A 54,876-nucleotide genomic window follows, 5' to 3' on the forward strand; every position below is an offset into this window, starting at 1 on the left:
ATAACGTCGAGGCCGCCAGCGCCGCCGCGCCGCTGTGGGCGGTGCGCACCGCGTGGCCCATCAGGCGCAGGAGCTCCGCGCCGGCGTTGGCGGCATCGACGTTATCGTCCACCAGCAGCACCTGCAACGACGCTTGCGCCGAGGGCACGCCGGCCGGGACGGCAGGTTGCGGCGCCGCCGCCAGCGGCAGCACTACCTCGAAACGGCTGCCCTCGCCCAGGCCGGCGCTGCTGGCCGTGACCTGGCCGCCGTGCAGTTCGACGATTTTACGCACGATCGCCAGACCGAGCCCGAGACCGCCGGTGCGGCGCGCCAGCGATTGCGGCGCCTGCTGGAACGGCTCGAACACGCGAGTCAGCAGCTCGGTATTCATGCCGATACCGTCGTCGCTGACCACCAGCCGCGCGTTGACCGCGTCGGCAGTCAGCGTGACCTGGGTGGCGGTGCTGCCGAAGCGGGCGGCGTTCGACAGCAGGTTGTTGAGCACCTGGGTCAGGCGGCTGTCGTCGCCCTCCACCCACACCGCCTGCGGCAGGCTGCTCGATACCGGCTGGTCGGCCACCGCCGCCACCGCGTGGCGCACCACGTCGGCCAGGTTGAGCGGATGCACGTCGATCTGCAACTTGCCGGAGATGATGCGCGAAACGTCGAGCAGGTCGTCCACCAGGCGCCGCAGGTGATTGACCTGGCGCCGCATCACACCGCGCTCGCGGCGGCTGGCCTGGTCGTTGCGCAAGTCGAGCAGATCGAGCGAGGTGACGATGGGGCTGAGCGGATTGCGCAGCTCGTGGCCCAGCACGGCCAGGAAATCGTCCTTGGCGCGGCCGGCCTGGCGCGCATCGGCCAGCGCCGCCTGGTGACTGGTGAGGGCCTGGTTGAGCGAATCGAGCAGCAGCTTGCGTTCGTGCTCGCGGGTGTTGCGCTGGGAATCGGCCAGCGCCAGAGCTGCGCTGATCTGTTCGACCTCGGTAATCGACGAGGTCGAGTATGTAAGGGCGGCCCCCGACCCCAGCGCGGCGGCGTTTTGCTGCAGGGCACGGATGGTATCGACCAGCCGCGCCGACAGCAGCGACGCCAGCGCAATGGCCACCAGCAGCGAGACGGCGATGCCGGCGCCGTACATGCCCAGCCCCTGCATGGACGCGGCAGTCAGTTGTTCGGCGGGCCGGCCCACGACCGCGAGCCAGTTAAAGTGCGACAAGGTGGTGTAGGCCGTGACCATGTCCTGGCCCTCGGTGGTGCGGGCCGTGCCCACCCCCTCGGCGCCGTTGGCGGCCATCAGCGTGAGCAGCGAGGCGCTCGGTGGCGCGCCCACGCTGCCGTCCTGGTTGCGCGAGCGCGCCACCACCGACTGGCTGCTGTCGCGGATCGCGGTGACCGCGCCGCCCAGCGCCTGCTGTCGATCGAGCAGGCGCACCATGCGGTCGGGGCGGATCACGGCGGTCAATATATACAGTTTGCCTGACACGGTGATCACCGGCACCCGCACCGGAAACGCCGGCTGGCCGCGCGGGCCCCGAACGATGCGCCCCACTACCGGCTGGCGCGTGGTGAGCGCTTCGCGCAGACTGACGGGATCGGCCAGCGGCGGCGGCCGGGCGCCGTACGGGTCCATGGTGCGCCACAAGACCTTGCCGGTATTGTCGTTGAGGATTACGCCCATCCACTCCGGCTGGGCCTTGACCAGCGTGCCGGCCACGCCGTGGAAGGCCTGCAAGTCGCCGTCCTGCAACTCCGGCGCCCGCCCCAGCCCGGTGAGGATGGCCACTGCACTGTCCAGCTCGGCGTCGGCCGCGCTCGACAGCGCCCGCGCCAGGTCCAGCATCAGGCGCTTTTGCTCGCGCTGCTGGTACTCGCTGGCGTTGTGGATGCTCCAGGCGCCCAGCAGCGCCAGCGGCAGCAGCCCGATCGCGGTGAGCATGATCAGCAGGTGCCGCAGGGGCCAGGTACGCCGGGAGCGAGGAAGCATGGAATGGTTCAGTACAGAGATCGAAAGTCGGTCCGGCAGTTTAACTTAAGATAACTGTTGTTGCACCCCCGCCTGCAAGCTAGAAGCGGCTGCCCAGTTGCACGTACACGGGTCAACCATCGTAATGAGAGGTATTCTCATGATCCGGTAAATGGCCCCTTGTGCCAAACACTGTCGCAAGCACCTTGCAATGCTTGTGGCGTTGCGCCGAATGAATTTATAATAATGAGAATTATTCTCAACTATGGTGACTTCGCATGGCGGCATCTCCTCCCGGGCAGCCACAATTGCATACGCTGTACGCCGAGCACCACGAATGGTTGCAGGCCTGGCTGCGCAACAAGCTGGGGTGCCTGTTTACCGCGCAGGACCTGGCCCAGGACACGTTTTTGCGCCTGGTCGTGCGGCCGCGCGAGCTCGATGCCGGCCAAAACCCGCGTGCCTACCTCACCACCATCGCCAAAGGCCTGGTGGTGGATCACTGGCGCCGCGCCGAAATAGAGCGGGTGTGGGTGGCCGCCATGCTTGAGCGCCCGGAAACGATCCAGCCGTCGGCCGAGCACCAGGCCATCATCGTGGAAACCCTGGTCGAGGTCGATCGCATCCTGGCCACCTTGGCCGACAAGCCGCGCCAGGCCTTCCTGCTGGCGCAACTGCAAGAACTTACTTACGCGGAGATCGGCGAACGGCTAGGCGTGTCCGAGCGCATGGTCAAGAAGTACATGGCGCAGGCCATGCTGCACTGTTTGTCGGCCGGTGCAGCTTTCCGCGCCGCGCTGGCCTGATGTCGATGCAGCGCCGCCACGAGCACGAGCAGGAACTGGAGATTAGGTACGCCACCTTGGAACAGGCGGCCGAATGGTTCGCCATATTGCGCTCGAGCCGGGTAACAGACGACGAGCGGCAGCGCTGGCAGGACTGGCTGGCTGCCGATCCCGACCACCGCCAGGCCTGGGCGCGGGTGGAAGCGATCAGCGACGGCGTAGCCATCGTCCGCGTGATGCCGCAAGCGGCCGGCGCCGCCCTGCACGCGGCCAGCGAAGTGCGCCAGCGCCGAACGCTGCTCAAGACCATGGTGCTGGCTGCGGTGACGGTCGGCGTCGGCTGGCAGGTAGCGCGCCAGGAAAGCGTACGTGACCTGGTGGCCGGCCTGGCTGCTGCACACCGCACCGGCACGGGCGAGACCCGCCAGGTGGAGCTGGCCGACGGCACCCGGCTCTGGCTCGATACCGGCACCGTGGTAGGCGTAAAGTACGACGCCGGCCAACGCTTGCTGGTGCTGCACCAGGGGGTGATCCTGGTGGACACCCATGCCGATATCGTGCACCCGGCGCGACCCTTCATCGTCAACAGCCGCCAGGGCGCCATGCGCGCGCTGGGCACGCGCTTCGTGGTGCGCCAGCTTGACGACGGCGAGACCGAGCTGGCCGTGAGCCAGGGCCGGGTGGAAATCACCGTGTTCGAGGGGCCGTCACGCGTGATCGCTGCCGGCGGACAAACCTGTTTTACCCGGCACGTCATTGCCGCTACCGAGGCCATTGAACCGGCGCGCGACGCCTGGACAGAGGGCATGCTGATCGCCCAGGACATGCCGCTGGTGCAGTTCCTGGCGCAGCTGTCGCGCTACCGCTCCGGCCACCTGGGCTGCGACCCGGCACTGGCCAAGCTGCGCGTGGTGGGCGCCTTCCCGCTCGGCGACACCGACCAGGCGCTGGCCATGCTGGAGGCAGCGTTGCCGGTACGGGTGACCTACACGCTGCCGTGGTGGGTGACGGTGAGCGCAAAATAGTTTTATGAGAGCGGTTCCCTTTTTGTCGCGTGGTTCGGAAAGGTCTGTGAAGACAGACATACCCCTTTTCCGAAAGTGCTCATGACCTATTTCGCTCTCCGCCCCCTGATGGGCCTGATGGCCGCCGTCACCGCCACCATTGCCTGCGCCGCCGACACCGTCCCGCGCACCTACAACATTCCCGCCGGCCCGCTTAACGCCGTGATCGCCCGCTACTCGGTGGAGTCCGGGGTGTACGTGGCGGCCGACGGAGCCCTCACCGGCGGCAAGACCAGCCCGGGCGTGCAAGCCACGCTGGCGCCGCACGAAGCCCTGGCCCGCCTGCTGGCCGGCAGCGGCCTCGAAGCGGTGCCGCAAGGCGCGGGCCGCTACATCCTGCGCCAGGGCGCTGCGCCGCAGGCCGTGCGCACCGGCGCGCCCGCCGTGGCTTTGCCGGCGGTGACCGTCACCGGCGAGCGCGAGACGCCGCTGGGGCACGTCGATGGCTACGTGGCCCGCCGCAGCGCCACCGCCACCAAGACCGACAGCCGCCTGATCGACAATCCGCAATCGGTGTCCGTGATCACCGCCGACGAACTGGCCGACCGCAAGGTGGAAACCCTGGACGAAGCACTGCGCTACACGGCCGGCGTCACGCCCAATATGAAGCCGTGGGCGGTCGATGAATTTTCGATGCTGCGCGGCTTCGAACTGGGCACGGCCGGCATCTTTCGCGACGGCCTGCTGACTTCCGGCCGCGCCTACGCCGCCCCGATCGAACCATACGGCCTGGAACGCCTGGAAGTGCTGCGCGGCCCGGCCTCGGTGCTGTACGGCCAGTCGCCGCCGGGCGGCATGATCAACGCTGTCTCCAAGCGGCCGTCGGCCAGCGCGATCCGCGAGATGGGCATCGAATACGGCACCTACGACCGCAAGCAGGTCAAGGCCGACCTGGGCGGCGTGATCGACGCAGACGGTGCCTGGACCTGGCGCACCACCATCCTGGCGCGCGAATCGGGCACCCGGCTTGACCTCGACCGCGATGACCGCGTATTTTTCGCACCCGCCATCACCTGGCAAGCGGGCGCCAACACCCGCCTGACCCTGCTGGGCCAGTACCAGAAGGACAACCAGGCGTACGCCTGGCCCAACCAGTTGCAAAACCCGGGCCTGCGCGGCCAGCCGGCGCCCAGCCTGAACATGGGCGGACGCGACAACCGCTGGAAGCGCGAGAATGTCGCACTCGGCTACGAGTTCGAGCACCGCTTCAACGACACCTGGAGCGTGCAGCAGAATGTCCGCTACACCAAGCTGGACCGCAACGAGACCAACGTCTTCCCGCGCGTACTGCAAGCCAATGGCACCATGACGCGGCTGTTCTACCCGCGCAGCTCGCACTGGCGCGGCCTCCAGGCCGACACCCGCGCCCAGGCCGCGTTCCGCACCGGCGAGTTGGCGCACAATGTGCTGGTCGGTGTCGATTACGCCAACAACAAGACGGTGGACCGCTTCCCGTACGCGATCTCGCCGATGCCGGCCCTGGACCTGACCAACCCGGTCTACGGCGAGCGCCAGGCGCCGGTGGCGTCCACCAGCCCGCGCAACGAGCGCTATCCGCTCAGGCAACTGGGCCTGTACGTGCAGGACCAGGTGAAATGGGACCAGTGGGTGGTGACGGCGGGTCTGCGCCGCGACCGCGCCGACAATTCGAACACCCAGGAACTGCCGCTGGCCGGCACCTCGAAGCAAACCTACGACCAGTCGGCCAGCAAGACCACCGGCCGCGTGGGGGCGGTGTACCTGATGCCGTCGGGCTGGGCGCCGTATGTCAGCTGGTCGACCTCGTTTGCGCCGCAGATTGGCCGCGACATCAATAACAATATGCTCAAACCCTCGACCGGCCGCCAGCTGGAAGCCGGCGTGCGTTACCAGCCAGACCAGGGGAATGTCAGCTACACCGCGTCGGTGTTCAACCTGGTGCGCAAGAACGTGATCACCGCCGCTGCACAAGACCCGGACGCGCTGGTGCAAAGCGGCGCAGTGCGCTCGCGCGGGCTGGAACTGGAAGCGCGCGCCGACCTGGCGCGCAACCTGAGCGTGGTGGCGCAGTACACCTACCTCGACACCGAGATCACCGAGAGCAACAACGGTGATCGCCCCCTGCCGCAGCAAAGCGCGGTCAAGCATAGCGCGTCGGTGTGGACACGCTACCAGCACAAGCTGAACGACACGTGGCTGGCCAACGCCGGCCTGGGCCTGCGCTATTACGGCAAGGCGCGCTCGTCGCTGGACTATGGCAACGTCAATCTGACCAATCCGTCGTTCGGCATGCTGGACCTGGCGTTCGGGCTCGAGCGACAGTCATGGCGCTATTCGCTCAACTTCAACAATCTGCTCGACAAGCAGGTATTGCTCGATTGCGACGGCACCTTCTGCTACCGCAACGCCGAGCGCACCGTCAACGTGAGCGCCAGCTACCGCTTCTGATGGAAACGAAGGCGCCCGGCCTGCGCCAGGCCATGGCCGGCTTGCACGCGTGGGCCGGCGTGCTGGCGGGCTGGCTGCTGTACGCAATCTTCGTCACCGGCGGCATCAGCTACTTCCGCGAGGAGCTCACGCAGTGGCTGCGCCCCGAACTGCCGGCGCGGCCGGCCGTGCTCGACCAGGTGGCGGCGACGCAGCACGCGCTGGCCACGCTGGCGCGCGTTGCGGCCAGCGCCGACCGCTGGCAAATCGACCTGCCCGGGCCGCGCAACAACGTGATCGAAGCGTCGTGGGAACGCGGCGATCACCGCGAACGCGCCCTGCTTTCCCCCGCCGACGGCGCCCAGTTGCACCCGCGCGCCACCCACGGCGGCGAATTCTTTTACTATTTTCACTTTCAGCTGCACTACCTGCCTGGCACGCTGGGGCGCTGGATCGTCGGGCTATGCGCAATGATGGCTCTGGTGGCGCTACTCAGCGGCGTGATCGTGCACCGGCGAATCTTCAGCGACTTTTTTACTTTCCGTCCCGGCAAGGGCCAGCGCTCGTGGCTGGACGCCCACAACGTCAGCTCGGTGCTGGGCTTGCCGTTTTACGTGATGATCGTATATACCGGGCTGGTCACGCTCATGCTGACCTATATGCCGTGGGGCGCGCTGGCGGCGTTCGGCCAGCAACAGGCACGGCCAGCGATGGCCCAGGCCCTGCAGGCGCGCTTCGAGACGCGGGCACGGCGCAACCTGGCAGCGCCGCCCGTCCCCATCGCGCCATTGATGGCGCAGGCCAGTTTGCGTTGGGGTTACGACAGCATAGGCCGCGTCATCGTGATGCATCCCGGCGATGCGGCGGCGCGGGTGGCAATCGTGCGCGGCGATGGCGGCAGGATCTCGGTCGCACCGGCGTATCTGCTCTTCCATGGCGTGACCGGCGCGCTGCTGGGGGAGCGCGCGCGCAGCGGACCGGCGCTGACCACCTGGGGTACGGCGTATGGCTTGCACTTGGGACGCTATGCCGATTCGGCGCTGCGATGGCTGTATTTCGGCAGCAGCCTGCTGGGCGCGGCCATGGTGGCGACCGGACTGGTGCTGTGGACCGTCAAGCGCCGCAGCAAGCCCAGCGCTGCGCTGACGTGGCTGCGCTTTACCGAGGCCGGCAACGCCGCGTGCGTGGCGGGATTGCTGGCGGCGGTGCCCACCTTCCTGCTGTCGAACCGGCTGCTGCTGCCGGACCTGGGGGACCGTGCGCAGTGGGAGGTGCACAGCTTCTTCCTTTGCTGGGGCGCGGTAACGCTATTCGTCGGCTGGCGCGGGGGGCGAGAGTCGTGGCGCGGCTTGTGGCGGTTAGCGGCCATGCTTTGGATTGCGTTGCCGATGGCAGATTACGTTCAACTTGGCCAGCCAGCACGTCCGCTGTTCATCGGCTTCGATAGTGCATTCGCCATGATGGGGCTGCTCTGCGCATATCTCGGCTTGCGAACCCGGTAGCTGGGAAGCGCGGCTGGCGGCGAGTGCTAGTGGCAAGCGGCGCCAAATACGCCGTGGCGTGGCGCGATGTTCATGACGTGGGCGGTCGGTTCGGCCGGCACTGCCCAGCCGCCCTCGCGCTCGAAGTCGTCGAGCGCGGCGTCGAGCGGTCCCGGTGGCGCGTCGCCGGCGTGCAGCCAGTGGTGCAGGATGCTGAAGTACATCTTGCCGATCAGGCCGTCGTCGTGCGCGGCCAGCGGGCCGACCATGCCAGCACCAGGCTGGAATGGCGCAAAGCGCAGCCGCACGGCGCCATCGTCACTGGCGCCGTCATCGGCAGACAAGTGCACTTCGCCACCGTTGTCGATCCACAGTACGTGGGCGCCGGCACGGTCGTCGGCTGCTGCGATCAGGCGGCGCAGTTGGCCCATGGTGGTTGGGGTGGTCAGGTTCATGTCGATACTCCTCGTAAATGATCTGTCACATGCAGGGAGATTGTGCTCCTGCCCGAGCCCGGTTTGCGTAGGACGGACGCGTAGTTGAAGGTAGGATTCGAACAACCCTGGTTGTCATCCACTACCAACAAAACAATTTAGATGCCCCTGAGACATTATCAGGGTATCCTGAAAGCTGGCGCTGTCTGCTCTTTCCCTCCGATGACAGAATCTTCCCAACCTCGATGACCTTGACACCATGCCCCAACGACCGTCCACGCCGCCGGCATGCCATGGGCTGGCTGTGCGCTGCGGTTCTCATGCTCTGCCCGCCTGCCCGCGCCGAGCAACTGGTGATCGACTACGTGATCTCCAACAGTGCGCAGCGCAGCAACTGGCTGGGCATCATCGACCAGTTTGCCGCCGCCAATCCCGATATCGAGGTGGTCAACAACGGCTTCCCGCAGGAGCAATACAAGCGCGACTTCACCACCCGCCTCAAGCAGGGCCGCGCCGATGTGGCGTTCTGGTACGCCGGTGAGCGCCTGCGTGATGCCGCCAGCCGCAAGCTGCTGGCGCCGCTCGACGCCGACATGCTGGCGCTGTTGAAAAGCAAAAAATTCTTGCCCGGCACCTTGGAGAGCACCCGCATCGACGGCCAGGTATACGGCTTTCCCTTGTATTACTACGTGTGGGGCTTTGTCTATCGCAAGTCTCTGTTCCAGCAACTGGGCCTGCAAGCGCCGGGTACCTGGGATGAATTCCTGCAGGTCTGCGCGCGCCTGCAGGCGGCGGGCGTGACGCCGCTGGGCCTGGGCGCACGCAGCGGCTGGCCGGCCGCCGCCTGGTTCGACTACCTGAACCTGCGCACCAACAGTGTCGACTTTCATCGCAAACTGCTGCGCGGCAACGTCGCGTTTACCGATGCGCGCGTGCGCCAGGTATTCGACACCTGGGGCAGCCTGCTGCGCAAAGGTTACTTTTTTGCGCCCACCATCGACCAGGAGCACGAGCGCGTGCTGCCCTACCTGTACCGCCACCGCGTAGGCATGATGCTCGCTGGCAGTTTCATCGCGGCCCGCTTCCCCGCCGCCATCGCGCCCGACATGGGCTTTTTTGCGTTCCCGGCCGTACGGCCCGGCCTGCCCATCTACCAGGAAGCGCCGCTCGACGTGCTGGTGTTGCCGGCGCGCGGCCCCCACCCCAAGGCCCGTCAACGCTTCCTGGCATTCCTGGCCGAAGGCGACGCGCTGCGCCGCATCGCCGAGGCCGACCAGACCCTGCCTCCGCAGGCGGGGGCCGTCTCGCCCGCCGTGCTGCTCGGTGAGCCCACGGCGGCCCGGCCTGGCGCGCTGCGGCGGGCCACACCTATTTCTTCGACCGCGACGCCAGGGCAGAACTGGTCGCGCCCACCTACGACAACCTGCGTCGCTTTCTCGAACCGCCCTACGATACCGACCAGGCGGTGCGGGCGATCGAGGCGGCGCGCAGCAAGCTGCGTTGAGACAAATTATTCGGCGAAAGCTTCCACCACCAGGTGGCGCAGCCACAAGTTGCCGGCGTCCTGGCTGTAGCGCCGGTGCCAGAACAGCCTGGTCTGCAACGACGGCAGCGCCAGCGGCGGCAGTGCATAGTCGAGCTGGAATGGCGTGGCCGCACGCTGGGCCAGCTTTTCCGGCACCGTCACCACCAGGTCGGTCGTGCCCACGATGTAGGGCACGGCGGTGAAATGCGGCACCTGGAACGTGGCGGCCGCGCGCACGCCGGCCTGTTCCAGCAAGGTGTTGACGCGGTCGTACGGGCTCTCGGACGACGCCACGACCAGGTGCTCTGCCGCCAGGAAACGCTCGAGCGTGAGGGTGCCACGCCCCAGCGCGTGGCCCTGGCGGAACATGGTCACATACGCCTGCTCGAACAGGCGCCGCTGGTACAGCGCGCCCGAGACGTCATCAAAAGCGCCGATGGCCAGGTCCACGCGGCCCGCTTCCATTTCGGTTTTGAGGTCGATGGCGCCGGCCCGTACGGTGCTGACCCGCACCGCAGGTGCGCGCTGGCGCAGCAACTCGATCAATACCGGCATGAAATACACCTCGCCCACGTCGGTCATGGCGCAGCGGAAGTGGCGCGTGCTGGTGGCGGCATCGAAGGCCTGCGGTGGATTGAGCGCTGCACCGATGGCGGCCAACGCCCCGGCCACCGGCTCGGCCAGGTGTTCGGCGTAGGGCGTGGGCTGCATGCCGTGGGCGGTCCGCACGAACAGTTCGTCGTCGAAGGCGCGCCTCAGCCGCCCCAGCGCGTTGCTCACGGCCGACTGGGTCAGGTGCAGCCGCCTGGCCGCCTGCGAAATCTGCCGTTCCCGGTAAACTTCTTGGAATACCACCAGCAGGTTGAGGTCGATGTTGCGGATGTCGATCATGGGCGCAGCGCAGTAGTGTGGCCGCATAGCGTACCATTATTTACACGCTAAATACCCTGCATTCCTTCATTTACACGTTGACTGACACGGAGCAAACCGGCGTACGGCATTGCTGGCTACATTGCCAGGTCAGGAGACACGATATGTCAGCCAGGAAACACTCTCAGCATTCGCAGTACCAGCGCCGGGGGGCCGCGCGTGGCGTGGCGGCGATCGAACTGTTCCTGCTGATGCCGATCTTCGTGATGATGCTGGCGCTTCCGCTCTACATGGGCCGCTATTGCTACCACTACAGCGCTGCGCACGCGGCAGCCACCAGCGCGGCGCAATACCTGTCGAAAATCCCACTGAGCGAAATGACCAACACGACCAGGGCGCCCATCGTTGCCGCCATCGCCCGGGAGATTGCGGGCGAGATGCTGGCCGAACTCAAGCCGGGCCTGGGGCAGCCATCGGTGGCGATCGATTGCGGCAGCGGCTTACCCTGCATGGGCGTGGTCAAACCCGCCTTCGTCACGGTCCATGTACAGATGGTGGTCGCTGATTTTTTCTTCCCCAAACGCACCCAGCTACGACTGCCGATCGTGGTATCGGTGCGGCTGCCGTACATCGGGCGGTAATCAGGGACCGGCAACGCACGGGCGCATGCGGCGCTGCTGCGTATCGTATAATTCCTCAACGATATGAGATACATCATCGACCATTCGCCGACTACTCCGCAGCAGACACCTACATGACCACTATCGACGCCACCTTCCAGCTCCACCGTTCCACCTCTCCCCTCAGCGATGCCGAGCGTGCATCGAGGCTGCAAGCAATCCAGTTCGGCCGCGTATTCAGCGACCACATGGCACAGGTCACCTACCGCGACGGACAATGGCAGGAGCCCACCGTCAAGGCTTACGGACCGGTGGCGCTCGATCCTGCCGCGTCGGTACTGCACTACGGCCAGGCGATTTTCGAAGGATTCAAGGCTTATCGCCAGCCCGATGACGGCATCGCACTGTTCCGTCCCGAAGCCAACTGGGAGCGCTTCAACCGCAGCGCGGCGCGCCTGGCGATGCCTTCGATCCCCAAAGAATTGTTTATCGGCGCTGCCGAGGCGCTGGTGGCAGTGGACCAGGCCTGGGTACCGCACGGCGCGGGCGAAAGCCTGTACCTGCGCCCGTTCATGATCGCCACCGATCCATTCCTCGGTGTGCGTCCGTCGGAGCAATACCTGTTCATGCTGATCGCGTCGCCCGCCGGCGAGTACTTCCCGCAAGGACTCAAACCGGTCAGCGTGTGGGCCAGCAAGGAATACGTCAGGGCGGCGCCGGGCGGCACCGGCGAAGCCAAATGCGCGGGCAATTACGCCGCCAGCCTGCTGGCGCAAGCCCAGGCGCAGCAACACGGCTGCGACCAGGTGATCTGGCTCGACGCCATCGAGCGCGAAGTCATCGAAGAAATGGGCGGCATGAACCTGTTCTTCGTGTATCGCAATGGCGCAGCGCCTGTCATCGTCACACCCGCGCTGACCGGTACCCTGTTGCCGGGCATCACCCGCTCGACCCTGCTCGACCTGGCCGCCAGCCTCGGCTACTCGTCCGAAGAACGCCGCCTGCCGCTCACGCAGGTGCTGGCCGACATCGCCTCCGGCGCCATTTCCGAGGTCTTCGCCTGCGGCACGGCAGCGGTCATCACGCCTGTCGGCCTGATCAAGGGTCATGGCATCGAGCAAACCATCAATAATGGCGAGAACGGCCCGGTCGCCCTGTCGCTGCGCACCGCACTGCTCGGCATCCAGCGCGGCACCCTGCCCGATACCCACGGCTGGCTGCATCCGGTGGCTGTGGCGGGTTGATTGCTGGGCGGTGGGGACGGGCGGCACGCCGGTGAGTTCCTTCAGAACTCAGAGGCGCGTGGCTCACGACGATAGGTCGGGCCGCCCACCTGGCCGATATGCGGCGCGGCCGACGCCAAGATGTTGCGTGTTGGCGTAGTAGATGTCGTAGTCGAGGCCGACCAGCTTCGAATTTCTTGCTTGGCTGTTACTTGACGTAGTGGACAACCAACGCGAGATATTCCTCACGGTCGAGCAGGTAAAAAAGAGCACGTCGTTCTGCTCGTCCATCGCACAAACCGCAATCTGGGCCAGGCTGCTCACGTATGCACGGTGCGGCGAGTTTTTCAAGATCGAGAGCCAGTACATCGGACGCGACGCGATCACGTCCCCGGCCAGCAACACGTTGACGCTGCACATGTTGGTATCCCCGATTATCCCGGGGCTGCGCTGCAGCGGAAATATTTGCGTTGGAGTTAACGCTGCTCGACGTGCCGTCGTCGTAATGCCGCGTGGGTGCAGGCCGGCATGTCCCACGCGAATTTCCACGAACCGCGCGATTCGTGCGCAAACGTCATCCCGGGGTTGGGCGTGGACCTATATATGATGAGCAAAACCCTTGGCCACGCCAATGTGCAAACAACGCAGCGATGCGCTCCCCTGCAGGTTGGTGCCTAGCGTCTGGCATTGGACCAGCTGTCGCAGCTCGTTGTGTCGCGAAAGTAAATTACACTGGGAAATTACACCGCAACAAAAAAGCCGGCCTGTTTAAAGGTCGGCTTTTTGGTAAGTAATTGATTTGACTTAAATTCTTGGTGGGAAGTGCAAGTTTCGAACTTGCGACCCCTGCAGTGTGAATGCCATTGCCACCACAAAAATGCAGAGCTCTCATAGGGGAAATTCTTCGTTGAGGGCCACCAAGGCCCTGTGAAATGCACTGGATTACACTGGGATTTACACTGGCGCTCGGTTGACGTGCGTCAGGCGCCGCCGCGCCTGGACGCGTAGGATTGGCTGCGGAGGATCAATGACTCAGCCCGAACGCCGCACCCGACCCGACCGCGCTACCGCCCATACCGTGATGGTGGGCCTGATCCTCGCTGAGCAGGATGGACGCTCTGCCGCTGCCGCATTCATGGACCAGGCCGGCGTGCCGTTCCGGGTCATCGTCCGCGTGCTGTCGAATCCGGCAGACCGGCGCCGTCACCCTCGCCCTTGAAGCCCCTTCGAGAACGACCGCACGTAGGCAATCTGCTCAAGTGTCTTGATATCGAACTCGATCAGCCAGCCCTGGCGCAGCAGCTGGGCCGGAGCGTCGCCGTAGGCCTCGTAATGCTGAAACCCGGACAACTGAAATCGCTCCTCGCTCATCCATTCCAGGTCGCAGTCGAGCAGCGTGCCCGCATGCCGGGATTCCGTGCCGAATTCCGCGCGCGTGGCATGGCGACCCAGCCGCTCGTCCAGTGCCCCGGCGACTGTCAGCTTACCCTCGTTGATGTACGATGGCCGGTCCATCACCTGGCGGTGCGGCAGCGGCCGGCCTCGATCGAAGGCCCCGCGCATCCGGTAGCCGACCGCGTGCAGAGGTTCGTCGAGCTTGCACATCCAGGACTGGGCCGCGTGGACCGGGCCGCGCTCGCTACCAGTGACGTCCACGCCGTGCAACACGAACTCGAATCCTTTCAGCCACAGCAGCTGCACGCTGGCCAGCTCGGCCACGATGCTCTTCGTGCCGGGCGCGTAGAGGCGCGCGACCTTCGCCGGACGGCGCTTACCCTGGTCGGCGACGTCGACCACCAGCAGCTCGAACGGCGCCGGTGTGCGGCCCACCCGGACTGGTTCCGGCAGATACGCGCCGCCCTCCCGCCTCTTTAATACCCAGACCCTCATCTCATTGAAGATTTTAACTATTCAACCGCGCTATCACGATAGCCTCGCATTCTTCTTGGATTCTCGATAGCAGTAGCTTAGTACTCGCCACTTGCGAATTAGAAATACTCCACCGTTCCTCCAAAAATTTTGGAAATTTTGCAAAAGGAATTTCATTGGCATGCAAATACAAAACTTGCAGACACTCACCGATGACATCTGCGACGTTTTGAAACTGAGATTTTGTATATATTTTTGTTTTCGGACCTTGGTCTTTTAATTCAGTCAGCATCAAATCAATCTCCCCTACTGAATTCTGATCCGAGTAGGAAATTTGCCAACCATAGCGGCCGTGAGCAACTAGATCGCGATCATTTTTAACACTCAAAATTTTATTATAAGTCTGATCGGAAAATTTAACCATCGAAGGTGCTGAAACAAAATAAGCACGACATAAGGAATTGAAATGTGCCAAGCGCTTTTGGAAGGCGGAAGAACGTGGCGGCACAATGCCTTTGCATTCAAGCTGCGAAGACATTACTTCGATTAGAAGATCAAGCGTCTCATCCAGCTTTCCCCAGGTAACAATAATGTCAACTATGATTGGTTCGTAATTCTCATCCTTAAGCGCAACGTAAGCCCTTCTTACCATGCCGTCCCCTTCGCTCCAATGAACTGTGTAGAAACACCCATCTCGTCATCTCATATATATAACAAGATAATCATCTCAACACTAGCATAAATCTTGATCATGCACAGCCAGCCAGTGCCGCCTCGAGTTCCTCCTCGTATTTCCGCCCACGCGGCCAGTCTCGCGCCAGCGCCAATACCTTCTCTCCGGCCTGCGCGTCGAGCGGCAATTTATCGAACTCATACACCGGCGCCACCGGATTATCCTTCACGCAGGGAGTGGACACCGGCACGTAGATGGTCTGCGTCGCCGGCGGCGTGGTGCCGCAGCCGGCCAGCAGCAACGCGACAATGAGGATCATAGTTTTCATTTAACGTCCTTCAACAGCTGATTTACGTACGGCATAGCCTCGTCGCAGGTGGTGGCGCGCGCGCCAGCCAGCTTGGCCTGGGCGGCATCGTAGCGACGCCCTTTGGCGGCAGCCAGCGCCTGGGCGGCCCGCCCACGTTCGTCGGCGGCCACGGTCAGCCGGTGCATGGATTGGACGGCCTCGTTCTGCACGCCGATCGAAGCGCGCAGCGCGGCGCTGGCGCCCTGCTCCACCACCAGGCTGGCCAGCGCCCGGTCGCGCGCGGCCGCCGCCAGCCACCAGCCCGTGCCGGCGCCGGTGATCACCACCAGCAGCAGGATGGTCAGCGCCACCGCTGCAATTTTCCAGATGACGGCGCCGCCGGCCAGGTGCAGCGCGCTCACGCCAGCACCCGCGCGGCCACCTCGAACAGCGCCAGGCGATCGGCCAGGCCGTTGGTGCCGCCGTTGATGCGTCGCGTCACGCGCACTTGGTCGCCGGCGTCGGCGAGCTCGTTGAGTCCGCGTGTTTTCCAGAACCAGCCCGCCGACCGGCATGCGTTGACCGGTTGCTCGAGCAGTTCGGGATGAGCGATCAGGTCCAGGCCCAGGGCGGAGCCGCATGCCTTATAGTTCGCCCGGCCGGTGACCTGGATCAGGCCGCGCCCTTTGAATCGGATGCCGTCGCCGGCCACCGCGTTGCCGAGATCCTTTCGGCCCTCGTAAGCGACGCCGCTGGCCAGCTCGCGGACATACTGTAACTGGCCGCTCTCGTGGCCGACCTGCGCAAGGAACGATGCCTGGCGCGCCGGCGTGGTGATGCCAAACTCGGCCATGGCGGTATTGAGCGGCGCGAGGAAAGCCGCCGCCCGCGAGCGCGCGTAGGGCATGATTTTAATGAGTTGATCGAGCGTCATGCTTCATTCTCCCGGCGGCTACCCGCCACGTACAGCGCAATCCCTACCGCGAACAGGCACTCGAACACGTCGCGCGCAGCGATGCAGGACGCGAAGCCGGCGCCGCTGCCAGCCAGAAGCGACACGTGCGCAAAACGGATATTGTTCGGTGTCGCCTTGGTCATTTTGTTCAGGGAGATCGTGCTGATGTAGAACACGTAGAGGCAAGCAATCGCCTGGATGATGGGGGTCAGGGACATGGCAGTTACTCCTTCGGGTCGGACAACCATGGCAGCTTGATGTCGCGCAGCCGGTCGATGAGGGTGAAGAAAACCGGCACGGCGCGCATCGCGGCCAGGCCGGCGAAGAATGCCACCGCCCGCTCGAGGCTCGCTGGCAGATCCAGGTAGTGCAGTGCCATGGGCGTAGCCATGACGGCGACGGCGGTACCGGTGAGTACCGCGGTAACTGCCTGGGGTCGCGTCAGTTCCTTGGCGTAGCTGAGCGATACTGCAGCGCCGAGGAATGAGAAGATCAGCACGCCGTATTTGATGCCGGCGATACTGTCTTCTGGGGTGGGCGGTTGGAGGGGCATGTTTGCCTTTCTGTGGGCGTAAAAAAAAACCCGCCGAAGCGGGTTGTGTGGTGGTGCGGGTGGCATCAATCCTGTTCGATATACGTGATGTCGAAATCGATCGAGGCGCCGGCGGTGATGGAGGTGACGTCCGACTCGACGCCTGTGACCGGATCGATCGAGCGCAGCACGGCAAGGTTGCCGCCGTTGCCAACCGTCTGCAAGGTCCATTGCTTGCCAGTGCTCCCAGCAAATCCCTTGCAGCTGCTCACCACGCCGTTGCCGCGCATAGTGGTATTCGAGAATGTCGGCATGCCGATGCACAACGGGCCAGCAGCGGTAGCCGCAGTGGGGTTGATGCCGCTCAGGTTGCCCATCACCCGAACCAGCGGACCGCTGCGCGACCACCGCACGTTCGACAGCGCTGCGGTGCCGGCAATTTCACCGGTGCCGTACCAGCTTAATGGCAGGTCGGATCGGTTCAGGCAGTGGGCCTGGGTGCCGCCAGCGAGGTCGAACGCTGGCGACGCCAGGAATTCAAGCACGATGTCCAGGTAGAGCAGATTGCCCGGCGTGTTCGGATGCAGGTCATCGGCCAGCACCCCGCCCTCACGTACCCATGCATACGCATCCATCGAAATGATCGGGACGCCGTACTGCTCGCAGACGCGTTTCTGCATCTCTGCTATGGCGGGGTAGTTCGTGCGTACCACGCCCCACGATGCGCCTGGCTGGATGCCGCCGATCGCGACCACATACGCACCCGAATTGATGTACCGCGCGAACATTTTTCCCAACTGCTGCCCGTACACCTCCGGCGTAGTGCCAGCGCTTGGGACGTCGGTGTTGGCGTTGTTGATGGCCAAGGCGACGAAAATCAGTGGTTTAGCGCTCGGGTTGAGCGCCCGACTATGCTTAATCACCGAAGCAATGCGCGCATCCTGCGAATGCAACTGGGTTGAACTCGCGCTGAGAGCGCAACGGCTGCCAAAAATGCCCGGCTGACCAGTATTCGCCAGGCGCCAGATGCCCGTCAATTCAACAGGCGCGCCGGTCACCGTCAGCGTGTAGATGTCGGTTGGCGCGGCGCCGCTGCCGGTGACCGATGGGAATGAGCACCAGTCACTTTCCGCTGCGGCATCCATGTTGAGGGTACGAAATGGCGTGCCGTTTCGGCGCATGGTCAGCGTGCCAGCACCAGGCGAGCGCTGAGCCATCACATCGACATAGGCGAATTTGCCGCCGAATGAGACAGACGCGCCGGGCTGGAGGATCAGCGATTTGCCGATCGGACCATTGGGACCAACCGCGTAAGTGCCGGAATAGGTCAGCCCGTAGCGGTTGGGATCGCCCAGGTTGGTCACCTCCGGCTCACTGCCGCCTTCCGGGCTCGAATACGCGTTGATCATGCGCAGCAGCATGTTGAACCACGAGTGCTTGATGTCCCAGGCGATATAGCCTTCACCAATACTGTCAGCGACCAGCACCATGGTTCCTGCTCCGAACGCGAGACGAATCAATTTCGCCATGACCGACGAAACCAACTCCAGGCGGCGCGGCGAGGCCGGGAGGCGCACCCGCTGTCCGCCGACTTCGACCTCACCGTCACCCCACAAACCGGCGAGTTGACCAGTTTGATTCAACTGAAACACGCCATCTGGAACGTACGGGGTGTCGGAAGCTTTCCGCGCACTGATGATAGCGAGACTGGAGTCGGTCACACCGGTGGGATCGACGTTCGGGTAGTCGGTCACGTGGACCGCCTCACGGAGCCGATCTTTGACCTTGCGCACCCGCGCACCATTGGCATCGACTCCAGCCTGCTGAAAGCCAATCGTGCCGGCAGCTTCCGGCTCGGCAAGTTGCGCGGAAGTCACGCCCTGTACCAGACGAAATTTATCGGTTTCGAATACGCCCGACGTGGTGAAAGGAAGCGCTGTCACGTTGGCCGCATAGGTGTTGACGCCGTACTGCACGGTCTGGGTGGCCACAGTCAGGCTGATGCCCGCTGCATACGGTACCGGCGGCAGGTAGCCCAAAGAAAGGATGCTGCCCCCCAGGTTGAATGCGGCGCTTACCTCGTTTATTTTGCTGATCACCACCGGCAACTCCTGCATGGTGGTGTCGGCCTGGGCGATATAGTCCTCAGGTGCAGCCCCGCGCCCCGGGAATGGCGACAGCGGCGGAATGAGAATAGCGGTCATGTAAGCCCTTCAAGTTCAAGTGAGCAGATCGAGATCGTCGGGTAGGCGATGTCGATGGAGAAATCTTTGTAGTAACCGTAGAGAATCAGGGCCCCGTAAGAATCAGCGCCGATATAGACAATGGGCGTCGCGCGATACTGTGACAGCAGCCGCTTCACCAAATCCACCTCGGTGCTCTTGATCCAGATCGACCAGGTGGCCGTGTTGCTGAACGGCCCTTCGACCACATCAAAATTCCCCCACTGATCACGAGTTTTTTTGGTGTAGTTGGCAATGCCGCTCTTCGCGCCGTACTGCAAATCGCCCATCAGCCGCATTTGGCCGATAACAATGCCGCCACACCGCACGACGTTGCCGGGGCTCGACAGCGTGACATCGATGGTCATGTTCGAATACGACGGCAGGTCGGTCAGCGCCATTTCCGACACCCGCGTGACGGGCTCCCGGAAATAGCTGTAGATGTCGCTTATGCCGCTCGTCATGGCCGGGTTGATGGTCTTGTCATACACCACGCCGAACTCGACGTCAGTTGCGACAATGCGGATGATGGCGCAGTCGATGTTGAGCAGCGCGATGCCGTTGGCGATGCCGGTCGCCTTGATGGAAACGCTGATCGAATCCTCGTTCTCGGCCTGCGTGGTGATCGAGGCATCGAACATGCGCCATCGGTTGGTGGCGCCGACTTTTACCCAATGCTCCGGGCTGGCCGCCGGCGTATGGCCGACGTTGCTCGCCTGCAGCGACTCGTACACCAGGTGCACGCCGACCCCGACCACAATCACCCGCGCAGCCAGCGGGTAGCTGGTGGCGGGGTTGTATGGTGGGTAGTCGTTCTCGGGAATGTTGCTGCTGACCAGCGCTGCGTCCGTGATTGCCATCGGACGGATAATTTTCATGCAGTCACCACCTCTCTCGTTGGAATTGGCTCGTCAGCACGCACGAGCAATCCGTTGGCGTCCCATCGATCAGCCAGGCGCGCCAGCTTGCCGACGCTTTGCGCAACGGCCACGTCGCCAGCCTGAGATTGCGCTTTGAACTCCGAGAGCTCGGCACGCAGCGCCCGGTTTTCCTCGGTCAGACGATCGATTGCAGCGGCCACGTCGCCGGTACCGCCACCGCTCGATCGCGCCGAATATTCCCGGGCCTCGAACGCCGTCAGCACTCGCTCACCTGAATGCAACTCGGCGGTGTACCCGTCGAACGGCACGCGCGACAGACCGCCGGCGTGGGAACCGTCGATCTGCTTCACGCCCAGAACGCCCAGTGACGCGATCGCCTGGGCGACCGTGGCCGCGCCAGCATTCACGCTGTCGTTGAGGGTGATCAGCCCTTTGACCTGCTTGTCGAGCGACGCCTGCTGCTTCTCGGCATCCGTCAGCTGACCGCCAACGGATGCGGCGAGAATGGCCATGTCGGCCTGCACGCGCGCGTAGTCCCGGACGTAATCGAGGCGCGACGCGGCGCCGGCCTGGCTGGCGGTGAGGAACGCGGTTGCGGCAGCGCTGAGGCCCGACTGCGCCGTCGCATCGCCACCGCGTGCCGCGCCCAGCGTGGTGCTGTACTGGTCACGCGCCGCCGCTGCTTTCTCCGCCAGCGTCAGCGTCGAAAGGTTGCCCAGCACCAGGCCATCGCGGAAAGATTTGATCGCCGAGGCGAACGTCTTCAGTTTGTCGATGCTGGTTTTCAGGGCCTCCGATTGCGTCTCGTACGCGGCCGCCAGCGCCTTGCGTGCGGTGAGCTCGTCGTACAGTTTCAGGTTACTGACATCGATCTCCTTTCGCGCCTTCGCAGCCAGCTGAGCCTGCGTCATCGTCAGTTCGTCGAGCTGGTTCTGCAGGTCGGTCCGCTGATCTGCAATTTCCTGCTCGGATTTACTGAGGTCCACCGTAGCCGCGTGCGTTTTCGCGAACGCGTCGGCCAGGGCCAGCAGCGCGGTGTATTGCGCGGCGCCGGCATCCGTCGCGAGCTTGCCGCCGTTGGCCAGGCCCAAGACGTAATCCTTAAACTTGTCGCGGGTGTCCAGGGATTGCAGGCCCATGGCCGCCAACTGGTCGGTGACGTACTTTTGCACCGGTGCCAGTTGCTCAGCCTTGCTGAGGAAGTTCTCGGCAAACGAATTGCTCTTGCTGGCCAGTTCGTCGATGCCGCCCGCCAACTCGATCAGGTGCTCACGAGCCTTGACGCTGGCAACGCCGGTGGCGCCGAACGTGGTGCTGGTTCCTGCCAGGATGGCGTCCAACTTGGCGTAATCACCTGCCAGGCGCATCACCGTCTCGGCGTAGCCCTCGCCTACTTTGCGAAAGGCGTCGAACGCAGGGAATGCTGCCTGGGCAATCTCGTCCATGGATTTTGAGATCACGGAATTGATCGCCGCCGTCAGCTCTTCGCCTTTCAGATCCTTCAGTGAAACTTTCGTGCTTTCCAGTGTCAGGCTGTCGAGGACCTTGGTGACATCGGCAGCTGAGCCGCCAAGCGCCACGGACGCGGCCTGAAGGGATTTGTCCAGGTTGGTGAAGATGAGGCCGAATTGCGCCGACAGCTCGTCGCTCAAGCCCTGGGTTTGAACCGAATTTGACGTGCTCTTTTTGAGGCCGAAGTAACTCTTCTTGGTGGTATCGATGCTCGCGTATTGATCAAAGCCATCCCCGGCCTGCAAGCCGCGCACGCTGCCGCCATATTGCAGACCAGAATCAACGATGTTCTGCGTGGTCTTACCCCAGATGCTCTTGAGACCGCCCACGATCGCGCCACCGATGGCCCCGATAACCATGCCCACCGGGCCGGCGACGTACCCGCCGACCATGGAGCCAGCCTGCGCGCCGGCCGCAATCGAAGCGCCTGTCGATTTACCGACGACTCCGGTCTGGATGCCCAGGTTCGAGCCATCGGTCAGGCCAGGCGTGCGAACCACCAGGTTGGTCAAACCGGCCATGGAGGATTCGATGTTCCGCAGGGCCGACAGCATGCCCTGGTTGATCGGCAACATGTTGTCGGAATTAGCGGTCAGTTGCTCGATCGAACGGCGGATGCTGTCCGACTTCGCGCTGCTGTCACCAAATACTGAACCTGTGCCCTGCAATTTCTGCACATCGACAGCCTTCTGGCCGCCCCCGCCGCCACCACCGCTGATTGCGACGCCCAACCCAGCGACAAGTGCCGCCATGGCGGCCATGCGGGCAAACGCGGTGTACGGATCACCCTCGCCTTGCGTGAGTACCGCATTGACGCCCTTGATCAGGCTGAGTGCAATCTCGGCGCTTTGCAGTGCGACCGTGGCGGCATGCATCGCTTGGTAGCCGCGCGAGCCCTCGCTGAAGAAGCCCTGTGCAGCCGACGTCATCCCCGCGTACGACTGAATTTGCGCCTGGGTGCCTTCCAACTGGGCGCGGTTAATGGCCTCGATTTTCTCCGGGTTGTCATCGGATTGCGCCTTCGCATCCTTCAGCTTCTTCTGCGCGCGCAACTGCCCCTCCATGCCCTTGGCGTAGGCCTGGAACATCTCGCCTATGGCCTTGCCACCCTCGCCAAATGCCGAGGTCAGGCTCTCCGAGATGCTTTGCCCGGCGCGCTGCCAATCCTTGATTGCCTGGTCGGCGGCCTTGTCCTTGAATTGAATCGCCTGTTGCTGATCCAGGCCGGCGGCGATGCGCGCGCGAGCAGCACGCACGTCTTCCAAATACTTCAGGGTGGCCGGCGCTTGCGCGATCTCCTCTGCAGTCGCGCCAGCGGCAACCTGGCCCGCCATAAATTCCTTCTGGTAGGCGATGGCCAGATCGAGACGAGCTACGGTTTCGCGCTCAACCGCACCCTTCGAAGTTTCGCGGGCCGCATTGGAATCCTCGAGCTTTTTGGCTTCCTGGTCCAGTCCGGAAAGGTACTTGTTGGTCGCCTCATCCGAGGCGGATGCAATTGCCTCCTTGCGCAGGATCTCCTTGGTGCCGAGCAGATTCATCTCGTCCTGCGCTTTCGCATCAGCAGCTGCTCGCTTCGCTTCGATATCGTTAATCTGCTTCGCGTGCTTTGCTGCCTCGGCCGCAGTGGCGTTGTGGTAGGACTTCAGGTCGGCGATCTGCTTGTTGTAACCGTCGATCTGATCCTTCGCGGCGGCCTCAGCATAGTCGCGCTTGTTCTTGTAATACTGCTCGTCGCCCATCTTCCCGGCCGAGTGAAACATGTCATCCATCTTGGACATTGTTTCGTACATTTCCTTCTCGGCGTTGACCTGATCCTGGATGCGGGCAAGGCGGTCAGCCAACTCCGTGCTTTCGACCTTATCGACCTTCGGCTTTGGCTCGCGACCTTCGGTATCGCGGTAGGTCGGCGTGCCGACATAAACCGAATTGGCCAGCGCCATCTGCGCAGCCTGCTGCACGGCGACAGGCTTCCCTGCATTCGCCACCAGTAGCGCGGCCGCCCGAGAAGCGTAATCCTGATCAACTTTCAGGCGCGCTTCGAGCTCGGCTTTTTTCTTTGCCGTCGCGTTCTTCTCACGCTCGTCGGCGGCCTTCTGAAATTGGTCGTACTGGGAGGACAACTTTGCCAGGTGCTCAAGGTAACCAACCTGCTCTTGAGCCAACATATTTTCCCGCTCCGAGTTCACGCGGCGAATGCGGTCGCTGCGCCCGGAAAAGTCTAGGAAATCACCCTGGGTCTTCGGGTCGCGCACCTTTTCGTCGTAGACACTGTTGATCGAGTCAATCTTCGCGAGGTGACCGGCCAAGGCGCCCCCCTGTTGCAGTAAGGTGGTGGCGTTAGCAACGCGGTTAGCAACCCAGACAAACACGTCGGCCAAGGTCCGGCCCCACTCGTGAAGTTGCTGATTTGTCGACAACTCGGAGACTTCCTTGTTTGCATCTTTCAGGTGGTCCGTCAAGGCCATGACGCTGACGGTAAGCACCTCGAGGAACGCCTCACCGACGACGGTTTTCAAATCCGTGACGTACCGCTGCATGGACGTGATCTGCTTGCCGGCTGTGCCCATCGCTGCTTCATAAGTGCCAGCGATATCGGCGCCGCGCTCGATGACGGCGTTCAGGCGGGCCTGCCCCCGCTCGTTCTCGGTCAACTCTTTGGTGGTCTTGCCGAGCTCATCAGCCATTTCGCGGTAGGCTGTCTGCAGGTTCACGTTGATACCAATGTTCCGCAGGATCAGCACGTTGCCTCGCGAGATGCCGTTGACCAGTCGGTCGAATGCATCCGACGAGTTCAGGTGGCCGATGACAGCGGCATCCTGGGCGATGCGGGCGAGCACGGTCGCGTTTTTCAGATCGACGTGGGCCTGGACCAGCTTCGTCGCCGACTCGCGCGACTCCACCATGGTGATGCCCTGCCGGGCGATCGCGTCGGTGGCGGTGTCCATCTGGGTTTTGGTATATCCGGCATTGCGGCCCACGACTTCGACGACGACGCCGAGGGTTTCGTAGCGCGCGGCCAGTAGTGCAGATTCTTTGATGTACTCCGCTACCTTGAGAGCTGCGTAACCCTTCACCAGCAATCCCAGTGCACTGCTCAGCGTCAACGCTGACCGCTCTTGTTCGCGCTTTGCGGCTGCTGCTGCTTTAGCAGCCTCCCCGGCTGCCTTCGCGGCATCTTCAAACTGCTTCATCTTCGCGATCAGTGCCTCGGTTTCCTTTGTTACGCCCAACTCGGCCGCCTGGTATGCCAGCAATTGGCTGCGCGACATTCCAAGGACTGCGACCTGATCACGCAATTTATCGATGAACAGTTGCTGGCCCAGCGTCATTTGCGTAGTGGACCGGCCCAGGGCGGTATTTGCCTGGGCGGTCGCACGCGCTTCTTCGGCCTGCTGGCGCAAGATCTTTGCAGTGTCATCCATCTGGCCATTGCTGACCTGGTACCGCTGACCGGTGCGCTGCGTGGCCTCTCCGAGCGCATCCATGCCCTTGGTGGCATCCGCACCGAAGCGCCACACTTTGGCGCTGGCCTGGCTCAAACCATCGGAGGCCTTGGTGACGCTATCGATCTTCGGCTCGACAGCCGCAGCAGCGGCGCCCAGCGCGTCGAGGGCCCTGGTGCCCTCCACGACTTGTTTCGAATTGATCTCAAGACCGAGGGAGGCGATATCAGGCATCAGGTTTCCTTCTTGTAATGGTGTTGCAGGTAAAGCTCGTCGATTCGGTCGAGGATGTCGTGCTCGAATGGCTCGAACACCACACGCCGGCGCGCGCACCAGTGAAGCACTTCCTCGCTGGATATCGGGCCCGGCCCCATGCCTGTCTGCCGCCGTGGACTGAGCTTGAGGAACCAGGTCCACAAGTACTCAAGCTCAAACGGCAACTCGGGCGCGGGCGGCGCCACATCCGCCTTGTAGAGCGGGTGGCGCTTGGCCGCATCAACGTGATCGCCGACGGCGCTGCCGTCAGCGGCGGTCTTTAGCCGTTCGAACTGGTGGTCGGCGAAGGCGAGGAGGCTGGCGACGAGACCGTCAAAAAATTGGCGTCAACCTCCAGGGCGGCGCTGACCTTATCTTCCCAAGTGGGGAATTTCGCGAAGGCGGCGGCCACCATGTTCTTGTCGAATGGCACGGGCACGCCAGCGCTGGTGAAGCCGTACCAGCCGGTGACCACCGACAGCGCCAGACGGGTCGCATTGCTGTCGATCACGTCAACCAGCTTGCTGGCGCCGGCGTCAGTCTTAGCGTCGATCGCGGTTTTGCGCACGGCGGCCTTCTGGTAGCCCTCGGCGCGAACCGCATGGCTGGCAGCCTGGTACTCGGGGCTGTTCTTGCCGACGATGACCAGGCCGGCGGTGGCGTTGCCATCCTCGTCGAACAAGACGTCAACGTTGAAGGTTTTGGTAACGACCGCAGCAGCTGCCAGATTGGCGATGTCGAAGCCGGATGCGATGATGGTGGTCGCGGCGTTGTGGGTGGCGGCAACAGCGGAGGTTTCGGTGTTGGTGATAGCGTTCATGGGTAATACCTTTCGTCGGATGAATAGGTGCCGGTGCCGGCCGCCGCGCCGACGAAGGCGACAGCGTCCGGTCCGTGCTGGGGTGGCTTGCGCCAAACTGGAATCGCCGGCGGTGCCGGCGGTGGATTACAGCGTCGTGTCCTGGATGGCCAGGGTGGTGCCCTCGTGCTGGGCATCGCTACCCTTGTAGCGCAGCACGTCGAATTGGCAGGTGATGATTTTGTTCTTCTCGCCGTCATCGACCTTTGCCGAGGTGATCTTGATGCGGCCCATCTGCAGCGCCATCACGTCCGCCAGCGCCGCATTACTGGCCGCCATGGCATAGGCCAGCGATACCTCGGTCTCGGTTTTGAAGTAGTCGAGGTAGGCCGCGTCCTGCATCAGGACGGTGAATTGGCCGGAGCCGATCACCTTGCCGCGCGATGCAGCGGTTGCATACTTAGTGCCCAGCACCGGGTCGATCTTGACCTGGCCGTCGAGCGACACCGACATGCCGGTGCAAATCTGCGACGGGATGCCATTGACAGAAAGCATCGCGGTGGCGCCGGAGAACTTACCGCCGGTCGGCGTGGCCGCCGGAGTGGTGAAGTAGGCGGCGGCCGTAGTGGCATCTTCGCGCTTACCCATGAAGGTGAAGTCGCAGCTGGTCAGGCCGTTGGGCTGTACCGCCATATCCATCTTGCTGACCAGCTGATCGACGAAGGTGCGGTGCACCACCACGTCCGGCTGTTGAATCTCAGCGGTGAACCAGTCGGTGGTGTGGCCGGTCAGTGGGGTGAACGTGCGCTTGCCGGGTGCGGCGATCGCCACGCTGTCGCCGGCGGCCTTTGCAACGACGGCGCTACCGTCAAGGTACTGGCCGGTGATCTTGAGCGCGGTTACTGCGGTCACGAAGAAGTTGCGGCCATTGTTTGCGGCGGCGGGCGCAGTGAAGCCGGTCACGCGAACGACCGTGCCGGCGCGGTGACCGTCGGCCAGGAAGGAACCTGCGGCACGGGTGAAGCCGTCGGCCACAGCAGCGATGGTGATGGCGGCAGCCGTAGCGCCGGCAACGGTCCAGTCGCGCCGCATCAGGGCGGCCATCAGCACTGAATAGGTGCCGCAGGATGCCTCGCCCTTGATGTCGCCCGTCACGCGGAAGTTGCCCAGGCGGGTGTCCCCCTGCTGCTGGCTCGGGTCGATCTCGTTTGACGAGTACTTGTCGGCCTCGGTATCGAAGGAGCTGGTGACGCGCGGGTAGAGCTGGCCGGCGCCGACCGGGGCCTTCGCGCCCTCGGCAGTTTGTTTGCCCAGCACCAGAAGGGTGTTGATGCCGTTTGCAGTAGCAGCCATGTGAAGCCTTTCAGGAATGAAAAAGGCCCGCACGCGGCGAGCCAGAATGAAAAACCGCCTTTCGACGGCCGTGTGATTTGCTACGCTGTGAAGATGTCCGCGTGCCAGCGGATCCTGACGATTTGCATCCACCGTCCATCGACCTGCTCACCCCGGTCGATCTCGGGTGTTCGGTCAATCTGGACGGTGACGCCGCCATCCGAAAAAGCAGATCCGCGCTTGAACAGCGCCCGGATCGCTTCGGCGCGCAGCGCGCAGTCCAGCGTGCCAACAAGCGGCGGATATTGCAGATTGACCTGCATCACGCCCTGCTCTTTGTGGTAGGCCTCGCCCAGCGTCGGATTGCCTGGCTCGGCCACCAGCAGGTAGGCCGCGCAATAAGGCCGGTCCGGTACCGGGTCATACGGCACGTTTTCGTGCACGATGTCGATGGCTGGATCAATGCTAGCCAGCGCCTGCTCGAGCGCGTTTCGGATGTTGGGGATCGTCATATCGAATAACTCTGGTAGCCCTGCGCGAAGTCCGCGCTGCTGGTGCCGGCGCGCACGCCGTTCACAGCCGCATCAACGATGTTGCTCCACTCGACCACGGTCAGCGCGACCAGGCCGACGGGCGCCTGGCGCGACCAGCCTTTCTCGATGCGGCTTGCGTACGGCAGATTGTTCATCAGGTAGAAAACCTCCCCCGCCTTCGCGGCAGCAACGATGCCAGCGTGCGCGGCGATGGTTGCCTTGCCGTCCTGGTCGATGATGTTGAGCGCGCCAGTCGCGGGAGAGCCGACGGACATTTGCCAGTTGCCCCGGAATCGGCCGCCGACATAGCCCTTGGGCGGAGCATGCTTCCAATATTTGGCGTCGCCCACAGGGGATCGACTCACCAGCCTGCCGTCGATGCTGGCCAGGCAGTAGCGCACCACCTTATCGGTGTCGTCTTTGGTCTTCTGGACCCATGCGGCGATCTGCAATGCGAAGGTGCCCATCAGATCCTCCCGACCAGCCGCCACAGCACGACGATGCCGCCAGGAGCGACCTTGTCAACGTTCTTGACGGTGTACACCACGCCGCCGGCCAGCACCTGGTCCTCGTTCTTCATCGGCGCCAGTGGCGCGCCGGTTTCGTCGAGCGCAGACATCGTGATCTTGCGGTCGCCGGATTTGATCAGCGTGCCGTTGATGGCGCCGATGCCGAGGTCGTTGGTTGTCAGCCCGGTTTCAATGCCCCAGGCTTTCTTGATGATGGGTGGCGCCGGCACCAGGGCACCGCCAACGTAGGTACCTGGCTGTTTGAATGTGAGCGTGAGCAGCTGCCCATCCTCGCGGAGGGCTTCGTCGGCGTCGATGGCATCTTGTGCGTAATCGCTCATTTCGCTTCCAGGTAGTCATGCGTCGGCGTCTTCGCGAAGCGCACTGCTTTGATGGTGGCCTTGCCATCGATCAGCGCGCGCAGCACCCGGTGCCAGCCGTCCATGATGAAGCCCTGCTCACTAAGGATAATCGGGTGGGAGATATCGACGTCCAGCGCTCTACGCATGTGGAAGGCCATGCCGTACGGCGACGCTTCTGGCGTCCATACCTCGGCACCAAGATAGATTGCGGCAAGAGGCAAGTCAAACGCCTCCAGATCCTTGGTCTGCGCGATTAAGTTCGTGACAGTCCACACCTTACCGTTGTGGGAATAGCTGTTTTCGTGCACGGCGCAGCCTTCAATTTGCACCACTGGGTAGTTGATCACGCCCGCTCCAATCTTCCAGACAAGCCCGAACCGCACAAGAGCGGCTTGAGCAACTGATCCACCGCCCGGTACCGCACCGCCTCTGGTGCGCCATCCGCATACACGGTCTTGATCGGGCCGATGACCTTCTCCTTGATCGTTCGCTTCAGGGCCGGCGCCAGCTCGCCGCTTCTCGCCTGCAGCGCGAGGATGGCACAGGCATTCTGTACCTCCACCGGGACAATGTCCGACCCCAAGTAAGCATGGACGTCATCCAGTTCGACGTCGTAGCGCGGCCAGTCGAGTGCCTGGGCGGCAGTGCGGCGTCGGCCCTTCCAGCGCGCGCGGTACTGGCCGACCATGTACTCGGTCGCCTTGATCAGCAGCGACTCCTTCTCGCTTTCTACCAGAGCGGCCCAGGCGGCGTTGCCGCGCTTCGCGTGGTAGGCATCGGCGGCCGCCACGCTGGCATAGCTGTCAGCATCCGGCAGGCCGGCGCCGGTTTCGATGATGAGGGTCATGATTATCAGTTTCGAAGTTGTTGAAGCGTCACCACCTCGGCGAGGTCGGCCACTTCCAATGTGCGGATGTACTGGGCAAGCATGACCACGGCGGCGGCGATCGTGCCATCGCTGAACCCGGTATGAGTGCTGAAAATCGCGATGCCCTCGTTGGCGACGGCCTGATCGACATAAGCCTTCATTTTGTCGAAACACTGCTGTACGGTCTGGGAGCCGACGTACGTGTCCATGTTGTACGCACGGAGGTTGTATGGGTCGCCAGGCGGATTCGTGTCAGCGAACGCAAATGGAGCGAGCCCGTCACCAGCTGTGCCAGGCGAATTATCGAATCGACGGATCGTTGCGAACAACCGTTGGCAGGTCTTCGTGATCGGGCCGTCAATACCGAAGTTGTATCCGCCATACAGCGATCCATCGCGCATCCCGTCCAGATCGAAACCGAGCTGGGCTGCCATGATGAGGTTCTTGCGAGACTCCACCAGCCATTGCTGAGGCGTCCGGTCTGCATCCGACACCGTACCGTCGAAATAGTCCTGCGAAGCCATTTGCCAACCGTAACGCTGCTGCAGCGCAAGGAGGTTATCGATGGTCGGATTTCCGTCGGTGTTGGCCCCGCCCCCTATCATACGGCTTGCCGGCGACAGATACAGCACCACAGGGTATCCGTAAGGCGACAGGATTCGATGCGCATCCCACACGGCCTTGCCGTGGTTGTCATCGATTGTAAATACGATCGACGCCTTTCCGGTCGCAGGCGGCACGAACGACACATCACCAGGAATGACTGTCATATTGGTCGCGCCAGCGATACGGATGCGCGCAAAAGTGACCGCGGTCATATCGGCGCCAGCGCCGACTGCAGTGAAGCGCCCAGCGCCATAGCTGCGGGAGCCGTAGCTGTTCAGGCCGCTCATGCCTCCGCTCAAATCGGAGAATACGTTCAGCGTATGGAAGTCCGCACCAGGGGCGGACGGTGTGCCCGTCGAGAACAAATCGATGTTCATCGAGGTGAACCCGCCAGACGCAGGTGCGGCTTTTTGGATGGTCACATGAATCGCGCCGGCCGTCACGTCGATGGGCGTCGGGGCATTGTCCTCGGACAAAATGGAGGCCGTCGTGTCCGTGGTAAACGTGACGTTTGGTGCCGTAGCATTGCCGAACTGGGAGACGGGCCCGTATGAGCCGTACACCTGGTCGGTAGCCAGATTCACGTTCGCTTTGCTGAGGCCTGCAGTGATAATCGTCTTCGCAGCGGTGGACCACACCGAAATAGTTTTCCGCTTAAACTTGATCCGCTTGAACGGAGCGAAATCCGCAATGCCTGCTGGTTGATCATACGGCGCATTCTGCATATCGCCCAGCGGGATGGTTGCCTCCGGACTGAGAATGTCGGAGCGTGCATACTCGCGCACTGGCGCGCCCGAACCCGGCATGCGGCTGGTGAATGCCTGGACGCACATAGCTGCGCCGCCGGTGCTATCGGGCGACACGCAGCTGATCTGGTTGACGTTGGTCACACCTACTACCATCGTCTGATTGCGGCTCAGCTTGGCGACACCAGTACCAATTTTGACCAGGATGTCCTTGTTGTAGTTGTTGGTCAGCTCGGCGCCGACGCATGCTTGCGTAGGCGCGATCTGGTACGCCGTACCGGATGCGGTGCTTGCGACCAACTGCACTACCGGGTACGTGAGCGAGGTATTGGCGAACGTCAGGTTCACGGCTACGCGCAGGCTGTCACGCGAGGTGGCGTAATCGCGGCGGCGGAAGCCGATCTGATTTGCATTGGTGATGCCAAAAATCGGGAACACCTCGCCGGGGCGGATCCGGTAGAACGTGGCGCCACCGTTGCGGTTGAACTCAACCATCACGCCTGTGTTGTTTCGCACGATGACGCAGTTGCAGTCGGTCGCGGTTGGCGAGGCCACCCCGCCGCCGGTTGCGCTGGCTGGCGTCGTCACCGTGCCGAAGCCCAGGACCGAGTAGCTCTCGGACGGCCCGCCTCCGCTGCCTGGTGCGCTGATCTTGCCCTGGCCATCGACTGTAATAGTAGTGCCGTCGGGCTTTACACCACCCAGCACATCAGGCGTCGCCACCGGGAGCGTATAACCTCCGCCGCCGCCCTGAGCGATCTTGATTTGCCCGGTGATGACGCCGGCGTAGCAGAACACCAGCACCTTGCGCTGCTCATCGAATGGGCCGATCTGCGGCAGTGCTCCAGGACCGATTGACCACGACTGGGTGGAGTTGGTGCCCCCAAGTACCGGATCGAGCAGGTACGCCACTCCCGCCGCGTCATCCGAACCAGTGAGTACCAATACTTTTCCCTCCGGGATTGGAAGGGTTTTGGCAGACTCGCCAGCTTTGATCGTGGTGGTTGTAGACATTGGCTATCTCGGTGGCGGAATGGGAAAAGCCCGCGCGCGGCGGGCTGGTGGTGATGCTGGTGGTGCTTTACTTCTTGGCAGTGTCGGCAGCGGCCTTCTCGGCAGCTTTGGCGGCAGCCTTGTCGGCAGCAGCTTTGTCGGCAGCGGCCTTCTCGGCGGCGGCGCGCTCGTCGGCGAGGCGCTGGGCCTCGGCTTCATTGGCGCGGGCTTGGTTGTCCAGGCGGTCGCGCTCTGCGTCCATCTCTCGTTCGCGCGCCAGCAGGCGCTCGTGAGCAGCTTGCAGCTCGGCTACGGTAGGCGCGCGCTCGATGACGCCCATACCCTGGTCGGTACCGTCGTCGTACAGCTCGTGCACGTCGGGGTTGAAGTCGGCCTGGTCGATGACGACGAAAGCGCCCTGGGTAGCTGGATGGGTGGATTTGACTTTGATGGTTGGCATTGCGTTCTCGCAGGTTGCCCGGCACCGTGGTGGCCGCCGGGTGGTGTTGGTGAATTAGCCCAGCAGGATGCCGATGTGCTCGTCTTTCGCGGCGCCTACGCCCCAGACCAGCGCGATCTCGTATTGCACCTGGCGGTACTGCATGTACATGCTCACCTCGAACGACAGGCCCGAGACAGGGTCGGTGATGATGGTGCGGTCAGCGGCCGAGTCGCCCTGCGCTGGCAGCGCCGGCACACGAGTCGCCAGCACGATGGCCGAGCGGGCGAAGAACATGTTGCGGAAGCCGACGTTGGCTACGGTGATCGCGGTCGCGGCAGCTGGGATCGCTTGCAGTAGGCCAGGCGCAGCAATGGTGATGGTGCCGCCATCGGCCGAGCTGGCGTCGCCGGAGGAAACCACATACTTGTTCTCAGGATCGCCTGCGATGCTGATCACGTCGCCAGCCACGAACGAGCCGGTGCCGGCGGCAGCCAGGGTGATGACCGTGGCGCCGAAGGCATAGCCGTTTGCGTTGGTGGTGGCGCCGGCGGCGGTGCCCTTCGCTGGGCGCTTGATCTGCGCGGACTGGCGCAGCGCCAGGCCTTGCAGGCGGTCGGTAATGCCGTCGCGCAGCATGTCTTCACGACCCGCTTTCTCGACGTTGAACAGGCCCGATTGCTTGCCGCGCATGTTCTGCATCGCTGCCGAGCCCAGCACCATCTGGAAGTCCAGGCCCTGGGCGCCGTTGTCTTCCAGGATGCGCAGCGCGCCGGCGGTGTCGCCGAGGTCGTTTGCAATACCGAAAGGCGCGGTGCCCGGGGTGCCGTAGGCGCGGGAGGCCTTGACGTGCAGCGCGGTCAGGTCCGATTCGACTTCGTTGCACAGCGTGCGCATCGCCTGGGCGAACTGGTCGCGCAGGATGATGTTGTAGCTGTTGCCGCTGTTATCCAGGGCCAGCTTCTCTTCGCCGTTCCAGCGGATCGGCACGCGGCGCGCCTTGGTCAAGGTCACCGACTTGTTGCCGATGTTTTGGTCGCCGTCATTCGGGGGCGTCACGGCTGGCGTGATGTCGGTCGCGGTCGCGGCAGGTGCCACTGGCGAAGTGACCACCTGGCCGACAGCCGCACGGGCGAACGTCATGTCAGCGGACACGGCGGGGATCATGCCCACCTGTTCGCGCGAGACGACGTCCATCGCGTTGTACAGGGTGGTGATCAGGCCGGTCAGGTTGTTCGGGCCCAGCACCAGGCCGGTCTTTGCGGCGTAGTTCCAGATGTGGGCCTGAACCAGTTCGCCGACTACCTTGGCGCAGAACGCAGCTTTGTCGGCGCAAGTGGTGACGGCCTGGGCAGTCGAGGACAGGGCCATCGCAGCAAAAGCGACGATGGAAATCAACATTTTCTTCATGATGGAATTGCCTTTAATTGGTGGTTTGAGGTTTTGAACAGAGAGGCCATCCAGCCCAAAAGCACCGACTTGCCCATCCAGGCGCCGGCAAAGCACTGCGGTACTACGGAAACGAAGAAGCCCGCGCGCGGCGGGCCTCGGTTACTGCTATGGCGACGATCAGTCGACGATCGCTGCGCCTTCTTTCATTGCGCCGGCGCGGGCCATGGGGTCCATGGCGTCGTACGCGGCGCGGGTGATTTGCTTCTTGCCATCGGCAGTCTTGCCGCCGTTGCCTTGGGCGCCGCTACCGGATGCGCCGGACCCGGCCAGAATCTGCTCCTTAAACGGGCAGGCGGCAACCAGTTGAGCGAGGCCTTCATCGAAGTCGGCGATTTCACCCGGACGGGTCGGCGAGAAGATCTTGTTGCCGGCTGCGTCGTATGGAACCATCTTGCCATCTTCGACCTTGAAGTTGTTGCCGAAGTAGGCGCGTGCCATTTCAGGCGGGATCGCAAGATGGCTCGGGTGCTTGGCTTCTTTGTTGAACAGCTTCGAGCCGGTGAAACCACCGCCGATCATATGGTTGTTCAATTCGGTGGTGCGCTTTTCCAGTGTCGCAGTCAGCTCCTGCAACTGTTGGGCACTGGCTTTGGCCTGGGCCGCAACCTGCTCTTGCGCCGTTTTGGCAGCAGCATCCTGGATTTCCTTGACCTGGGCGGCCGTCTTCAGTTCACCGGAGCTCAGGCTCTTGACGGTGTTGAGGGCGGCCAGCGCCGCCACGCCGTCTTCGATGCCTTCGAAAGATTTCAGCTTGCTCTCGGCAGCTTCCTTCGCCTCGCGGTGGGTCTTGGCCTCGCCGTTCAGGCGGGTGATCGTGCCCAGCGTGGCCTCGGCATCGAATGGTGCCTCGGTGCCATTGGCGTGGATGAAGATCGGCAGCTTCTTCTCATCCAGGGCGATGGTGCCGTCGGCGTTGTATTTGTATGGCATGGTCTGACTTTCCGGGCATCCGCCCTATCGATGGCCTTCCGGCCGTGCACCGCGTCGCGTCCGCTTGCGGCATAAAAAAACCGCCTCGAGGGCGGCATGGTGAATTCGGTGGTTGCTACATTCGCTCCAGGCGCTCGGCCCGGAATATGTCGTCAGGGTGATTCGACAGCTTACGCAGCGCGCTGGCCATGTGGCAGCCATGGCCATTTGCGACGGCGTAGTCGTCGGCCTCCAGTTCCTGCCGGCGCCGGCGGCGCGCGCCAGGGTTCAGGAACAGGCATCGCAGCATCAAGTTGGTCCAGACGTGCAGGTGATGCCGGTGGCCGTTCTCGTGCGAAGTTACCGCGGCTATTTCGTCGGCCGTGAGCAGCGTCGGCAACCAGGTCGGCAGCCGCGCGCGGAATCCGTCGAAGTGCGCCTGGTGCACCGGCAGCGCCGTGGCGACCAGCGCGACCATAAGCAGGTTGAACGCGACCCAGCCGGCCCACAGCCAGCAGATGATATTAATGGCTGTTTGCATATGTTTCGGATGTAAAAAAACCGCCAGGTTGCCCGGGCGGCTTTGTGGATGCTGCACTAAAAAAATTTACTCGGCGACGCGTAGATATGTCTGGTGATTCGAGCCTGTCTTCTCGCCCAACTCAATGCCTGGAGTTAGGCCGGCAGACACTCCCGCGAAGAAATCCTTGCCAGCTGCGATGCGAGCCGATTTTGAAAAACCCTCCCAATCATCCTTTGAAAACAACTTCTTCAGAATGAAGGGCTCACTTCCAACCGCACGCCTTGACGCGATTTTTTCAGCCTTACGCGCAATGCTGTGTGCCTCAGCATCATAAGTCAGCTCGCCAGCCTTTTTCAAAAGATAGGCACCTATTCCCGGACAGCCCGCAGCTCGTGATTTCGCGAGAAGCCGCGCATAGGACTCATCAGACATTACAACACGAACATTCTTCATAATAAACTCCGAGAAGGCGTGACACGCCAATGGAGCAATACTACGGGAAAAAACTCTGAGATGCAATCGATATTGATTGCATCTGACATGCTTTAATCTCTTTACATCACCACCGTGCTCGCTGTTCATCAGGCAGCCGAAGCAGATAGCCCGCCGCGTGCGACTTTCGAGCTTGGGCGCCTGGAGCGCACCGCCCATCACGTAGCGGTCGACGGCACGCCATTACTCAGCAAAAAATGGGCGGCTTGCGCGCCATGCGCCACCAGAATGATCTTGCGCGCTGGCGCGCCACCTGGCAGTTTTACACCGGCGCCACCGAAGCCGGCAGCCTGGAGCTGCGCCAGCGCGGCGGCCAGGCCATCGACGTCAAGGTCAACGAGCGGCGCAGTAAGTAGGGATTTGGGATCGAAGGTCATGCGTCGATTCTACCCTACTGCGAGTACATCGCCTTGAGCTGCTCGAGCTTGAGCGCCCGGCCTGACACGTCGACCAGGTCGCGCGAGTTCAGTTTGCCAGCGCGGAACAGTTCCGCCCTGCCCTTGCCCAGCGTCTCGTTTTGGAACTCAGCCCCCATCAGCTTAAGGAATTCGTCGAAGGTCGTCTTGGCGCTGATCGGGCCGGCGGCCGAGGCTCGCTGTGTCGGCTCCGGTTCGTCCATGTCGATGCCCATGTCGCGCAAGCTCTTCATGATGGCGATCTCGGAGCTGCGGCAGTTCCAGTGGCGCGGCACGCCGCCGTCCCATGGTAGCGCGTTCCCGTCGATAGGATTGTATTCCCAATCCCAAGAGGCGCCGCTGTACGCGATGCACAGATGACTTGTATGACTGTCCAGCGTACTTACCTGCATAAATCCGTCGGTCACGTCGCGGTTCAGTTCGAATGTGGCGCGGCGCGCGGCAGCAGCCACGGTGGCCAAGCTGGTTTGCACGATCGCGGCGGCATTCTTCTTAGCCAGCGGCACGATGCCCGGAATTCCAGGCTGAATCACTGGCGCCGGGGCGGGCGCCTTCGCCGTCGGCGCGGCCGGCGGCAAAACAGCAGCATCTTGCCCGACGATCCGCTTGATGATCTGGGCGTTCGTCTCGCCCTGAGCGGCGCCGATGCGGATCTGGTTGGCCAGCTTGAACTGCGTGTCCTGCTGCTGGCGCAACCACCAGTTCTTGGCCGGCGAGCCTTGAATCAGGATGTCGCCGGCCAGCTTGCGCAGGTAGCCCTCGGTCGGGATGCCGACGCTCATGCGCACGGCAGCGCTGATCTCACCAGGTGCTGCGCGTTCGATCACGCCCGCGAGGGCCTGGCGCACCGCCATCGATTCAACCTCGGCGATGCCGAAGAGATCGACCTGCAGCTGCGCCCGGCCGTAGTACCTGGCAATCAGGTCGTTCGACTCGCGCAGCACGGCATTTCGACCTGCGCGGCTCAGCGCGGACAGTTCGCCGGCGTTGGCAATCGTCGATACCAGGTCCTTTTGCATCAGCACCAGCAGGGCCAGTACTCGCGCCTTAACCTCGGCCTCGACGCGCAGCATCTTGACGCCGCTTGCCATTAGCGCTTCGAGCAGCCATTCTTCAAGGGCGTTCATTACTCGGCGTCCACTGGATCAGGCTTCGGCATCGGCACTTCGAACATAGGGGGCTCCAGACTGATGCGGCTTTGCACGTCCTTCCAGACCAGGTCCGGGTTCAGGATGCCGTAGCGCTGCATTTCATTGAAAGCGTCTTCCTTCGACATCAGGCCGTTGTTCACCAGCTGGACCAGCGCGATGACAAATGGCCCTGCCGTGGCGATGATCATGTCGGATGCGAAGTCATCGAACACGTCGAGCGTGCCCTTGTACTCCATGCGCATCGGCTGGTGCATCAGGTCCAGGGCGTTATCGAGCGTGTCTTCCAGGCCCTGCGTCATGCGCTGTAGCTGGCACTTCGCGTCGCCGTTCTCGATGTTGTTCTGGGTTGCGGTACTTGCGACTTCGCTGGCCACCAGCAGCTCAGCGCCCATCGCCCGCATCTGATCTTCCAGATCCTTGATGTCGTTGCGGCCGGCCTCGATGGCAGCACCGGTGTGCTCGACGTATTCGGCTTTGGCGCCGGTCGGCAGCCGGAGGAAGGTTTTTGCACCGATCTCGATGGTATCGTCATCAGTTACGCCGCTGATGGCCAGGATCGGAACGCGCGCGACGTGCAAGATGCTGCGCTGGTCGCTGGATGACTGCCAGTGCTCGACGTTCTTGTCCGCCATGTCCAGCAGCGGCGGCACGGCCGTCATGAAGCCGGTGCGCTTAGTGTAGAACGTGACCAGGGGAATATTCTCGAATGACGTTACACCGCTGTCATGCTCGACCCATTCGTCTTTTTGCGCGTCCCTGCCCTTGCGGTAGGTCGCCCACGTTCCAGGCGTGAGCACGCGGATCTGCTCCACCATGACCGTGCCGAAATCGCCGTCCGGCTCTTCCACACACTCCATGAGGCGCAGCATGTCCAATACTTCAACGCCGTTCTCGCCCTTGGTGCTGCGCCAGCCCAGCACTTGGCGAGGCTTGATGTGCACCAGATAAGGGCGCAAGCCGGCCTGTTTCTCGTCTGCCTGAGTGACGTACTTCCGGTTGCCATCCTTATCGATGGTCGGCGGAAGGTCCACCAGGATGTGCGTCAGGCCCTTAGCCAGCGCCTCGGTGAACACACTGTGGGCGAACACCGTGAGGTTGTTGCCACACAGATCGATGTTTGGCAGCCACTCCTCCGCCACCTTGTCGATGTCAGCGTACGTGATCTGCTCGGCGAAGGGCTTAGCGGCCATGTTCTCGACCGTGCGGCCCAGCGCGTTGTACAGCGTCGAGGTCTTGAGGCGGTAGTCGTAAGATTTCTGGCTCTCGCCCGGGAACTTGGGCAGGAACTTCTCGCCAGCCGCGCGCATGGTCTTGGTGCCGCCGACCAGCGCGTCGATCTTGTCCCAATCGGCCTCCATGGCCTCGACTGCTGCGGATTTGTCGTTGACCTTGTTGGACATAGCTTCCTTGCTTTAGAACGGCAGCTCGCTCGAGGAGCCGTTGCGCTTCACAATCGGGTACCGCTTCACGATGAAGTAGCCGTTGGCGTCGTTCGGGTGGTCGTGGCCGGATTTCTTATCAGGCTGGCCATCGGCGCCCCACACCTGCTGCTCCAGCGCCTCGGTGGTGGTCGGGCACAGGTCGGTGTTGATCTTCCACTGGCGCTCGCCGGCCGCGTTCAGGATCATCGCGTTGTAGGCGTTGACCCGGTCCTTCACGGCCGGGTTGGTGTGATTCACTTCCAGCTGGAAGCCGGCCGCGCGCAGGATCGACAGGTCCGACTCGCTGGCGTTCTTGCTACTGGTGTTCTGGCCGGAGGCATCCGGGTAAATCTTGACCTGGTGGCCCTTGTCCTTGAAGTCTTCCTTCAGGATCCTGGCCATCGCCGGCGTGTCGCGCACCTTCACGCGCTCGGCCAGCGTCAGCGGCATGCCCTCGCGAACCACATTGATGCAGGCGGTCATATTCTGCACGTTGAAGTCGAGGCCCACCTGCAGCGGCTCGCCCGGCAGGATGATCGCCGTGCTGCGGTTCTTGATGCGGTCGAAGTCGGGATAGACCGAACCGCTGGTCAAGTTGGTGAACTTGCCGCGCAGGTACGCGTCGATCAGCGCCGGCGGGTAGCTGGCCAGCAGCGACGGGATGTAATCGGCCGGGAGGTTGAGCTCGTTGTCGAACGTGCTCGCCTGGATCAGGCCGTACAGCGAGGCCAGCTCAGGCTTGTCCCGCACCGCCTTCACAAACTGCGCGTAGACGAACTTGAAGCCCTCCGGCGTGGTCGTCACGTCGATGCCGTTCAACAGGCCCGGCACGTTGTAGCGCATCCGTGCGATGATCTTGCGCCAGGCCGTCTCGGCCTTTTTCATCGGCATCACGTCGAGCTCGTCGATTAGCGCGTGGCCGATCTTGAAGCCCACGATGGTTTCCGGCTTCTCCATGGAACGGCAGATGACCGTGCCGCGATACAGCCGGCCCTCGTACACCTCGACCTCGTGGTCGCCCTGCTTGACCTTGATCTTGAGGCCCATCGCATAGGCCACCTCCTCCATCGTGGGATAGAAGATGTCGCGGATCTGCGGGTAGGTCGGCGCGAAGTAGCCCTGGCTGATGCCCGGCCACTGCCAGAAGTGCATACAGATGCCCACGCAGCCCACGAAGGTCTTGCCCGAGCCGAAGCCGGCCACGTAGGCCTTGTACTTATGCGGCAGGTTGAGGAAGTTCGCCTGGGGGATGTTCAGTTCGAGAGCTGGTGTCGTCATGCCGCGCGGCGTCCTTAACGCCGATCACGATCTGCACCGGTGTCGGCTTGTCGTCTTCGGGCTTGATGTCCTTGGTGGCCTTGATCAGGTCCAGGCCGATCTCGGCGGCGCCGTTGGCGAGCCGTGTCAGCGCGCCGATGTCGCTCAAGGCAACTCGGCTCGCATCGTCCATCGGCTTGGCGTCGTCAATCTCGTTGACCTTGGCGTGGGCAATGCCCGACAGCCGATGCGCGGTCGCAGCGCCGTAGCGTGCGGCGCCGGCCAGGTGCATCGAGATTTCCTTGAGCTCGTCGGCCAAGGTGCGCGCCTGAATTTGCGCACTAATCGGAAGTGCGCGGAAGGCCGTTTCTGCTGCAACCAATTGATTTGCAACATCTTTTACTTGTTTCGTCTGCGCACCACAGCGTTTGCGGATGGCGGCTTCGGAGATATCGAATTCGCGGGCAAGGGCTCTGCCTTTCTCCCCTGCGAGGAGGCGCCGCTCGATCTCCGACCACTGCTTTTCTGTCAGGGATGATTTGCGACCCATCGTAAACCTTCTGGTAATATTTCTCTAACTCAACGAAATCACCTCAAAGATGACCCGATACGTTCAAATGCAGCAAACCGATTTCTTCGGCTTCTCCCGTGCTTTCCCGGAATCAGACGCCCAAGCAATCCTCGGCGCGAGACTGAATGTTCGCTTTGATCTCTCGAATGGCTTCGGAATCCTACGGCCTGGAGACGACGTGAGTTTGATTTTCAAAAGCGGTTCAGGCATGCGCACGTATGAATTGAATTTCGCGAAGCTGTGCGACTTGCTCAGAGAGCCGCCTATTGATGACGAGTAAGCAGCGGCGCCTACTTCACGCTGCCTGGGAGCGCCATTACTGCGCGTCCACAGCCAGCATCACCGGCGGCATGGTGGAGCCAATAACCCACAGTGCGATCGACCCGCCGGCGGCCAAGATGGCCACCTCGTTCTCGGTCGGCTTCCAGTAGCTCACCACAGCAGGTATGCCGTCGCACTCGGTGCGGGTGATGGGCAGTGCGCTACATGGTAGCTGCGCCTGGTCCCAGTCCTTCGGCGCGCCCAGCACGTCGTTGTTGGTGTGGTGCTGATGCTTGTTCATTCCAACCCCCCCTCGTCGCCGCCCGCTCCAGGCCGGGGCCGTAGTTGCCTACGGCCGGACCCACCTGGTCATGTTTCGTCGGCGATCTGCACCCGCTTTTGCAAGCCCTGCCGCTGGAGTGCGATGGCAGGTACGCGCCTTGTTATATGTGTACGGCTGGAAACGCCGCACGGATTCATTTCGTGGCACGGTTGCTACATGTTCGTCGCGTACTCGGTGATCAGGCCGTCGCCGCGTGCAGCAGCGGCTTGATCCAGCCACACACATGCGGCCAGGCCAGCACCACGGCGCCGGTGATGACGCCACCGAACGCGATGCCGAGCAGCATGAATACAATCACGATGCTGCGAAAGTTGATGTCAGGCATAACCCCCTCAAATAAAAAAGCCGCCAGCGCATTGATGCGGCAGGCGGCGAAAGGAAGTCGGACACGCGTCCTGTTGACCGCGATCAAATTGCAAAGCGCCCAAGAGCGCAATATCATCATTTCAGGGACGACAGGGAGAGAACATGCTGAAAATAAATGATCAAATACGGAAGCTGTTGAAAGCAACAGGCGGCATCCAATTCGATGCTGACGGCGAAGAAGTGCTTGCAGGACTCACGCCGGCAGAGAGCGTATTCGTACTGGAATGTAGCCAAGAGGCCCCTAGCGCCCGTGATCCTGGCGATGCATTCCTTTTAAACCAGCTGAAGCACCGACACCTAAATGCGCGACTTAGTCAGCTGGGTTACACAAGTAGTTCAATAGGGCAGCTACCTTTGCCTATGGCACCTGGGCGGCGGTGATGCTGGGGCTCATCCCGGTGGCGCCGATGGCAGTCAGGGCATGGCGGAGCGGAAAGTTTTCAAATCCTCACACGGCCTATGGCATTTGGGTGGGGGGGCAGAATCGCACAGACCATTTCACAGAACACTTTGAAAGCATCACCGTCGACATTGATGGCGTGGAGCACTCGTTCAGGCTAACCTCCAGCTTCTGGCGCCGTTGCATAGTGGTCCGTGATGCAGGCCAAACAGTCATACGCGATTGGCTTGAGCGTCACTACACGACCGACTGGCCCCATGGTCAACCACCCCGATTTGTACTGCAACCGCTCGGCGCCGGCCGTTTCAGCCTCAGTAAGCAGTAGCGCGGCTACACAGAGCATCCATCGCGAACTGAAGCACGGTCAGGTACGTCTGCGACTGAAGCCGCCATCCTCGGCTGCAGTCTGCCTGTCTTGGGCTGCTTACACAGCGGCCGCCAAATCTTAGCGCTAACGCCGAGCAGCGTGCAGGCCGCAGCTATCCGCGCAGGCGCGCCGCTATCAATGGTTGCTTCAGCTTGTGCGGCGTGATGTAGTCGACCGCATCCCAGGTTAGCCTGCCAGCGCGAGAGTTCGCGGCCGCGCCGGAAGAGCAGGACGTTGCTGCCCTGCCCCCTCGAGCTTAAAGATATTGACCAGTTGCTCGAGCTGGCGGGCCTGGTCCTGCATCGACTCGGACGCGGCCGCCGCCTCTTCGACCAGAGCGGCATTTTGCTGGGTCACGCTGTCCATCTCGCTGATGGCCTGGTTGACCTGCATGATGCCCGACTCCTGCTCGGCGCTGGCGGCGCTGATCTCAGTCATGATATCGGTCACGCGCCGCACGCTGCCCACGATCTCGTCCATGGTATCGCCGGCGGCAGCCACCAGCTCCGTGCCGGCAGCCACTTTGTCCACCGAATCGTTGATGAGGGCCTTGATTTCCTTGGCGGCGCTGGCGGACCGGTGTGCCAGGGTGCGCACCTCGGTGGCCACCACTGCGAAGCCCCTGCCCTGCTCGCCGGCACGCGCCGCTTCCACGGCAGCATTGAGCGCGAGGATATTGGTCTGGAACGCAATGCCATCGATTACGCCGATAATGTCGGCGATTTTTTTCGCCGAATCGTTAATTGCCGTCATGGTGGTGACCACCTGTCCCACCACCGCGCTGCCGCGCGTTGCCACGTCCGCTGCACTGCCGGCCATGGCCGTGGCCTGGCGGGCGTTGTCGGCGTTCTGCTTGACCGTGGACGTCAACTCTTCCATCGACGATGCGGTTTCTTCCAGCGAGCTGGCTTGCTGCTCGGTGCGCGACGACAGGTCCAGGTTGCCTGTGGCAATCTCTTGGCTGGCGGACGCGATGGTTTCGGTGCCCTTGCGGACCTCGTTGATGATGTCGTGCAGCTTCTGGATAAAGCCGTTGAGCGAGGTCGCCACCTGGCCGAACTCGGCGGACAGCGCCGGCAAGCGATAGGTCAGATCGCCCTCGCCGCTGCGCAAGTCTTCGGTGGCCAGCAGGATCGCCCGCAACGGCTGCAATACCATGCGCGCCAGCAGCGCGGCCAGGAATATCGAGAGAACGACCGCCAGCGCACCGCCGCCGATCAGCGTCATTTTGGTGACACCCTGCATGGTTTCGGCATTGCGTGAACGTTCGGCCAGCAAGGCTTGCTCGGCGCTGGCCAGGTCGGCCAGCGTGGCGCGCATCTGGTCCATTAGCGACTTGCCCTTGTTGGCCTGTTCGAACGCGATCACGTCCTCCATACCGCTGGTGCCGGCAATGCTGGCGCGGCGCAGCGCGATGGCTGCCTCGGCGGCCGTGGTACGCCATTGCTGCTCGGCTTCTTCGAGCTTCTTGAGTCGCTGCTGCTGCGTCGCGTTGTCGGCCGTCAGGGACTGGACCTTCGTCCACGCCTTTTTGAACGCCGCCTGGCCAGCCACGAAAGGCTCGAGCGAAGCCTGCGCGCCCGTCAATGCGAAGCCGCGCTCGCCCGTCTCCATATTGATCAGGCTCTCCAGCATCGCCTGGCTGGCGCCCAGCACCTCGTGCGTGTGCTCGTTCCAGTCATTGGCGTCATTCAATTTTGAAAAATTGACGTAGGCGACCGTCAGCAAGGTCACCAGTATCACCACGATCAGCGAAAAGCCCCCGTACAAACGGGTGCCGATTCCAACGTTGTTCATATCGTTTCCTGTCCGCGACTGTTGCCGTATAGGCATCACCCGCCGTATGTGTCGGCGCCGCCGATCATCGTCACGGACCCGCTGGTGGACACTGAGTTGTTAAGTATAGGTAGAGTGCGACGGCAGGTAGGAGGCCGGGGAAAACTTGCAGAATGCTCGGGTTCGGGAGCATTGGGACGGGGAGATAGTTCAGATAGCCGTGCAATCATGATACATCAAAAAATTCCAAAAAGTAACATTGGAAAAATTGATTGCGCGTACCGTGGTATTTTTACTTCTTGTCGAGGGTCCCGTTTGGCGCTGGATAGGTCAGTTGCAGTCGTCGCGGTCTGGCTGGCGCAGCGTGAGGATCAGGTGCCAGCCAAGTTGCCGACGGATCTCGTCGGGCGTCGGCGGTGGGTCGAGCTGCGCGTGCGTGCGGCGCTCGAAGTACACGCGAACGAGCTCATTCGGCGGGCGTGTGGTGTCGGGCATGGCCGCCTCGATTTTCGGACGCGGAAATAAGAAAGCCACCGCATGGGTGGCTTGAGTATTTGCTCCCGCGCTATCTGCGCGGTGAGCGTTACATACACGCGAGCGGAAGCACATCGGCTGATCAACTCGCGAATCCCTGCTATCGGTGCCGCCAGAGCGATCATTACGAGTACGGGGAGTAACAGTCAAATAATACAACACGCTCACTAAAAATGGAATTAATTTTTACATAGCCCAATGATTCACGAGTGCAACGATGGTATAATTGTTACAATTATAATTAGGCGGAGTGCAATATGGCAATTAGTTCGGAAGACAAGGCGTTCTTTATAGAATTCACCATGAGCAAAATAAGCATTCTATCAGGGGCGTTGTCTCCTCTCGCTAAAAAAGTGCTGGATTTCGAGGGGGTGGGGGAAGTGCGAGGCGCTCGGCAGATATGGGTCGCCGCGATTCAAACTATGCAAACAGCTGCTCAAAATGGTTACAGACTAACAGAATTGGTTAAGATTTTCGAAGATGTTTTAACAGCATCAGAAATGTTCATAGATGTAGTTAAGAACCAGACTCCACTCGATGCTGCCGAGGCGGAGACCGAAGTCTCCAAGGTTAGGAAGGAATTCAGTGAATTGACAACTGAGGAGCTCGTACTTCGACCGGAAACGGGAGAACCTAAGTCTGTCAGGCTCGAATATTTAAGGCGCGATGCCCAGGAATTAAGAGCCCAAGCGAAGAGAGAAATAGGAATACTGGAATCTAAGGTTGATTCATTGTCTACAGCTGTCAGCGAATCTCAATCGGCCTTTGAAGCGAAAATTCTGCCATTGCAATCACAGTATGATCAGGCGCTAAAAGACTATCAGCGTGTGAGGCCTGAGCTTCAGCAAAAGGCCGTCGAACTGGATAAGTTGCTTGGGCTAGCGGGGAAAAAAGTTTTGGCAGGAAACTATGACCAACATTCGAAACAGGAGCAGGCGTCAGCGAACTGGTTGCGTCGCGGCGCCTTGATTGTAATGTCTTGTGCGATCGTGCCTTTAGCCGTTTCCCTTATCCAGTTCTCGCACAGTAGTATTTCGATTGAAGAAACCATACTCAGATTCTCATTTTCAATACTACTATCAATTCCAGCTGCGTATATGGCGAGAGAATCAACAAAGCACAGGCAACAGCAGTATGCACTGAGGCAAACTGCTCTGGACGTCGGTGCAATAGACGCCTATATCGCCCCCTTACCTGTAGAAACACAGAATAAAATTAAGGAGGAGATTGCTTCAAAATTGTTCGCGCCTAAATCATTCGACCATGTATCGAAAGAAAGTTATCCGATCAATATTCAAGAACTTGTTACAAAACTTGTGGGTATCGCGGCAGAGAGGCGTGACCGCGACACGTCCGCAAAGGAAACTAAAGACAAGAGCGAAGCATAGCAGCAGCGCGGCCATTATGTGCCTGGAGCAGACTCTCCAGTTCACTGACCATATCCAGCGCCTTCTCGCGCTCGAAGCCACCACCGCCGATCTCGCCCCGGCCGGTACCCCTGCACGGCTGGCAGATCATCCGGGTGGCAGTGCCGGTACCGTGGCAGGTGCCGCACTTCCCGTCGAGCCAATAGGCAAGCGAGCGCTCAGCAACGCGGCGGTAAAGGGTCAGGGCTGCGCGCACGTCCCACTCGGTACCCTCCTTCACCCACTTGCGTTCACGTCCTTTTTCGGTGACGCGGTTGGTCCAGATGCGCAGCAGCTGGGCCAGGTTCTGCGTGCCGGACTCGAAGGTTTTGCTGATCGAGCCGTCGGCGTACTTCACGCGGGTGAGCAGCGCGCCGAAGCCGGCGCCGGTCAGGTCGGCCAGCGCCGCAGCGGCCAGCGGTTCGGCCGCGTGATGCTGCGCGTCGTCCTGCAACGTGCTCGCGCCCAAACTCATTACGAACCGATCTGCATAACCCATGTTGTGTTCTCCCGTGGCAACGGCGGAACGTTAACACACGGAAAAATCGAAAACAATTGGCAGAGTGGCAAAGTGTTGCAATTCCTGACGACCCGTTTCCTGATGACCGTATTTCAGCCGTATAGCTCACGCATCGCCTTGGCATGCGCTGCCGCCAGCACGCCCACCTCGAGCACTGGCAAGGCGCGGACGTAGTGGCTAATGGCCAGGCGGATTGCCGCATACTCGCCCGTCGTAAAGTCGAGCAGCGCGGTCGGGCGGGCGCAGGCCTTGACCTGTGCACGCCAGGCCTTGACCGACACGTCGTACAGCTTGCGATTGCCCATCTGCGACCACACAGCCGCTGCGGTCAGCAGGTGCTCGGTCAGCACGTTGGTTAGGTGCACCGGTGCCAGACCGCGCTTGGCCGCGTCGAGCGCGATCAGCACCACCAGCGCGGTGGCGTCGGCATCCTCCTGGCCCACCAACTGCTTCGCGGCCAGCACGTCGAGCGGGTTTGCCAGGAATGCCTGCCGCGCGCCCATCAGGCCGCCCTCCGGGACCGATACGATTCCCAGTCGCACACCACCAGCTGCCCGCCGCCTTCGCGCAGCCGATCAAAGGCCCGCGCGCCCAGGTATTCCTCGAGCAGCTTGATCGCCAGGTTGCTGATCACGATCGTGGGCCGGCCCGCCTCGTAGCGGCCGTTGATGATCTCGAACAGCACCAGCTTCTCGGTATCGCTGCCGTGCTGCACACCTACCTCGTCGAGGATCAGCAGGTCCGGCTCCACCAGGTCGGCGATCGCCTGCGCTTCGGTCTTCGGGTTGCCCTTGGCGTAGGTCTCCTTCACGGACCTGACCGCGCGCATCACCGACGTGAAGACGGCTTGACCGCCCTGCTCCAGCACCACGTGCGCGACGCCGACGGCCAGGTGGGTCTTCCCGGTACCGACGTCACCGCAAAGAATCAGGCAGGCGCCGGCCTTGCGTACCGCGGCGAAATTGTCCGCGTACCGCGTGACCATGCGCAGCGCCCTCTCGGCTTCGTCGCAGGTCGGTACGTAGGTGCCGAGGCGGCGGTCGGAGAAGCGCTCAGGGATCGCGGCACGCCCCAGACGTGCCTCCCATGCCCGGGTGCGCAGTTCGGCCTGCCAGGAGGCCTGTGCGGCTGCCGTAGCCGCCGCCTCGGCCGCGTGCTCGCACTTCACGCAGGCAGACCAGCCGCCCGGCAGCAGCAGCGAGGTGTACTCGCCGTGCTGTGCGCAGGTTTCGAGGACCGCGCTCATGAAGCGCGGGCGGCGCTCAGAACTTGCCATCAGCGCCAACCCCTGCCCGGTAATCCTGCGCGGCGAAGTTTCCATGTTTCGTGCCTTTCTGCGGCATCGCCGCTCCAACAGCCCATTCGGCTTTGTAGTGATCGCCAGGCCCGAAGAAGGTGGCCGGCTGCTTTGTGAACTGCGGTTCGGTGCGGCTGTACAGCACGTAGTTCGCATAGCGCTGAACCCCGGCCAGCAACGCGCCAGAGGTGACGCCCTCCTTGAGCCGGGCAGCCCACGCCTTGTACGCATCCTTCTTGCTGGCGCCAGGACGGGGCGGATAGGCAAGCCACGCTTCCTCGAACTCAGGCGAGTAGTCCGACGGCGGCGAAGCCGAAGTAATGTTCTTTATTGGTTTATGGTTTATGGTTTCTGGTTTATGGTTAGTTGGAGTGCCGTTCAACGTTTGTTCAACGCTCGTTCCAACGCCCGTTGAACGGCTGTTCAGCATTTGCTGCCTTTTCGTTTCTCTTTTGGCAGCAGAGGCCCGGCCAGCGGCCGATTTCTGACTGGTGTTGCTGCGATAGTCCTCGATCACCTCTTCGCAGCGAAAATGTACCCAGCCGCGTTCGGTTTTCGTGAAGAACTCGTTCAACACCTGTTCAACGGCCGTTCGCTCCTCGTTGGTACGGGCGATGATACGGCGGCACAACGAATCGACATCGGGCGTCAACGGCTGCTCGGTGTCATAGTAGATGTCCATCATGTCGCGGTAGACACTGCGCTCGAGCCTGGTCAGGTGACGGGTAGCGCGGTCGAAGTCTCCGATATGGTGCGGGTAGTGGTTCACGGCCTGACCTCCGCCACGCCGATCGTGTAAGCGCTGCGCCCCGTCAGCGCATCGCGCACGGTGGATTCGGCCACGCCGAAGCGGCGCGCCAGTTCGCGATATCCGGCGCCGCGCACGCCCGGCTTGTGGGCCTCGCGGATCGCGCGGACCTGGTCATCGGTCAGTGCTCGACGGCGCGTCATAATCCATTCTCCCCGTCCATGGCTTCCATATCAAACAGCGTGGGTACGCTGACCTGCTTCTCCATCGAATAGCAGTAGTGCACTTGGTCCACAAAATAGGCGCCGTTGAGCTCGGACCCGGCGCCGACGCGGCCCAATTTGACCGAGCGCACCGGCGTAGTGCCCAGGCCGCTGAATGGGTCGTAGACTTTCTCGCCGGGGTTCGTGTAGCGCAAGATGATGCGGTCGACGATATCGATCTGGAACGGACAAACGTGCTTCTCCACGGCGCGCGCAGACTGCTCGCCGTTCAGAGTGCGCATGCGCACGATGTCGTGCCAGACCATCGGATCGTTGCTGCCTGGCGCCAGGCTCATGAATGTGGCGGGCAGCGTCTTGTTCGCCAGCATGGCCTCGCCCACGGCCACGTGGTATTCGTAGTTGTAGACGTTGTCGAGGGACATTTCCGTGAAGACCTTGGCCAGCTTGCCAGGGCCGAAGCTGGCCAGCTCCGCCGCGCTGAGCAGTCGGTCGCCACTCGAGCGCCAGAATGCATGCGCGTCCACCTGCCAGCGCGCGACGCTGTAGCCGGTACCAGGCACAGGGGGCAGCTTTCGGTCGAAGGGCACGGTGACACCCTTCTCGTCCAGGCACAGCGGCTTGGCCTTGGTCACCGGCACGTCCGCATAGCCGCGAGAGCGGTCAGTCTGCGGCTTATGGAACAGCAGGACGTATTCAGGCATGCCAACGCCCATCTTGCTGCCGTCCTTGCATACTTCGGAATAGCCCAGGCGGTAGGTCTGATTGTTCTCGCGCACCACGTCGGTGACGACCGTGATCATGCCCATGTAGTCGAAGCCATGCTTGGTGGCGTGGAAAATGGCCTCGGCGTGGAACGGGCTTACGGTGGGCACGCCGGCGCCGGTCACGTTCCCGAACAGGATCCGGTCCTTCACGTGGCAGGCGTACATGCGGCCCGGCTGCAGGATGCGCAACAGCTGCGGCGTGAGGAAGTCCATCTGGCGCCAGAACTGGTCATTGTCCTGGGTGTGGCCGAAGTCGTTGTAACTCGGGCTGTATTCGTACTGATTTCCGAACGGGATCGACGTCAGCACCAGGCCCACCGAGTTGTCGGGCTGTTCGAGCGCTTCGAGCACGCAGTCGTTGTGCGCCACCTCGAAACGATCGCCGGCGACGACCTGGCGCTGCACGCCGATGGTGCGCGCCAGCGAGTCCTGCATCGAGAGCTGGTCCAGGCCATAGGTGCGAATGATCTCGCCCATCTTGGCCTGCATCTCTTCGTGCTGGCGCCACTTCGTCTGCAGGTCGGCCAGCACCTTGCGCTCGACCTCGGTGTGCACGATGTCGATGATGACCGGGTGCGTCTGCTGGAAGCGCTGGACGCGGTGAATGGCCTGGATGAAATCATTAAACTTGAAGCCGATGCCCGCGAAAATCTCGCGGTGGCAATGCTGCTGGAAGTTGCAGCCGCTGCCGGCGATGATCGGCTTGGTGGACAGGATCTGCACCTTGCCGTCGCTGAAGTCGGCGATGCGCTGCTCGCGCTCGTCGATCTGCTGCGTGCCCCACACGCTTATGGCGGCCGGGATCGCCGCCTGGATGGCGTGGCGCTCGTCCTCCAGGTCGTGCCACACGAGGAAGTGATCAGCGGGATCCGCCGCGATGATTTCGGCCACCTTCGCCACGCGCGCGGCCATGCTGTCGCGCTTCTCGCCGGCAGCGGCCGACAGGCCCATGGCCACGTTGGGGATCAGCAGGCCCTGGCCGTTCTTCTCGGCGCCGGCCGTGTCGTAGTTGCTCGGCACTTCGTGGTAGCGGACTTCGATCGGCGGCAGGTCGTAGCCCTCGTCCGAATGACCCAGGTCGCTGGGCTTCTGGATGAACACGGCCCAGCTGGCCACCCATAACCAAAACTCATGCTCTTTATGGGGATAGAGCGTCAGGTTGCCGGCCTTCTCGCTGTCGCGCTGGAAGAAGCGCGTGAGGGCCTGGCCCGTGTCCATGACGCCCAGGTAGCCGGCGTAATGGATTAGTTCCTTGAACCGGTTCGGGCTCGGCGTCGCGGTGTAGACGAATTTGAATTCGACGGGGGCGAACATCGGCAGGAACTCCTGGTAGGTCTTGCTGCCATAGCTGCGCAGCACGCTGGCCTCATCCAGGCCCGAGGCCTGCCACTTCGTAACGTCCACCTTGACCTCGCGCACCGACTCGTAGTTCGTCATGTAGATCGTGGCTGGGTCGTCGATCTCGGCGTCCGAGCGGATGAATCGTAGGTCGATGGCCTGGTCGCCGGTGAAGTGCTTCGCCACCTCGCGCGAGAACTCCTGGCGCACGCCCAGCGGCGCGACGATGCCACGGATCCCGCCAGGCCGGTGAATGCCGATCTGGCGCATGACCTCGAGGTTGGTGCTGGTCTTGTGCAAGCCGAACGATGCGAACACGGCGCGCTGGCCGCCGGCGAGTGCCCAGCGGACGATCTGGCGGGTGTGCGGTTTGAGGCCTGGATGGATCTGGTCCAGCGGCACGTCGAAGCCCTTCGACGGGGCCAGGCGAATTTTATCGCGCAGGAACTGGCTATATTCGGCCTGAATCAGGTGCTTTTGTTCTTCGCTGTTGAATGCGCTCATGTCATTTCCGTTTTGGTTGGTCAAGCAACGGCCGTCAGGCTGCTGCCTTCAGTTCTTTTAAAAGTTTTTTGTAGTGCGCGGTCTTGGCGATCAGGTCGTCCACTGTGTAGTGTTTCGATTCCTGGTCGGCTTCCAGCGCCTCCACGGCGGCCAGGCCGATGCGCGCGACGACGCCGGCGCGAAACGATGCCGCCGTGGTGCCTCCCGGCCGGTTGCAGCCCTTGAGCTGCTTGAACACGTTCCGTTCGTCGAAGCGAAGATGCGGGTGGCTGCCGCGCGACAGGTAGTGGCCAGCGTCATAGGCGCCGCCGGTCAGGGCGTCGCCGCTGGCGTGCTTTCCGCAGTCGATGCACGGCTCGAAGCGGTCGCGGAACCGCACCCAGGCGTTGAACGCCTTCTGGCAGTCGGCCACGTAGTCAGCCTTGCGCTTGAACTTGGCCAACTTTTCCTGGTGGTCCTTGCGCTCGGCCTTGGCCGTGGCCAGGCGCTGCTTGTCGAGCTTCGCCAGCGCCACCACCGTGCCGCACTCGGGCGAGCACCAGGTGACGAACGGCTGCGGCCGGACGAACTCGGCGCGGCAGGTGCGGACCGCGCACTTGTGCTTCTTCTCGCGCGCGGCCTTGGTGATGGTCTTCGTCACCTCGCGGGTCTCGATGCGCTCGCCGCGCGCGAAGGCCTGGCGCTTCATTGGCGCGGTGTCGGGCTTCATGGGTGAACGCCTCATGACGTGCACTCGCATGGCAGAAGGTCGGGCGTCGAAGCAATCTTGATGAACTTGCGCGCCTGGGCCCAGAACCGCTGATGCGGGATGTGCTCGGTTGCCGGCACGCCGGCGCACTTCATGATGGCGAACTTGGCTTCCATATCTTCAAGGTAGACGGGTCCGGTATCGTCGTGGTGGATTGCGTAGCCGATCTCTTCCTCGGCCCACTTTCCCTTGAGCCAGATGTCCGGCCGCGTGCAATAGACGATGTACCAGTGCTGCCAGCCCGCTTTCAGGCAGCCGATGCAGTTGGCGTGCTTGAACTGGGAGTAGCCTTGCGGCGGCGCGATGCCGATTTCGTTGGTCGAGAAGATGGTGCGAGCTCCGACCGCCAGCGGGTACGCGGTCATGTAGCCTTGCTCTCCCATGATCCCGGAGCGCCGTTGAATCCGGTCCGTCTCATTGAGGTCGAAGCCGTAATACACGACAACATCTTTCTGCGGGTAAGTCTTCCGCAGCCAGGCCATAAAAGGCTCGGTCTTCAGCCGCGAGGTGCAGATTTCCGATCCAGAGCCAACCTTGAAGGCCTGCTCCTTCACCGATACGTCGAACTGATCCATGCTCGCGTTTTTGTAATTCACGAACGTGATCGGAAGTGCCAAGTACTCAGCAACCTGACGCTTGAACCGTTTCACGTCCGCATCCTCGACGGAAAAATGGATGTCGTGGTTCACCAGCAAGACGTCCGCCGGATCAAATTTGCGCACGACCTCGATCGCCACCAGTGCCGAGCTATGGCCGCCGGAATAGCATACGATGTGTTTGGTCACGACGCAGCCCTCCCCGCGCACGCCTCATTCGCACCGAGCATCACTCTGTCCACGGCGTGGCCATGAGGCTTGTCCAGTCCGGCGGCGAGCGTAAAAGCAGATCGACGGAACGTGTTAAGATTTCTTTTTGGCAATTTGGAACGGCGATGCACTGGACACACAAATGGGGGCTGATGGTGGGCGGCCTGATGTTCTACATCCTGGTCAACCAGTTTGGCCCCATGCTGTTTGCTCTTCATGGTGCGGAGGACACCGCCTTGCTGTCCGCAATCGGAACGTGGGTCGGTTCGATCGGATCCGTCGGAGCCTTGATCGGCGCAATTTGGATAGCATCGTGGCAAACACGGATTCAGCAGCGCGAAAAATTTGCCCTGGCCGTTATACAAGCAGCTCATTGCCAACACCGCATACAAGCTATGCTGAAAGGGCTTGAGGAAATTGTGCGGCTGCTCGGACCAAGTGCTGGCACTTCGATACCGATAAATAACAGAATGCTCGCGCTTGAGACGATTGCCGCCTTTGATGGAATTGCGAACGAAGAACTGGCAGCACTCACCCCGCTTGGCAATAATTGCGCATTGAAGATCGCCGCGGTCCAGAGTGCAATCGGAAATCTCAAACGACATATTCTCTTGATTAGCACCGTGCAGCCTCCATCGAACCAGTATTTGCGCCTCGTTGCTCTCGACGTCGATGGAGCCTATTTCGCGGCTCAAATAGCCCAGACGCAAGTTGATCGCATCTGGGAGGTTATGGACGTGATCCGGCGTTCGACCACGGACAGTCAACTCTAACGCCCGATTCATGGACGAAGCTCCGGAAAGGCGGCGAAGAACGCTGGGTGATCATCACCATGCACGCGGTAGCCATCACCGAACACGAAGCGCGCTGGCCAGCGGCCGCCGGCGAACATGAAGTCCGCGAAGGCGCGGTACCCGCCACCCGGCTCGCCGGCTTCCAGGCGTGAGCCGTAGACATAGGCGTCTGTGACCACGGCGCCCGGCAGGCTGAGCTCCACTAATTCCTGCAGCGCCACCCGGGCGGTCGCCGTGGCGCGCTGGCGGGCAAAGTCGCGCGCCATGCAGGCCTCGCAGCAGTACGGCGCGCCGGCGGCGCTGAAACAGCGGTCTTCCTCATCGCTGTAGACCCAGGTCGAGCAAGCGTTGCGTGTGCATTCGTAGCGCCAACCGTGGTCGATCAGCACGGCGGCCGGCACGGGACCGGGCGCATAAGCATCGAAGTGCGGCGCGCGGCGGCACGAATCGACTTCGGTCCAATCGCGGTCGAGCTCGTTGGCCCCCTGGCGACGCGCGGTGGCGCTGTTCGTGGCGAAAATGACGGTGGTGCCATCGTCGCCATCGTGGACGGTGTAGGCCTTGAGCCGCGTCATGGTCGTGCTCCCTGCGTCCGAGTCATGGCCGCATAATTCAGGCCGGCCAACTTGCAACCGTCCTGGGTGGCGTGGAAGTAGCGCAGGTCCAGCAGCGCGGCGCCAGCGCGCACGAAGCCGGCGGCGACCAGGCGGTCGAGCGCAGCCAGGTCGCGGCGGTTGGCCAGGTACTGGTTGCGGAAGCCCCAGCGGGACTGCGGATGGTGCGACGTGGCGCCCAGCATGTGGTGCAGCACGTCGAGGTCGTCGTCTTGAAGCGTCGCGACGCGCGCGGCGAACAGGCAGGCGACGCATTTGCCGTGCTGCGCGAGTTGCTTGGCCGGTGCGGCCTTGCCGCAAGCGCAGAGCTGGGCCTTGAGTACCGGCGCCGGCTTTTCGTTGGCGATGGCGCGGTGGCGGCGCTCTTCGCGGGAGAGATCGTAGATCATGATATTATTTACCTTTGGCAACTTAATATTTCAGGAATTAGATGAGCACCAATGAATGGAAAATAAAGATGCAAGGTTTTGCATCGAAAGTTGATGGCGCTTGTCGAGCTTATGTCGGACTGCTTATCACTAGCCCCGACGGCGAAGTAACAAGGGAATGGGTCTCCCTCCATGATCTCGGTTCCTTCGATACGCTGGATAAAGCCCTTGAAGCCACTGAACAAATACAATGCGGCATTTCCAACACCGGTGAATGGACACTGCTGGACCTGACTTAACTTCATACGCGCTGCGCAATCTCGCGGCCG

The 54,876-nt window shown here is 62.3% G+C and carries 60 protein-coding genes (1 of these 60 only partly in view); 13 read left to right on the forward strand and 47 right to left on the reverse strand.

Features of this window, described 5'->3' with window-relative positions:
- A partial coding sequence (locus tag DUPY_RS25310) for a hybrid sensor histidine kinase/response regulator (protein WP_229255503.1) occupies positions 1 to 1,969 on the reverse strand: 1,969 nt, incomplete at its 3' end.
- Positions 1,970 to 2,226: 257 nt separating this feature from the next.
- Here DUPY_RS25310 and DUPY_RS25315 point away from each other — a divergent pair.
- From DUPY_RS25315 to DUPY_RS25330, 4 genes are all read left to right on the forward strand, one after another.
- Complete coding sequence (locus DUPY_RS25315; RefSeq protein WP_070251918.1) at positions 2,227 to 2,754, forward strand: sigma-70 family RNA polymerase sigma factor; 528 nt, start codon at positions 2,227 to 2,229, stop codon at positions 2,752 to 2,754.
- Positions 2,754 to 3,758 carry a FecR domain-containing protein gene (locus DUPY_RS25320; protein WP_070251919.1) on the forward strand — a complete coding sequence of 335 codons (1,005 nt, stop codon included), beginning with the start codon at positions 2,754 to 2,756 and terminating at the stop codon, positions 3,756 to 3,758. Before DUPY_RS25315 ends, DUPY_RS25320 begins: the two co-directional genes overlap by 1 nt.
- Before the next feature lie 81 nt (positions 3,759 to 3,839).
- Entirely contained in the window at positions 3,840 to 6,224 is a 2,385-nt protein-coding gene (locus tag DUPY_RS25325) for a TonB-dependent siderophore receptor (RefSeq protein WP_070251920.1), read from the forward strand.
- Positions 6,224 to 7,705 carry a PepSY-associated TM helix domain-containing protein gene (locus DUPY_RS25330; protein WP_070251921.1) on the forward strand — a complete coding sequence of 494 codons (1,482 nt, stop codon included), beginning with the start codon at positions 6,224 to 6,226 and terminating at the stop codon, positions 7,703 to 7,705. Before DUPY_RS25325 ends, DUPY_RS25330 begins: the two co-directional genes overlap by 1 nt.
- 26 nt (positions 7,706 to 7,731) lie before the next feature.
- Here the strand turns inward: DUPY_RS25330 and DUPY_RS25335 are convergent, their stop codons facing one another.
- The gene (locus tag DUPY_RS25335) at positions 7,732 to 8,139 is read right to left on the reverse strand and encodes a hypothetical protein (protein WP_070251922.1); all 408 of its coding nucleotides are present in this window, start codon (positions 8,137 to 8,139) and stop codon (positions 7,732 to 7,734) included.
- A 299-nt stretch (positions 8,140 to 8,438) separates the two neighbouring features.
- On the opposite strand from DUPY_RS25335, the gene DUPY_RS25340 reads away from it, so the two are divergent.
- Positions 8,439 to 9,692, forward strand: coding sequence for an ABC transporter substrate-binding protein (locus DUPY_RS25340; protein ID WP_167359114.1), 1,254 nt, complete (start codon positions 8,439 to 8,441; stop codon positions 9,690 to 9,692).
- Here DUPY_RS25340 and DUPY_RS25345 read toward each other — a convergent pair.
- Entirely contained in the window at positions 9,629 to 10,534 is a 906-nt protein-coding gene (locus DUPY_RS25345) for a LysR family transcriptional regulator (protein WP_070251924.1), read from the reverse strand. The two genes, DUPY_RS25340 and DUPY_RS25345, sit on opposite strands and share 64 nt — an antisense overlap.
- A gap of 143 nt (positions 10,535 to 10,677) precedes the next feature.
- Between DUPY_RS25345 and DUPY_RS25350 the strand changes: the two genes are divergently transcribed.
- A complete protein-coding gene (locus DUPY_RS25350) occupies positions 10,678 to 11,154 on the forward strand; it encodes a TadE/TadG family type IV pilus assembly protein (protein ID WP_070251925.1) in 477 nt (158 codons plus the stop codon).
- Positions 11,155 to 11,267: 113 nt separating this feature from the next.
- Entirely contained in the window at positions 11,268 to 12,377 is a 1,110-nt protein-coding gene (locus tag DUPY_RS25355) for a branched-chain amino acid aminotransferase (protein ID WP_070251926.1), read from the forward strand.
- Between the two features lie 63 nt (positions 12,378 to 12,440).
- Here DUPY_RS25355 and DUPY_RS25360 read toward each other — a convergent pair whose 3' ends face one another.
- On the reverse strand, positions 12,441 to 12,905 hold the full coding sequence (locus DUPY_RS25360) for a hypothetical protein (RefSeq protein WP_141749671.1): 465 nt from the start codon (positions 12,903 to 12,905) through the stop codon (positions 12,441 to 12,443).
- Positions 12,906 to 13,383: 478 nt separating this feature from the next.
- On the opposite strand from DUPY_RS25360, the gene DUPY_RS27390 reads away from it, so the two are divergent.
- Positions 13,384 to 13,575 (forward strand): hypothetical protein, encoded by a 192-nt coding sequence (locus DUPY_RS27390; protein ID WP_071651707.1) that lies wholly within the window; start codon positions 13,384 to 13,386, stop codon positions 13,573 to 13,575.
- On the opposite strand, the gene DUPY_RS25365 is transcribed toward DUPY_RS27390, so the two are convergent.
- The 24 genes from DUPY_RS25365 to DUPY_RS27395 all read right to left on the reverse strand — a co-directional run bounded on the left by DUPY_RS25365 (position 13,560) and on the right by DUPY_RS27395 (position 35,514).
- Positions 13,560 to 14,186 carry a hypothetical protein gene (locus DUPY_RS25365; RefSeq protein WP_141749672.1) on the reverse strand — a complete coding sequence of 209 codons (627 nt, stop codon included), beginning with the start codon at positions 14,184 to 14,186 and terminating at the stop codon, positions 13,560 to 13,562. The genes DUPY_RS27390 and DUPY_RS25365 overlap by 16 nt on opposite strands.
- 73 nt (positions 14,187 to 14,259) lie before the next feature.
- Positions 14,260 to 14,877 (reverse strand): hypothetical protein, encoded by a 618-nt coding sequence (locus tag DUPY_RS28115; protein WP_141749673.1) that lies wholly within the window; start codon positions 14,875 to 14,877, stop codon positions 14,260 to 14,262.
- Between the two features lie 97 nt (positions 14,878 to 14,974).
- Positions 14,975 to 15,226, reverse strand: a complete 252-nt coding sequence (locus tag DUPY_RS25370) for a putative periplasmic lipoprotein (protein WP_070251929.1) — start codon at positions 15,224 to 15,226, stop codon at positions 14,975 to 14,977.
- Positions 15,223 to 15,609, reverse strand: a complete 387-nt coding sequence (locus DUPY_RS25375; protein WP_070251930.1) for a hypothetical protein — start codon at positions 15,607 to 15,609, stop codon at positions 15,223 to 15,225. The genes DUPY_RS25370 and DUPY_RS25375 overlap by 4 nt, the downstream gene beginning before the upstream one ends.
- The gene (locus tag DUPY_RS25380) at positions 15,606 to 16,121 is read right to left on the reverse strand and encodes a glycoside hydrolase family 19 protein (RefSeq protein WP_070251931.1); all 516 of its coding nucleotides are present in this window, start codon (positions 16,119 to 16,121) and stop codon (positions 15,606 to 15,608) included. The genes DUPY_RS25375 and DUPY_RS25380 overlap by 4 nt, the downstream gene beginning before the upstream one ends.
- Positions 16,118 to 16,360: a hypothetical protein gene (locus DUPY_RS25385; RefSeq protein ID WP_070251932.1), complete on the reverse strand. Its 243-nt coding sequence runs from the start codon at positions 16,358 to 16,360 to the stop codon at positions 16,118 to 16,120. The genes DUPY_RS25380 and DUPY_RS25385 overlap by 4 nt, the downstream gene beginning before the upstream one ends.
- 5 nt (positions 16,361 to 16,365) lie before the next feature.
- Complete coding sequence (locus DUPY_RS25390) at positions 16,366 to 16,695, reverse strand: hypothetical protein (RefSeq protein ID WP_070251933.1); 330 nt, start codon at positions 16,693 to 16,695, stop codon at positions 16,366 to 16,368.
- Positions 16,696 to 16,760: 65 nt separating this feature from the next.
- The gene (locus tag DUPY_RS25395; RefSeq protein WP_070251934.1) at positions 16,761 to 18,878 is read right to left on the reverse strand and encodes an SGNH/GDSL hydrolase family protein; all 2,118 of its coding nucleotides are present in this window, start codon (positions 18,876 to 18,878) and stop codon (positions 16,761 to 16,763) included.
- On the reverse strand, positions 18,875 to 19,774 hold the full coding sequence (locus tag DUPY_RS25400; protein WP_070251935.1) for a hypothetical protein: 900 nt from the start codon (positions 19,772 to 19,774) through the stop codon (positions 18,875 to 18,877). Before DUPY_RS25400 ends, DUPY_RS25395 begins: the two co-directional genes overlap by 4 nt.
- On the reverse strand, positions 19,771 to 24,969 hold the full coding sequence (locus DUPY_RS25405; protein ID WP_070251936.1) for a coiled-coil domain-containing protein: 5,199 nt from the start codon (positions 24,967 to 24,969) through the stop codon (positions 19,771 to 19,773). The genes DUPY_RS25400 and DUPY_RS25405 overlap by 4 nt, the downstream gene beginning before the upstream one ends.
- Complete coding sequence (locus DUPY_RS29330) at positions 24,969 to 25,196, reverse strand: phage tail assembly chaperone (RefSeq protein ID WP_443093063.1); 228 nt, start codon at positions 25,194 to 25,196, stop codon at positions 24,969 to 24,971. The genes DUPY_RS25405 and DUPY_RS29330 overlap by 1 nt, the downstream gene beginning before the upstream one ends.
- Before the next feature lie 74 nt (positions 25,197 to 25,270).
- Positions 25,271 to 25,810: a hypothetical protein gene (locus tag DUPY_RS25415; RefSeq protein ID WP_070251938.1), complete on the reverse strand. Its 540-nt coding sequence runs from the start codon at positions 25,808 to 25,810 to the stop codon at positions 25,271 to 25,273.
- 126 nt (positions 25,811 to 25,936) lie between these two features.
- The gene (locus DUPY_RS25420) at positions 25,937 to 27,142 is read right to left on the reverse strand and encodes a phage tail tube protein (RefSeq protein ID WP_070251939.1); all 1,206 of its coding nucleotides are present in this window, start codon (positions 27,140 to 27,142) and stop codon (positions 25,937 to 25,939) included.
- Between the two features lie 80 nt (positions 27,143 to 27,222).
- Positions 27,223 to 27,633 carry a phage tail terminator-like protein gene (locus DUPY_RS25425; protein ID WP_070251940.1) on the reverse strand — a complete coding sequence of 137 codons (411 nt, stop codon included), beginning with the start codon at positions 27,631 to 27,633 and terminating at the stop codon, positions 27,223 to 27,225.
- Positions 27,630 to 28,121, reverse strand: coding sequence for a hypothetical protein (locus tag DUPY_RS25430; RefSeq protein WP_070251941.1), 492 nt, complete (start codon positions 28,119 to 28,121; stop codon positions 27,630 to 27,632). Before DUPY_RS25430 ends, DUPY_RS25425 begins: the two co-directional genes overlap by 4 nt.
- Positions 28,121 to 28,504: a hypothetical protein gene (locus DUPY_RS25435; RefSeq protein WP_070251942.1), complete on the reverse strand. Its 384-nt coding sequence runs from the start codon at positions 28,502 to 28,504 to the stop codon at positions 28,121 to 28,123. The genes DUPY_RS25430 and DUPY_RS25435 overlap by 1 nt, the downstream gene beginning before the upstream one ends.
- Complete coding sequence (locus DUPY_RS25440) at positions 28,501 to 28,872, reverse strand: hypothetical protein (RefSeq protein WP_084640892.1); 372 nt, start codon at positions 28,870 to 28,872, stop codon at positions 28,501 to 28,503. The genes DUPY_RS25435 and DUPY_RS25440 overlap by 4 nt, the downstream gene beginning before the upstream one ends.
- Positions 28,869 to 29,372 (reverse strand): DnaT-like ssDNA-binding protein, encoded by a 504-nt coding sequence (locus tag DUPY_RS25445; protein ID WP_070251943.1) that lies wholly within the window; start codon positions 29,370 to 29,372, stop codon positions 28,869 to 28,871. The genes DUPY_RS25440 and DUPY_RS25445 overlap by 4 nt, the downstream gene beginning before the upstream one ends.
- Before the next feature lie 5 nt (positions 29,373 to 29,377).
- Positions 29,378 to 31,759 (reverse strand): polysaccharide deacetylase family protein, encoded by a 2,382-nt coding sequence (locus DUPY_RS25450; RefSeq protein WP_141749675.1) that lies wholly within the window; start codon positions 31,757 to 31,759, stop codon positions 29,378 to 29,380.
- A gap of 67 nt (positions 31,760 to 31,826) precedes the next feature.
- Positions 31,827 to 32,198, reverse strand: a complete 372-nt coding sequence (locus DUPY_RS25455) for a hypothetical protein (protein ID WP_070251945.1) — start codon at positions 32,196 to 32,198, stop codon at positions 31,827 to 31,829.
- Positions 32,199 to 32,252: 54 nt separating this feature from the next.
- Positions 32,253 to 33,587, reverse strand: coding sequence for a major capsid protein (locus tag DUPY_RS25460; RefSeq protein WP_070251946.1), 1,335 nt, complete (start codon positions 33,585 to 33,587; stop codon positions 32,253 to 32,255).
- A 159-nt stretch (positions 33,588 to 33,746) separates the two neighbouring features.
- Positions 33,747 to 34,559, reverse strand: coding sequence for a DUF6651 domain-containing protein (locus DUPY_RS25465; protein ID WP_070251947.1), 813 nt, complete (start codon positions 34,557 to 34,559; stop codon positions 33,747 to 33,749).
- Positions 34,560 to 34,674: 115 nt separating this feature from the next.
- Complete coding sequence (locus DUPY_RS25470) at positions 34,675 to 35,079, reverse strand: M48 family metalloprotease (protein ID WP_070251948.1); 405 nt, start codon at positions 35,077 to 35,079, stop codon at positions 34,675 to 34,677.
- 66 nt (positions 35,080 to 35,145) lie between these two features.
- Positions 35,146 to 35,514 carry a DUF1413 domain-containing protein gene (locus DUPY_RS27395; RefSeq protein ID WP_167359115.1) on the reverse strand — a complete coding sequence of 123 codons (369 nt, stop codon included), beginning with the start codon at positions 35,512 to 35,514 and terminating at the stop codon, positions 35,146 to 35,148.
- A 254-nt stretch (positions 35,515 to 35,768) separates the two neighbouring features.
- Here DUPY_RS27395 and DUPY_RS28525 point away from each other — a divergent pair, with 254 nt between their 5' ends.
- The gene (locus DUPY_RS28525; RefSeq protein ID WP_167359116.1) at positions 35,769 to 35,909 is read left to right on the forward strand and encodes a hypothetical protein; all 141 of its coding nucleotides are present in this window, start codon (positions 35,769 to 35,771) and stop codon (positions 35,907 to 35,909) included.
- Between the two features lie 35 nt (positions 35,910 to 35,944).
- Here DUPY_RS28525 and DUPY_RS25475 read toward each other — a convergent pair whose 3' ends face one another.
- Genes DUPY_RS25475 through DUPY_RS25490 form a run of 4 tightly spaced genes read right to left on the reverse strand, consistent with a single transcriptional unit; the run spans position 35,945 to position 40,348 of the window.
- Positions 35,945 to 37,096 carry a hypothetical protein gene (locus DUPY_RS25475; protein WP_070251949.1) on the reverse strand — a complete coding sequence of 384 codons (1,152 nt, stop codon included), beginning with the start codon at positions 37,094 to 37,096 and terminating at the stop codon, positions 35,945 to 35,947.
- A complete protein-coding gene (locus DUPY_RS25480) occupies positions 37,096 to 38,520 on the reverse strand; it encodes a DUF4055 domain-containing protein (protein ID WP_070251950.1) in 1,425 nt (474 codons plus the stop codon). Before DUPY_RS25480 ends, DUPY_RS25475 begins: the two co-directional genes overlap by 1 nt.
- A gap of 12 nt (positions 38,521 to 38,532) precedes the next feature.
- Entirely contained in the window at positions 38,533 to 39,819 is a 1,287-nt protein-coding gene (locus DUPY_RS25485; RefSeq protein ID WP_070251951.1) for a terminase large subunit domain-containing protein, read from the reverse strand.
- On the reverse strand, positions 39,758 to 40,348 hold the full coding sequence (locus DUPY_RS25490) for a helix-turn-helix domain-containing protein (RefSeq protein ID WP_141749676.1): 591 nt from the start codon (positions 40,346 to 40,348) through the stop codon (positions 39,758 to 39,760). The genes DUPY_RS25485 and DUPY_RS25490 overlap by 62 nt, the downstream gene beginning before the upstream one ends.
- A 67-nt stretch (positions 40,349 to 40,415) precedes the next feature.
- Between DUPY_RS25490 and DUPY_RS25495 the strand changes: the two genes are divergently transcribed.
- Positions 40,416 to 40,649 (forward strand): hypothetical protein, encoded by a 234-nt coding sequence (locus tag DUPY_RS25495; protein ID WP_070251953.1) that lies wholly within the window; start codon positions 40,416 to 40,418, stop codon positions 40,647 to 40,649.
- A gap of 36 nt (positions 40,650 to 40,685) precedes the next feature.
- Here the strand turns inward: DUPY_RS25495 and DUPY_RS25500 are convergent, their stop codons facing one another.
- The 4 genes from DUPY_RS25500 to DUPY_RS25510 form a co-directional block, all read right to left on the reverse strand.
- A complete protein-coding gene (locus DUPY_RS25500; protein WP_070251954.1) occupies positions 40,686 to 40,931 on the reverse strand; it encodes a hypothetical protein in 246 nt (81 codons plus the stop codon).
- Between the two features lie 220 nt (positions 40,932 to 41,151).
- Positions 41,152 to 41,298: a hypothetical protein gene (locus tag DUPY_RS28530; protein ID WP_167359117.1), complete on the reverse strand. Its 147-nt coding sequence runs from the start codon at positions 41,296 to 41,298 to the stop codon at positions 41,152 to 41,154.
- Between the two features lie 994 nt (positions 41,299 to 42,292).
- Positions 42,293 to 43,903, reverse strand: coding sequence for a methyl-accepting chemotaxis protein (locus tag DUPY_RS29130; protein WP_070251955.1), 1,611 nt, complete (start codon positions 43,901 to 43,903; stop codon positions 42,293 to 42,295).
- A gap of 309 nt (positions 43,904 to 44,212) precedes the next feature.
- Positions 44,213 to 44,416, reverse strand: a complete 204-nt coding sequence (locus DUPY_RS25510; protein ID WP_070251956.1) for a hypothetical protein — start codon at positions 44,414 to 44,416, stop codon at positions 44,213 to 44,215.
- Positions 44,417 to 44,673: 257 nt separating this feature from the next.
- Here DUPY_RS25510 and DUPY_RS25515 point away from each other — a divergent pair, with 257 nt between their 5' ends.
- Positions 44,674 to 45,804 (forward strand): hypothetical protein, encoded by a 1,131-nt coding sequence (locus DUPY_RS25515; RefSeq protein ID WP_070251957.1) that lies wholly within the window; start codon positions 44,674 to 44,676, stop codon positions 45,802 to 45,804.
- On the opposite strand, the gene DUPY_RS25520 is transcribed toward DUPY_RS25515, so the two are convergent.
- The 8 genes from DUPY_RS25520 to DUPY_RS25555 all read right to left on the reverse strand — a co-directional run bounded on the left by DUPY_RS25520 (position 45,782) and on the right by DUPY_RS25555 (position 52,750).
- The gene (locus DUPY_RS25520; protein ID WP_229255504.1) at positions 45,782 to 46,321 is read right to left on the reverse strand and encodes a hypothetical protein; all 540 of its coding nucleotides are present in this window, start codon (positions 46,319 to 46,321) and stop codon (positions 45,782 to 45,784) included. The two genes, DUPY_RS25515 and DUPY_RS25520, sit on opposite strands and share 23 nt — an antisense overlap.
- Before the next feature lie 113 nt (positions 46,322 to 46,434).
- Positions 46,435 to 46,884 carry a hypothetical protein gene (locus tag DUPY_RS25525; RefSeq protein ID WP_141749677.1) on the reverse strand — a complete coding sequence of 150 codons (450 nt, stop codon included), beginning with the start codon at positions 46,882 to 46,884 and terminating at the stop codon, positions 46,435 to 46,437.
- Positions 46,845 to 47,663, reverse strand: a complete 819-nt coding sequence (locus tag DUPY_RS25530) for an ATP-binding protein (RefSeq protein ID WP_229255505.1) — start codon at positions 47,661 to 47,663, stop codon at positions 46,845 to 46,847. The genes DUPY_RS25525 and DUPY_RS25530 overlap by 40 nt, the downstream gene beginning before the upstream one ends.
- Entirely contained in the window at positions 47,605 to 48,408 is an 804-nt protein-coding gene (locus tag DUPY_RS25535) for a YdaU family protein (protein WP_070251961.1), read from the reverse strand. The genes DUPY_RS25530 and DUPY_RS25535 overlap by 59 nt, the downstream gene beginning before the upstream one ends.
- The gene (locus tag DUPY_RS25540) at positions 48,405 to 48,590 is read right to left on the reverse strand and encodes a hypothetical protein (protein WP_070251962.1); all 186 of its coding nucleotides are present in this window, start codon (positions 48,588 to 48,590) and stop codon (positions 48,405 to 48,407) included. Before DUPY_RS25540 ends, DUPY_RS25535 begins: the two co-directional genes overlap by 4 nt.
- Positions 48,587 to 51,217 carry a DNA methyltransferase gene (locus DUPY_RS25545; protein WP_070251963.1) on the reverse strand — a complete coding sequence of 877 codons (2,631 nt, stop codon included), beginning with the start codon at positions 51,215 to 51,217 and terminating at the stop codon, positions 48,587 to 48,589. Before DUPY_RS25545 ends, DUPY_RS25540 begins: the two co-directional genes overlap by 4 nt.
- Positions 51,218 to 51,251: 34 nt before the next feature.
- Positions 51,252 to 51,926: a recombination protein NinG gene (locus tag DUPY_RS25550; RefSeq protein ID WP_208600103.1), complete on the reverse strand. Its 675-nt coding sequence runs from the start codon at positions 51,924 to 51,926 to the stop codon at positions 51,252 to 51,254.
- A gap of 11 nt (positions 51,927 to 51,937) precedes the next feature.
- A complete protein-coding gene (locus tag DUPY_RS25555; protein WP_070251964.1) occupies positions 51,938 to 52,750 on the reverse strand; it encodes a hypothetical protein in 813 nt (270 codons plus the stop codon).
- Positions 52,751 to 52,812: 62 nt separating this feature from the next.
- On the opposite strand from DUPY_RS25555, the gene DUPY_RS25560 reads away from it, so the two are divergent.
- A complete protein-coding gene (locus DUPY_RS25560) occupies positions 52,813 to 53,544 on the forward strand; it encodes a hypothetical protein (protein ID WP_141749678.1) in 732 nt (243 codons plus the stop codon).
- A gap of 8 nt (positions 53,545 to 53,552) precedes the next feature.
- On the opposite strand, the gene DUPY_RS25565 is transcribed toward DUPY_RS25560, so the two are convergent.
- Together DUPY_RS25565 and DUPY_RS25570 are read right to left on the reverse strand one after the other, a co-directional pair.
- Positions 53,553 to 54,140, reverse strand: coding sequence for a hypothetical protein (locus DUPY_RS25565; protein WP_070251966.1), 588 nt, complete (start codon positions 54,138 to 54,140; stop codon positions 53,553 to 53,555).
- Complete coding sequence (locus tag DUPY_RS25570) at positions 54,137 to 54,568, reverse strand: hypothetical protein (RefSeq protein ID WP_070251967.1); 432 nt, start codon at positions 54,566 to 54,568, stop codon at positions 54,137 to 54,139. The genes DUPY_RS25565 and DUPY_RS25570 overlap by 4 nt, the downstream gene beginning before the upstream one ends.
- 41 nt (positions 54,569 to 54,609) lie before the next feature.
- Here DUPY_RS25570 and DUPY_RS28125 point away from each other — a divergent pair, with 41 nt between their 5' ends.
- Complete coding sequence (locus DUPY_RS28125; RefSeq protein WP_141749679.1) at positions 54,610 to 54,846, forward strand: hypothetical protein; 237 nt, start codon at positions 54,610 to 54,612, stop codon at positions 54,844 to 54,846.
- 2 nt (positions 54,847 to 54,848) lie between these two features.
- On the opposite strand, the gene DUPY_RS25575 is transcribed toward DUPY_RS28125, so the two are convergent.
- A protein-coding gene (locus DUPY_RS25575; protein ID WP_070251968.1) for a hypothetical protein crosses the window boundary here: on the reverse strand, positions 54,849 to 54,876 show its 3' end. Its footprint extends 482 nt past the window's final position; 28 of the gene's 510 nt are visible here — the last part of the coding sequence; its start codon lies off the right edge, out of view; it ends in the stop codon at positions 54,849 to 54,851.

It is taken from the genome of Duganella phyllosphaerae (assembly GCF_001758785.1).
GTDB lineage: Bacteria > Pseudomonadota > Gammaproteobacteria > Burkholderiales > Burkholderiaceae_D > Rugamonas > Rugamonas phyllosphaerae.

Excerpts from the sequence above, each read along its gene's own strand:
- DUPY_RS25565 (WP_070251966.1), bottom strand. The coding sequence starts at position 54,140 with ATGACGCGGCTCAAGGCCTACACCGTCCACGATGGCGACGATGGCACC.
- DUPY_RS25515 (WP_070251957.1), top strand. The coding sequence starts at position 44,674 with ATGGCAATTAGTTCGGAAGACAAGGCGTTCTTTATAGAATTCACCATG.
- DUPY_RS25390 (WP_070251933.1), bottom strand. The coding sequence starts at position 16,695 with ATGCCCCTCCAACCGCCCACCCCAGAAGACAGTATCGCCGGCATCAAA.
- DUPY_RS25435 (WP_070251942.1), bottom strand. The coding sequence starts at position 28,504 with ATGAGCGATTACGCACAAGATGCCATCGACGCCGACGAAGCCCTCCGC.
- DUPY_RS25345 (WP_070251924.1), bottom strand. The coding sequence starts at position 10,534 with ATGATCGACATCCGCAACATCGACCTCAACCTGCTGGTGGTATTCCAA.
- DUPY_RS25385 (WP_070251932.1), bottom strand. The coding sequence starts at position 16,360 with ATGTCCCTGACCCCCATCATCCAGGCGATTGCTTGCCTCTACGTGTTC.
- DUPY_RS25325 (WP_070251920.1), top strand. The coding sequence starts at position 3,840 with ATGACCTATTTCGCTCTCCGCCCCCTGATGGGCCTGATGGCCGCCGTC.
- DUPY_RS28530 (WP_167359117.1), bottom strand. The coding sequence starts at position 41,298 with ATGCCTGACATCAACTTTCGCAGCATCGTGATTGTATTCATGCTGCTC.
- DUPY_RS25500 (WP_070251954.1), bottom strand. The coding sequence starts at position 40,931 with ATGAACAAGCATCAGCACCACACCAACAACGACGTGCTGGGCGCGCCG.
- DUPY_RS25400 (WP_070251935.1), bottom strand. The coding sequence starts at position 19,774 with ATGAAAATTATCCGTCCGATGGCAATCACGGACGCAGCGCTGGTCAGC.
- DUPY_RS25480 (WP_070251950.1), bottom strand. The coding sequence starts at position 38,520 with ATGTCCAACAAGGTCAACGACAAATCCGCAGCAGTCGAGGCCATGGAG.
- DUPY_RS25570 (WP_070251967.1), bottom strand. The coding sequence starts at position 54,568 with ATGATCTACGATCTCTCCCGCGAAGAGCGCCGCCACCGCGCCATCGCC.
- DUPY_RS25380 (WP_070251931.1), bottom strand. The coding sequence starts at position 16,121 with ATGACGCTCGATCAACTCATTAAAATCATGCCCTACGCGCGCTCGCGG.
- DUPY_RS28115 (WP_141749673.1), bottom strand. The coding sequence starts at position 14,877 with ATGGTAAGAAGGGCTTACGTTGCGCTTAAGGATGAGAATTACGAACCA.
- DUPY_RS25405 (WP_070251936.1), bottom strand. The coding sequence starts at position 24,969 with ATGCCTGATATCGCCTCCCTCGGTCTTGAGATCAATTCGAAACAAGTC.
- DUPY_RS25530 (WP_229255505.1), bottom strand. The coding sequence starts at position 47,663 with ATGGAAACTTCGCCGCGCAGGATTACCGGGCAGGGGTTGGCGCTGATG.
- DUPY_RS25445 (WP_070251943.1), bottom strand. The coding sequence starts at position 29,372 with ATGACCCTCATCATCGAAACCGGCGCCGGCCTGCCGGATGCTGACAGC.
- DUPY_RS25320 (WP_070251919.1), top strand. The coding sequence starts at position 2,754 with ATGTCGATGCAGCGCCGCCACGAGCACGAGCAGGAACTGGAGATTAGG.
- DUPY_RS25340 (WP_167359114.1), top strand. The coding sequence starts at position 8,439 with ATGCTCTGCCCGCCTGCCCGCGCCGAGCAACTGGTGATCGACTACGTG.
- DUPY_RS25485 (WP_070251951.1), bottom strand. The coding sequence starts at position 39,819 with ATGACGACACCAGCTCTCGAACTGAACATCCCCCAGGCGAACTTCCTC.
- DUPY_RS25430 (WP_070251941.1), bottom strand. The coding sequence starts at position 28,121 with ATGGGCACCTTCGCATTGCAGATCGCCGCATGGGTCCAGAAGACCAAA.
- DUPY_RS25560 (WP_141749678.1), top strand. The coding sequence starts at position 52,813 with ATGAGGCTTGTCCAGTCCGGCGGCGAGCGTAAAAGCAGATCGACGGAA.
- DUPY_RS25550 (WP_208600103.1), bottom strand. The coding sequence starts at position 51,926 with ATGAAGCCCGACACCGCGCCAATGAAGCGCCAGGCCTTCGCGCGCGGC.
- DUPY_RS28525 (WP_167359116.1), top strand. The coding sequence starts at position 35,769 with ATGCGCCACCAGAATGATCTTGCGCGCTGGCGCGCCACCTGGCAGTTT.
- DUPY_RS28125 (WP_141749679.1), top strand. The coding sequence starts at position 54,610 with ATGAGCACCAATGAATGGAAAATAAAGATGCAAGGTTTTGCATCGAAA.
- DUPY_RS25495 (WP_070251953.1), top strand. The coding sequence starts at position 40,416 with ATGCAGCAAACCGATTTCTTCGGCTTCTCCCGTGCTTTCCCGGAATCA.
- DUPY_RS25490 (WP_141749676.1), bottom strand. The coding sequence starts at position 40,348 with ATGGGTCGCAAATCATCCCTGACAGAAAAGCAGTGGTCGGAGATCGAG.
- DUPY_RS25395 (WP_070251934.1), bottom strand. The coding sequence starts at position 18,878 with ATGACCGCTATTCTCATTCCGCCGCTGTCGCCATTCCCGGGGCGCGGG.
- DUPY_RS25465 (WP_070251947.1), bottom strand. The coding sequence starts at position 34,559 with ATGCCATACAAATACAACGCCGACGGCACCATCGCCCTGGATGAGAAG.
- DUPY_RS27395 (WP_167359115.1), bottom strand. The coding sequence starts at position 35,514 with ATGAAGAATGTTCGTGTTGTAATGTCTGATGAGTCCTATGCGCGGCTT.
- DUPY_RS25470 (WP_070251948.1), bottom strand. The coding sequence starts at position 35,079 with ATGCAAACAGCCATTAATATCATCTGCTGGCTGTGGGCCGGCTGGGTC.
- DUPY_RS25355 (WP_070251926.1), top strand. The coding sequence starts at position 11,268 with ATGACCACTATCGACGCCACCTTCCAGCTCCACCGTTCCACCTCTCCC.
- DUPY_RS25545 (WP_070251963.1), bottom strand. The coding sequence starts at position 51,217 with ATGAGCGCATTCAACAGCGAAGAACAAAAGCACCTGATTCAGGCCGAA.
- DUPY_RS25475 (WP_070251949.1), bottom strand. The coding sequence starts at position 37,096 with ATGAACGCCCTTGAAGAATGGCTGCTCGAAGCGCTAATGGCAAGCGGC.
- DUPY_RS25370 (WP_070251929.1), bottom strand. The coding sequence starts at position 15,226 with ATGAAAACTATGATCCTCATTGTCGCGTTGCTGCTGGCCGGCTGCGGC.
- DUPY_RS25350 (WP_070251925.1), top strand. The coding sequence starts at position 10,678 with ATGTCAGCCAGGAAACACTCTCAGCATTCGCAGTACCAGCGCCGGGGG.
- DUPY_RS25520 (WP_229255504.1), bottom strand. The coding sequence starts at position 46,321 with ATGGGTTATGCAGATCGGTTCGTAATGAGTTTGGGCGCGAGCACGTTG.
- DUPY_RS25335 (WP_070251922.1), bottom strand. The coding sequence starts at position 8,139 with ATGAACCTGACCACCCCAACCACCATGGGCCAACTGCGCCGCCTGATC.
- DUPY_RS25455 (WP_070251945.1), bottom strand. The coding sequence starts at position 32,198 with ATGCCAACCATCAAAGTCAAATCCACCCATCCAGCTACCCAGGGCGCT.
- DUPY_RS25420 (WP_070251939.1), bottom strand. The coding sequence starts at position 27,142 with ATGGCTGCTACTGCAAACGGCATCAACACCCTTCTGGTGCTGGGCAAA.
- DUPY_RS25450 (WP_141749675.1), bottom strand. The coding sequence starts at position 31,759 with ATGTCTACAACCACCACGATCAAAGCTGGCGAGTCTGCCAAAACCCTT.
- DUPY_RS29130 (WP_070251955.1), bottom strand. The coding sequence starts at position 43,903 with ATGAACAACGTTGGAATCGGCACCCGTTTGTACGGGGGCTTTTCGCTG.
- DUPY_RS25330 (WP_070251921.1), top strand. The coding sequence starts at position 6,224 with ATGGAAACGAAGGCGCCCGGCCTGCGCCAGGCCATGGCCGGCTTGCAC.
- DUPY_RS25425 (WP_070251940.1), bottom strand. The coding sequence starts at position 27,633 with ATGACGATCCCCAACATCCGAAACGCGCTCGAGCAGGCGCTGGCTAGC.
- DUPY_RS25460 (WP_070251946.1), bottom strand. The coding sequence starts at position 33,587 with ATGAAGAAAATGTTGATTTCCATCGTCGCTTTTGCTGCGATGGCCCTG.
- DUPY_RS27390 (WP_071651707.1), top strand. The coding sequence starts at position 13,384 with ATGACTCAGCCCGAACGCCGCACCCGACCCGACCGCGCTACCGCCCAT.
- DUPY_RS25415 (WP_070251938.1), bottom strand. The coding sequence starts at position 25,810 with ATGAACGCTATCACCAACACCGAAACCTCCGCTGTTGCCGCCACCCAC.
- DUPY_RS25315 (WP_070251918.1), top strand. The coding sequence starts at position 2,227 with ATGGCGGCATCTCCTCCCGGGCAGCCACAATTGCATACGCTGTACGCC.
- DUPY_RS25540 (WP_070251962.1), bottom strand. The coding sequence starts at position 48,590 with ATGACGCGCCGTCGAGCACTGACCGATGACCAGGTCCGCGCGATCCGC.